Origin of the sequence: Vibrio wakamikoensis, assembly GCF_050337275.1 — a bacterium.
In the GTDB taxonomy this organism is placed as follows: Bacteria; Pseudomonadota; Gammaproteobacteria; order Enterobacterales; family Vibrionaceae; genus Vibrio; species Vibrio chaetopteri.
Genome location: NZ_JAKJST010000013.1, coordinates 288,358 through 346,028, shown reverse-complemented (window position 1 = coordinate 346,028; position 57,671 = coordinate 288,358). Strand labels below are relative to the sequence as shown.

The 57,671-nt window shown below is 45.3% G+C and carries 55 protein-coding genes and 1 riboswitch (2 of these 56 only partly in view); of the genes, 26 read left to right on the top strand and 29 right to left on the bottom strand.

Annotation, left to right across the window (positions count from 1 at the left end; translation table 11 throughout):
* The 6 genes from mobA to L4C42_RS04715 all read left to right on the top strand — a co-directional run.
* Positions 1 to 247, top strand: partial view of a molybdenum cofactor guanylyltransferase MobA gene (mobA, locus tag L4C42_RS04740; RefSeq protein WP_353496212.1) — the 3' end only. 347 nt of this gene lie to the left of the window's left edge; the window shows 247 of its 594 coding nt (coding positions 348–594); its start codon lies off the left edge, out of view; its stop codon occupies positions 245 to 247.
* A 16-nt stretch (positions 248 to 263) separates the two neighbouring features.
* Positions 264 to 2,036, top strand: coding sequence for a bifunctional molybdopterin-guanine dinucleotide biosynthesis adaptor protein MobB/molybdopterin molybdotransferase MoeA (locus tag L4C42_RS04735; protein ID WP_353498696.1), 1,773 nt, complete (start codon positions 264 to 266; stop codon positions 2,034 to 2,036).
* Positions 2,037 to 2,077: 41 nt separating this feature from the next.
* Entirely contained in the window at positions 2,078 to 2,353 is a 276-nt protein-coding gene (locus L4C42_RS04730; protein ID WP_353496213.1) for a DUF2960 domain-containing protein, read from the top strand.
* Positions 2,354 to 2,493: 140 nt separating this feature from the next.
* Entirely contained in the window at positions 2,494 to 3,510 is a 1,017-nt protein-coding gene (locus tag L4C42_RS04725) for a DUF2817 domain-containing protein (RefSeq protein WP_418642214.1), read from the top strand.
* The gene (locus L4C42_RS04720) at positions 3,492 to 4,238 is read left to right on the top strand and encodes an alpha/beta fold hydrolase (RefSeq protein WP_353496215.1); all 747 of its coding nucleotides are present in this window, start codon (positions 3,492 to 3,494) and stop codon (positions 4,236 to 4,238) included. Before L4C42_RS04725 ends, L4C42_RS04720 begins: the two co-directional genes overlap by 19 nt.
* An 82-nt stretch (positions 4,239 to 4,320) precedes the next feature.
* Positions 4,321 to 4,587, top strand: a complete 267-nt coding sequence (locus L4C42_RS04715; RefSeq protein WP_429759563.1) for a hypothetical protein — start codon at positions 4,321 to 4,323, stop codon at positions 4,585 to 4,587.
* 14 nt (positions 4,588 to 4,601) lie between these two features.
* On the opposite strand, the gene L4C42_RS04710 is transcribed toward L4C42_RS04715, so the two are convergent.
* Positions 4,602 to 5,237 carry a LysE family translocator gene (locus tag L4C42_RS04710; protein WP_429759561.1) on the bottom strand — a complete coding sequence of 212 codons (636 nt, stop codon included), beginning with the start codon at positions 5,235 to 5,237 and terminating at the stop codon, positions 4,602 to 4,604.
* A 151-nt stretch (positions 5,238 to 5,388) separates the two neighbouring features.
* Between L4C42_RS04710 and L4C42_RS04705 the strand changes: the two genes are divergently transcribed.
* The 3 genes from L4C42_RS04705 to L4C42_RS04695 all read left to right on the top strand — a co-directional run bounded on the left by L4C42_RS04705 (position 5,389) and on the right by L4C42_RS04695 (position 8,346).
* Entirely contained in the window at positions 5,389 to 6,870 is a 1,482-nt protein-coding gene (locus tag L4C42_RS04705; RefSeq protein WP_429759559.1) for a carboxypeptidase M32, read from the top strand.
* Between the two features lie 219 nt (positions 6,871 to 7,089).
* Positions 7,090 to 7,545, top strand: coding sequence for an outer membrane beta-barrel protein (locus tag L4C42_RS04700; RefSeq protein WP_353496218.1), 456 nt, complete (start codon positions 7,090 to 7,092; stop codon positions 7,543 to 7,545).
* 12 nt (positions 7,546 to 7,557) lie between these two features.
* Positions 7,558 to 8,346 carry a hypothetical protein gene (locus L4C42_RS04695; RefSeq protein WP_353496219.1) on the top strand — a complete coding sequence of 263 codons (789 nt, stop codon included), beginning with the start codon at positions 7,558 to 7,560 and terminating at the stop codon, positions 8,344 to 8,346.
* Between the two features lie 66 nt (positions 8,347 to 8,412).
* On the opposite strand, the gene L4C42_RS04690 is transcribed toward L4C42_RS04695, so the two are convergent.
* The 3 genes from L4C42_RS04690 to L4C42_RS04680 all read right to left on the bottom strand — a co-directional run bounded on the left by L4C42_RS04690 (position 8,413) and on the right by L4C42_RS04680 (position 14,517).
* The gene (locus tag L4C42_RS04690) at positions 8,413 to 8,931 is read right to left on the bottom strand and encodes a porin family protein (RefSeq protein WP_418642211.1); all 519 of its coding nucleotides are present in this window, start codon (positions 8,929 to 8,931) and stop codon (positions 8,413 to 8,415) included.
* Positions 8,932 to 9,104: 173 nt separating this feature from the next.
* Positions 9,105 to 13,025 (bottom strand): ATP-dependent RNA helicase HrpA, encoded by a 3,921-nt coding sequence (gene hrpA, locus L4C42_RS04685; RefSeq protein WP_429759556.1) that lies wholly within the window; start codon positions 13,023 to 13,025, stop codon positions 9,105 to 9,107.
* 160 nt (positions 13,026 to 13,185) lie between these two features.
* Positions 13,186 to 14,517 (bottom strand): MipA/OmpV family protein, encoded by a 1,332-nt coding sequence (locus tag L4C42_RS04680; RefSeq protein ID WP_353496222.1) that lies wholly within the window; start codon positions 14,515 to 14,517, stop codon positions 13,186 to 13,188.
* Positions 14,518 to 14,791: 274 nt separating this feature from the next.
* Between L4C42_RS04680 and L4C42_RS04675 the strand changes: the two genes are divergently transcribed.
* The 3 genes from L4C42_RS04675 to L4C42_RS04665 all read left to right on the top strand — a co-directional run bounded on the left by L4C42_RS04675 (position 14,792) and on the right by L4C42_RS04665 (position 17,694).
* The gene (locus tag L4C42_RS04675; protein WP_429759554.1) at positions 14,792 to 15,166 is read left to right on the top strand and encodes a VC1380 family protein; all 375 of its coding nucleotides are present in this window, start codon (positions 14,792 to 14,794) and stop codon (positions 15,164 to 15,166) included.
* A gap of 30 nt (positions 15,167 to 15,196) precedes the next feature.
* Positions 15,197 to 17,110 carry an alkaline phosphatase D family protein gene (locus tag L4C42_RS04670; protein ID WP_418642209.1) on the top strand — a complete coding sequence of 638 codons (1,914 nt, stop codon included), beginning with the start codon at positions 15,197 to 15,199 and terminating at the stop codon, positions 17,108 to 17,110.
* Positions 17,111 to 17,247: 137 nt separating this feature from the next.
* Positions 17,248 to 17,694, top strand: coding sequence for a tellurite resistance TerB family protein (locus tag L4C42_RS04665; RefSeq protein ID WP_353496224.1), 447 nt, complete (start codon positions 17,248 to 17,250; stop codon positions 17,692 to 17,694).
* 92 nt (positions 17,695 to 17,786) lie between these two features.
* On the opposite strand, the gene L4C42_RS04660 is transcribed toward L4C42_RS04665, so the two are convergent.
* Positions 17,787 to 18,317, bottom strand: coding sequence for a 3'-5' exonuclease (locus L4C42_RS04660; RefSeq protein ID WP_353496225.1), 531 nt, complete (start codon positions 18,315 to 18,317; stop codon positions 17,787 to 17,789).
* Positions 18,318 to 18,405: 88 nt separating this feature from the next.
* Complete coding sequence (locus tag L4C42_RS04655; RefSeq protein ID WP_353496226.1) at positions 18,406 to 19,980, bottom strand: sensor domain-containing diguanylate cyclase; 1,575 nt, start codon at positions 19,978 to 19,980, stop codon at positions 18,406 to 18,408.
* 284 nt (positions 19,981 to 20,264) lie between these two features.
* Here L4C42_RS04655 and L4C42_RS04650 point away from each other — a divergent pair, with 284 nt between their 5' ends.
* The 5 genes from L4C42_RS04650 to L4C42_RS04630 all read left to right on the top strand — a co-directional run bounded on the left by L4C42_RS04650 (position 20,265) and on the right by L4C42_RS04630 (position 26,838).
* On the top strand, positions 20,265 to 20,897 hold the full coding sequence (locus L4C42_RS04650) for a DUF2760 domain-containing protein (protein WP_353496227.1): 633 nt from the start codon (positions 20,265 to 20,267) through the stop codon (positions 20,895 to 20,897).
* Positions 20,897 to 22,777, top strand: a complete 1,881-nt coding sequence (locus L4C42_RS04645; RefSeq protein ID WP_418642207.1) for an Hsp70 family protein — start codon at positions 20,897 to 20,899, stop codon at positions 22,775 to 22,777. The genes L4C42_RS04650 and L4C42_RS04645 overlap by 1 nt, the downstream gene beginning before the upstream one ends.
* A gap of 88 nt (positions 22,778 to 22,865) precedes the next feature.
* Positions 22,866 to 25,664, top strand: a complete 2,799-nt coding sequence (locus tag L4C42_RS04640; RefSeq protein ID WP_429759550.1) for an Hsp70 family protein — start codon at positions 22,866 to 22,868, stop codon at positions 25,662 to 25,664.
* Positions 25,665 to 25,775: 111 nt separating this feature from the next.
* Positions 25,776 to 25,943 carry a hypothetical protein gene (locus tag L4C42_RS04635; protein WP_418642206.1) on the top strand — a complete coding sequence of 56 codons (168 nt, stop codon included), beginning with the start codon at positions 25,776 to 25,778 and terminating at the stop codon, positions 25,941 to 25,943.
* Between the two features lie 112 nt (positions 25,944 to 26,055).
* The gene (locus L4C42_RS04630) at positions 26,056 to 26,838 is read left to right on the top strand and encodes a hypothetical protein (RefSeq protein ID WP_418642205.1); all 783 of its coding nucleotides are present in this window, start codon (positions 26,056 to 26,058) and stop codon (positions 26,836 to 26,838) included.
* Between the two features lie 201 nt (positions 26,839 to 27,039).
* On the opposite strand, the gene L4C42_RS04625 is transcribed toward L4C42_RS04630, so the two are convergent.
* The 3 genes from L4C42_RS04625 to L4C42_RS04615 form a co-directional block, all read right to left on the bottom strand.
* Entirely contained in the window at positions 27,040 to 28,803 is a 1,764-nt protein-coding gene (locus L4C42_RS04625; protein ID WP_429759547.1) for a phospholipase D family protein, read from the bottom strand.
* Positions 28,804 to 28,975: 172 nt separating this feature from the next.
* Positions 28,976 to 30,043 carry a DUF2955 domain-containing protein gene (locus tag L4C42_RS04620; protein ID WP_429759545.1) on the bottom strand — a complete coding sequence of 356 codons (1,068 nt, stop codon included), beginning with the start codon at positions 30,041 to 30,043 and terminating at the stop codon, positions 28,976 to 28,978.
* Complete coding sequence (locus tag L4C42_RS04615) at positions 30,033 to 31,175, bottom strand: HlyD family secretion protein (protein ID WP_429759543.1); 1,143 nt, start codon at positions 31,173 to 31,175, stop codon at positions 30,033 to 30,035. Before L4C42_RS04615 ends, L4C42_RS04620 begins: the two co-directional genes overlap by 11 nt.
* A 226-nt stretch (positions 31,176 to 31,401) precedes the next feature.
* On the opposite strand from L4C42_RS04615, the gene L4C42_RS04610 reads away from it, so the two are divergent.
* Positions 31,402 to 32,424, top strand: a complete 1,023-nt coding sequence (locus L4C42_RS04610) for a helix-turn-helix domain-containing protein (protein WP_429759541.1) — start codon at positions 31,402 to 31,404, stop codon at positions 32,422 to 32,424.
* Between the two features lie 129 nt (positions 32,425 to 32,553).
* Positions 32,554 to 33,186 (top strand): DUF3299 domain-containing protein, encoded by a 633-nt coding sequence (locus tag L4C42_RS04605; RefSeq protein ID WP_429759539.1) that lies wholly within the window; start codon positions 32,554 to 32,556, stop codon positions 33,184 to 33,186.
* A 14-nt stretch (positions 33,187 to 33,200) separates the two neighbouring features.
* Here the strand turns inward: L4C42_RS04605 and L4C42_RS04600 are convergent, their stop codons facing one another.
* The 15 genes from L4C42_RS04600 to L4C42_RS04530 form a co-directional block, all read right to left on the bottom strand.
* Positions 33,201 to 34,253 carry a hypothetical protein gene (locus L4C42_RS04600; RefSeq protein WP_429759538.1) on the bottom strand — a complete coding sequence of 351 codons (1,053 nt, stop codon included), beginning with the start codon at positions 34,251 to 34,253 and terminating at the stop codon, positions 33,201 to 33,203.
* A gap of 55 nt (positions 34,254 to 34,308) precedes the next feature.
* Positions 34,309 to 35,103 carry a PhzF family phenazine biosynthesis protein gene (locus tag L4C42_RS04595; RefSeq protein WP_429759536.1) on the bottom strand — a complete coding sequence of 265 codons (795 nt, stop codon included), beginning with the start codon at positions 35,101 to 35,103 and terminating at the stop codon, positions 34,309 to 34,311.
* A gap of 32 nt (positions 35,104 to 35,135) precedes the next feature.
* Positions 35,136 to 35,810 (bottom strand): YoaK family protein, encoded by a 675-nt coding sequence (locus L4C42_RS04590; protein WP_429759535.1) that lies wholly within the window; start codon positions 35,808 to 35,810, stop codon positions 35,136 to 35,138.
* A 70-nt stretch (positions 35,811 to 35,880) separates the two neighbouring features.
* Positions 35,881 to 36,384, bottom strand: a complete 504-nt coding sequence (locus L4C42_RS04585; protein WP_429759533.1) for a GNAT family N-acetyltransferase — start codon at positions 36,382 to 36,384, stop codon at positions 35,881 to 35,883.
* Entirely contained in the window at positions 36,381 to 36,974 is a 594-nt protein-coding gene (locus L4C42_RS04580; RefSeq protein WP_429759531.1) for a DJ-1/PfpI family protein, read from the bottom strand. Before L4C42_RS04580 ends, L4C42_RS04585 begins: the two co-directional genes overlap by 4 nt.
* Before the next feature lie 120 nt (positions 36,975 to 37,094).
* The gene (locus L4C42_RS04575) at positions 37,095 to 37,577 is read right to left on the bottom strand and encodes a GNAT family N-acetyltransferase (protein ID WP_429759529.1); all 483 of its coding nucleotides are present in this window, start codon (positions 37,575 to 37,577) and stop codon (positions 37,095 to 37,097) included.
* 31 nt (positions 37,578 to 37,608) lie between these two features.
* Entirely contained in the window at positions 37,609 to 37,956 is a 348-nt protein-coding gene (locus L4C42_RS04570; protein WP_429759587.1) for an SH3 domain-containing protein, read from the bottom strand.
* Between the two features lie 38 nt (positions 37,957 to 37,994).
* Positions 37,995 to 38,438, bottom strand: coding sequence for a YtoQ family protein (locus L4C42_RS04565; protein WP_429759527.1), 444 nt, complete (start codon positions 38,436 to 38,438; stop codon positions 37,995 to 37,997).
* Between the two features lie 58 nt (positions 38,439 to 38,496).
* On the bottom strand, positions 38,497 to 38,718 hold the full coding sequence (locus tag L4C42_RS04560; protein ID WP_353496244.1) for a VF530 family protein: 222 nt from the start codon (positions 38,716 to 38,718) through the stop codon (positions 38,497 to 38,499).
* A 92-nt stretch (positions 38,719 to 38,810) separates the two neighbouring features.
* A complete protein-coding gene (locus L4C42_RS04555) occupies positions 38,811 to 39,134 on the bottom strand; it encodes a DUF4144 family protein (protein ID WP_429759525.1) in 324 nt (107 codons plus the stop codon).
* An 18-nt stretch (positions 39,135 to 39,152) separates the two neighbouring features.
* Positions 39,153 to 39,701: a hypothetical protein gene (locus L4C42_RS04550; RefSeq protein WP_429759523.1), complete on the bottom strand. Its 549-nt coding sequence runs from the start codon at positions 39,699 to 39,701 to the stop codon at positions 39,153 to 39,155.
* Between the two features lie 166 nt (positions 39,702 to 39,867).
* The gene (locus L4C42_RS04545; RefSeq protein ID WP_429759521.1) at positions 39,868 to 40,461 is read right to left on the bottom strand and encodes a GNAT family N-acetyltransferase; all 594 of its coding nucleotides are present in this window, start codon (positions 40,459 to 40,461) and stop codon (positions 39,868 to 39,870) included.
* A gap of 257 nt (positions 40,462 to 40,718) precedes the next feature.
* A complete protein-coding gene (locus L4C42_RS04540; protein ID WP_429759519.1) occupies positions 40,719 to 42,068 on the bottom strand; it encodes a Na+/H+ antiporter NhaC family protein in 1,350 nt (449 codons plus the stop codon).
* A 124-nt stretch (positions 42,069 to 42,192) separates the two neighbouring features.
* Positions 42,193 to 44,268, bottom strand: coding sequence for a putative bifunctional diguanylate cyclase/phosphodiesterase (locus L4C42_RS04535; protein ID WP_429759517.1), 2,076 nt, complete (start codon positions 44,266 to 44,268; stop codon positions 42,193 to 42,195).
* Positions 44,252 to 45,232, bottom strand: a complete 981-nt coding sequence (locus L4C42_RS04530; RefSeq protein ID WP_429759515.1) for an ABC transporter substrate-binding protein — start codon at positions 45,230 to 45,232, stop codon at positions 44,252 to 44,254. Before L4C42_RS04530 ends, L4C42_RS04535 begins: the two co-directional genes overlap by 17 nt.
* A gap of 213 nt (positions 45,233 to 45,445) precedes the next feature.
* Here L4C42_RS04530 and sbcB point away from each other — a divergent pair, with 213 nt between their 5' ends.
* The 5 genes from sbcB to purT all read left to right on the top strand — a co-directional run bounded on the left by sbcB (position 45,446) and on the right by purT (position 50,402).
* Positions 45,446 to 46,867, top strand: a complete 1,422-nt coding sequence (gene sbcB / locus L4C42_RS04525; protein ID WP_429759513.1) for an exodeoxyribonuclease I — start codon at positions 45,446 to 45,448, stop codon at positions 46,865 to 46,867.
* 91 nt (positions 46,868 to 46,958) lie between these two features.
* Positions 46,959 to 47,324 (top strand): CidA/LrgA family protein, encoded by a 366-nt coding sequence (locus L4C42_RS04520; RefSeq protein ID WP_353496252.1) that lies wholly within the window; start codon positions 46,959 to 46,961, stop codon positions 47,322 to 47,324.
* A 1-nt stretch (position 47,325) separates the two neighbouring features.
* The gene (locus L4C42_RS04515) at positions 47,326 to 48,012 is read left to right on the top strand and encodes a CidB/LrgB family autolysis modulator (RefSeq protein ID WP_353496253.1); all 687 of its coding nucleotides are present in this window, start codon (positions 47,326 to 47,328) and stop codon (positions 48,010 to 48,012) included.
* 165 nt (positions 48,013 to 48,177) lie between these two features.
* Positions 48,178 to 49,065: a cytidine deaminase gene (cdd, locus tag L4C42_RS04510; RefSeq protein WP_353496254.1), complete on the top strand. Its 888-nt coding sequence runs from the start codon at positions 48,178 to 48,180 to the stop codon at positions 49,063 to 49,065.
* Positions 49,066 to 49,226: 161 nt separating this feature from the next.
* Entirely contained in the window at positions 49,227 to 50,402 is a 1,176-nt protein-coding gene (gene purT, locus L4C42_RS04505) for a formate-dependent phosphoribosylglycinamide formyltransferase (RefSeq protein WP_353496255.1), read from the top strand.
* A gap of 83 nt (positions 50,403 to 50,485) precedes the next feature.
* Here the strand turns inward: purT and L4C42_RS04500 are convergent, their stop codons facing one another.
* Positions 50,486 to 50,842, bottom strand: coding sequence for a VOC family protein (locus L4C42_RS04500; RefSeq protein ID WP_353496256.1), 357 nt, complete (start codon positions 50,840 to 50,842; stop codon positions 50,486 to 50,488).
* A gap of 180 nt (positions 50,843 to 51,022) precedes the next feature.
* On the opposite strand from L4C42_RS04500, the gene L4C42_RS04495 reads away from it, so the two are divergent.
* Positions 51,023 to 52,075, top strand: a complete 1,053-nt coding sequence (locus L4C42_RS04495; protein ID WP_353496257.1) for a DUF3080 family protein — start codon at positions 51,023 to 51,025, stop codon at positions 52,073 to 52,075.
* Positions 52,076 to 52,089: 14 nt separating this feature from the next.
* Here the strand turns inward: L4C42_RS04495 and L4C42_RS04490 are convergent, their stop codons facing one another.
* The 3 genes from L4C42_RS04490 to L4C42_RS04480 all read right to left on the bottom strand — a co-directional run bounded on the left by L4C42_RS04490 (position 52,090) and on the right by L4C42_RS04480 (position 54,114).
* Positions 52,090 to 52,941, bottom strand: coding sequence for a DNA ligase (locus L4C42_RS04490; RefSeq protein WP_353496258.1), 852 nt, complete (start codon positions 52,939 to 52,941; stop codon positions 52,090 to 52,092).
* 246 nt (positions 52,942 to 53,187) lie between these two features.
* Positions 53,188 to 53,931: a chromosome partitioning protein ParA gene (locus L4C42_RS04485; RefSeq protein ID WP_353496259.1), complete on the bottom strand. Its 744-nt coding sequence runs from the start codon at positions 53,929 to 53,931 to the stop codon at positions 53,188 to 53,190.
* A gap of 24 nt (positions 53,932 to 53,955) precedes the next feature.
* Positions 53,956 to 54,114, bottom strand: coding sequence for a hypothetical protein (locus L4C42_RS04480; RefSeq protein ID WP_042501352.1), 159 nt, complete (start codon positions 54,112 to 54,114; stop codon positions 53,956 to 53,958).
* 384 nt (positions 54,115 to 54,498) lie between these two features.
* Positions 54,499 to 54,596: riboswitch (glycine riboswitch) on the top strand.
* 144 nt (positions 54,597 to 54,740) lie between these two features.
* Between L4C42_RS04480 and L4C42_RS04475 the strand changes: the two genes are divergently transcribed.
* Entirely contained in the window at positions 54,741 to 56,108 is a 1,368-nt protein-coding gene (locus tag L4C42_RS04475; RefSeq protein ID WP_353496260.1) for an alanine/glycine:cation symporter family protein, read from the top strand.
* Positions 56,109 to 56,321: 213 nt separating this feature from the next.
* Here L4C42_RS04475 and L4C42_RS04470 read toward each other — a convergent pair whose 3' ends face one another.
* A protein-coding gene (locus tag L4C42_RS04470; RefSeq protein ID WP_429759508.1) for a bifunctional NUDIX hydrolase/phosphatase PAP2 family protein crosses the window boundary here: on the bottom strand, positions 56,322 to 57,671 show its 3' portion. The gene runs 192 nt beyond the window's last position; the window shows 1,350 of its 1,542 coding nt (coding positions 193–1,542); its start codon lies beyond the right edge, outside the window; the stop codon is at positions 56,322 to 56,324.

Here is a 57,671-nt window from a genome sequence, read left to right as displayed (position 1 = left end):
GACGGAGCAATCCGACATCCTAGTCGCTCACGACGGCGATTTTCATCAACCTGTATTCACTATGTTCCATAAACGTGTGCTTCCAAAACTAGAAGCCTTTTTGGAACGTGGCGATCGCAAAATCATCTTACTCTACAAAGAATGCCACACCGACTATGTCGACTTCTCAGACAGCCCCGAGTGTTTTGTGAATCTCAACACGCCGGAAGAATTGGCGAAACTTGCGACATCAAACGATCATCATTAAAGAGCGCACTATGACCATTAAGTCTACCAACAATGTTCCCCTTCTCGGTTTTGCAGCCTACAGTGGTACCGGTAAAACCACGTTACTTGAAGCCTTGCTGCCAAAGCTAACAGAAACTGGCCTGCGCATCGGTGTATTAAAACATGCTCACCACAATTTTGATGTCGATAAGCCAGGTAAAGACAGCTACCGCTTGAGAAAAGCTGGGGCGAGCCAGATGCTGATTTCATCTCGCAACCGTCACGCGCTTATGACTGAAACACCCGATGCTGAAGCGGATTTTGAACACTTGCTATCGCGATTTGACCATCAAGCACTCGACCTTATTTTGGTCGAAGGCTGTAAAAATATCGCTTTCCCGAAAATTGAGTTGAACCGCCAAGAAGTTGGAAAACCTTGGCTACACCCAAGCGATGACAATATTATCGCAATCGCTTCTGATAGTGAGCTTGATGTAGCAATCCCAACCATGAGCATCAATGATCTCGATGCTATCAAACAGTTCATCTTAGATTATGTGACATCGCGGAATGCAAGTTCACCAGTCGCTGCTGCTTGTTGCGATACACTTTCCCCTGCATTTCTATCTGTTGTGCAGGGACAGCAAAAGATACTAGAAGCCATATCTCCTATTGATGCGACAGAAACGATTACACTGGAACGCGCATACGGTCGCATACTGTCCGAAGATATCAGCTCGCCTATCAATGTTCCGGCTTACACCAACTCGGCGATGGATGGTTACGCTATTCGGGGCGAAGACATTGCTCATGAGCAATTTGATGTAGTAGCGAGCATTATGGCTGGGCACGGTTACGACAAAACTCTGACTAAAGGCCAAGCTGCCCAAATAATGACAGGCGCACCTATGCCGGAAGGCGCTGATACCGTGGTCATGCGTGAGCAAGCGATTGTAGACGGCGAGCGCGTTGGTTTTGCTAATGCCTCAATTAAATTGGGACAAAATGTTCGCCAAGCGGGTGAAGATTTGGCGGTAGGTCAATCCGTATTTACCACCGGGACATTAGTACAAGCACCAGAGATGGGTATGATTGCGTCTTTAGGCATGAATGCCGTTAAGGTAAAACGTGCACTGCGCGTTGCCGTATTCTCGACTGGGGATGAAGTGCAAGCACCAGGTACGCCCCTTAACGCCAACTCGATTTATGACTCGAACCGCTACACCATTATGGCCATGCTTCAAAAGCTTGGTTGTGAGATCGTTGACCTAGGTATTCTAGAAGATAATGAAGCCGTTATGGTGCAAGCCATTGTTGAAGCGAGCAAGAGTGCTGATCTTATTATTACGTCCGGTGGCGTCTCCGTGGGTGATGCCGACTTCATCAAAAATGTTTTAGAGAAACGTGGCAGTGTCGATTTCTGGCGTATTAATATGCGTCCAGGTCGCCCGCTTGCATTTGGTGACATCAGTGATGTGCCATTCTTCGGTCTTCCTGGTAATCCTGTTGCGGTCATGGTGTCGTTCATTAACTTTGTTGAGCCAGCCATTAAGAAAATGCAAGGTGTACTGAACTTTGAACCTCTTAAGGTACCGGCAATCGCGACAGAATCTCTGCGTTCACGTCAGGGTCGCACAGAGTTCAGCCGTGGGGTTTACGAAATCGATAGTCTTACAGGTCAGTTGAGCGTTAAAACAACCGGTAAACAAGGCTCTGGAATTCTGCGTTCAATGAGTGAGGCGAACTGTTTGATCGAAATCGCCCCGCATATCGATACAGTAAAACCGGGTGAAAGCGTGACAATCATCCCGCTTCAAGGCAGAATCTAGCGCTTAGATTTGTCAGGTAGCAATTTTAATAGGTAAACCTTATGGCTCGTACCATCATTTATGAATACAAAAACGAAGAGAAAACTCTGCTGTTTTCTTACCAGCAACATCGCAACATCCATGAGGCTGTCGCTGAAGCAGAAGGTATCGACCTGACAGAGTTTCTAAAGATGGAGCAACAAATTGAAGCCATCTCTGACACTAAAGCGGTTCGCAACTATCGTGACAACCACTTTAGAAAGCTTGGTTTTGGTAAGATCACGCTGATGCAGAAAGAAAACTTTGGTTTAGGCAAAAAGCCAAGACAAGACACCTAAAAAGCACTCTATTCGAAAACATCCAAACACCGAGCTGAAGCTCGGTGTTTTTTTATCCGTCATAAATCCTTCACGACACTCTTCGTTTTGCCACGCTAAACTCAAACTAATGTCATGAAATGCGTGGTATTTAACGAATCATGTTTGCTGCAACTCCAAGAGAGCTAGGTCATATCCATGAGTATGCCGAGCGCTACTCTGAACTGTCACTCTCAACTCTAACTCACATTGAGCATCAAGGTTTTGAGATGCCAATACAGCAGCTTTCTCTTGGCTCAAGTCACCCCTCTGCACCATGCTTGATCCTCACTGGATCGATCCATGGAGTCGAGCGTTTTGGTAGCCAAATCATCTTGGCGTTCATTAGAAGCCTGCTAAAGCGTCGACAATGGGACAGCCAGTTGAATGATACACTCAATAAAATTCGTATCCTCACCGTGCCCGTAGTAAATCCCTGGGGCGTCGCACTAAAAACGCGCTCCAATCATCGTGGTGTGGATCTAATGCGCAATGCGCCTATCACTGCCAATAACCCTCGCTATCAACTGCATGCAGGTCAAAGCATTAGCCCAAAGCTGCCTTGGTATCGAGGGAACAGTGCCAAAATGGAGCAAGAGCTAATCGCCGTTTCAAACAGCATTCTAAAGACCACACAGTCAGCGTCATCAACTATAGTGCTCGATTTACATAGTGGCTTTGGAACCAGAGATCGATTGTGGTTTCCATTTGCCCACCACAACCGTCCGCCAGAAACACTGCATCAGTTCTATTTAATTTACTCACAGTTTCGCAAAAGCTTCCCGCATTACGAGCTGTATCAGTTTGAACCTCAATGGCACCAATACACTACGCATGGCGACTTTTGGGACTGGATGTACTTACGCCACTATCAACAATCGACTTCGCCGTTCGTCCCACTCACATTAGAGCTGGGGTCTTGGCTCTGGGTTAAAAAGAACCCAATGCAATTGCTGAGCTTTAGCCAATTATTTCATCCCACTAAGCCACACCGATTTAAGCGCGTACAAAGAAGACATAGCACACTTCTAAGCTATTTAATGCAAGTTTTGTATAATGAGTTGTTAACACAGGTAAATAACAATGACCGTCTGATGCTGACGAAAAAGGCAAAAAAATTATGGTACCCATCGTATTAGTGAGAGGTTTACTACGTGAAGCAGGCCACTGGCATTTAATGGTGGATGCATTAAAGCGCCTTGACGACGAGCTACTCATCGTAACGCCTAATGTACCGGGAAATGGCTGTTTATATCAACAGACAAGCCCAATGAAAATAGAGCAGATGCTTGACCCTTTGCTTGAGCAACTACCCAAACAGTTCGAACGCTATCACGTTGTCGCCATATCCATGGGATCCATGTTGGCTTCTCACTGGGCGCATTTAGATAGCGATAAGGTTGCCAGTTTAACACTCATCAATCCAAGCTTTGCCCGATACAGTCCAATCCATGAACGCTTTAATCTCCGAGCTATTCCAAAACTGTTGAGCGCAAGGCTTCGCGGTCGAGATACCTTTGAAAAAGCGATTCTAGATGTCACCTTTCCTGATCATGTCACAAACCCAAGTATTTTGGCCTACCACCTCGCTCTAAACAGCAAGCACCCGGTTCGTTTTAGCAATGCTCTGCGTCAGTTGATAGCGGCAGCTAAGTTTGTCGGTCCTAATCAACCTCCATCCTGTCCTACTCAGGTTATTACCAGTAAGCATGATAAGTTAGTGCGTAGCCGAGCCGGGCAAGCTGTTGCCAGTAATTGGAATGTCCACCATCGTTCATTTTATAGTGATGCTCATGATCTACCGGCCGATTCACCCAACGAACTTGCCGACTATTTGTATCAATGGCTAAAAAAATTGAAACTCTAATGGAACTTGTGGCGCAAAAAGGCAACTAAATTCTCATTGAATCGCTACTATGCATTAAATGTTGAACGACTACCGGATCACGATGATTAAAACCCCAGTTACTTTCGCTCTAGCTGCAAGTTTACTTTTAACTTTGTCTGGCTGCGCCACTCATAACGAGTTCGCTTCGGAAGCAGATCTTCACTACCACAACCAGCAAGCGCGTGATTTTTGCAAACAGCTTAATGACGGAGCGGAGTATTATCAGTGCTTTGATCGATACATATTAAAAGCATCGTCAGTCACCGTACACAAATTGAATACCACCCAGCGCTCACTGCAACGAGCGATAGAAACCCGTTCGAGTTAATACTTAGAGCCACGTTAGACCGCAGGCTCCTCCATCAGCAGTTTCACGCCCAGCCCAATCAAGACAACGCCGGTAGTCGCCTCCATCCATTGCGTAAATTTCGAACTCTTTAGCAGACATTTAGCCGAATTTAACATCCCAGACAACCCGCACTGCCAAAGCATAGCAATAACAAAGTGGATCGTCGCCATTAACATCGATTGTGCGAATGGAGAAAATTCTGGGTTAATAAATTGTGGGAGAAAGGCGAGATAAAACACGGCGGTTTTAGGGTTTAGCACATTAGATAGAAAACCTTCACGGAGAGAACGTTTACCAGAGACTTTGTTAACTACCGATTGTTCGACGGCCATAGACGATCCGTGTCTAAATGAACGCAAACTAGAAAGCCCTAGCCAAATCAGGTAGGCCGCACCGATTGCTTTAACCACTGAAAACAGCTCTGCAGATTGAGTCAAAACAACCGAAATGCCGAGTGCAGAAAACGTCGCATGGACAAACAGTCCTAGGCAAATCCCTAAGCTCGTAACGGCGCCATCTTGGAAACCACCACGTGTTGTGTTTCGAATCACTAACGCAGTGTCCAGTCCAGGAGTCAATGTGAGGATAGTGATAGCGACAATAAACGCTTCGAAGTTTTGAATGTGCATAGTTAATAACTGTTTTCTAGGACAATTACCTGATTCTGCTTCAACTCACCGCAAAAAGCGAATGTCTTTTAAGCGTTATATAGCATTAACCTTTTCGCAACTCATTGTTAATGTTAACGTATAGCCCTCGTTCATACGATAGGTCACAGACATGGAATACTACAATAAACTGGTTGAACACTATAAAACGATTGCTAATTTTGGCCACCTTTCGGCTATTTGTGGTTGGGATGCCGCGGCGATGATGCCCTCTGGTGGTAACCAAGCTCGCTCAGAAGCGATGGCTCAGCTGTCGTTGCACATCCACCACCTATCCACCGCTCCACAGCTTGGCGAATGGTTTGATAGAGTTGAATCCGACTCCCTCGATGCAATGCAAAAGGCCAGCCTTTCTGAAATGCAACGACAGTGGCGTTTAACGACAGTAGTCCCTGAAGATCTTGTCAAAGCTAAATCACTAGCTGGCTCTAAGTGTGAGCATGCGTGGCGCACTCAGCGCGGCGAGAATGACTGGAGCGGCTTTTGTTCAAACTTCGAAGAGGTTGTGAACCTGTCTCAACAAGAAGCGCAAATTCGCGCAGAACAAGCCGGCCTAACACCTTATGATGCAATGCTCGACATCTATGAGCCTGGAGTGAACTCTGCTCAGCTCGATGAATTATTTGGCGACCTTATTTCATGGTTGCCAGATCTGACCCAACAAGTCATTGAAAAGCAAAAGTCTGAATCAGTTTATACCACACAAGAAAGTTACTCGACCGCTCAGCAGAACGCACTCGGCTTAGAGATAATGAAGCTGCTGAACTTTGATTTTGAGCACGGCCGCCTTGATATCAGTTCACACCCATTCTGCGGCGGGGTACCGCAAGACGTGCGCATAACTACCAGATATGATGAGTCTGATTTTGTTCAATCTTTAATGGGTATTGTCCACGAAACAGGTCATGCTCGATATGAACAAGGCCTACCAACCGCCTACGCAGGCTTACCCGTTGGTGAAGCGCGCTCAATGGGTATTCATGAATCCCAATCGCTGTTTTTTGAAATGCAGTTAGGTCGTAGCGACGGTTTTATTCACCATCTATCGCCTTTGGCACAGAAGCATTTCGCTTCCAATGACGCTAAGGTGTTTGAACCAAGTAACCTGCAAAATATCTACACTCGAGTTCAACCGGGCTACATCCGCGTCGACGCCGATGAGCTAACCTACCCTGCTCACGTTATCCTACGCTATGAGATTGAACGTGATCTTATGAACGGTAAGATATCATACAAAGATATCCCAGAACTGTGGGATCAAAAAATGCAGCAGTACCTTGGTTTATCGACCAAAGGCAACTTCAAAGATGGCTGTATGCAAGACATTCACTGGACAGATGGCGCCTTCGGTTACTTCCCATCCTACACGCTTGGCGCTATGTATGCGGCTCAGTTTATGGCAGCAATGAAGCAAACCGTTAATGTCGATGAAGCGATTAAGAGCGGTGACCTAAACCCAATTTTTACTTGGTTAAGTGACAATATTTGGTCAAAAGGTAGTTCATTGTCGACTGAAGCTCTTGTTAAACAAGCGACGGGTGAGACGTTAAATGCACAGCACTTCCAGTCTCATTTAGTAAATCGATATTTGTAGTAGAAACGATACGCAGGTGTCGAAACACGTCTGCGTATAAATCTCTTTGACACCACGGCCAGCATTACCAACATCAATAACTAAGGCTTCTGTATTTCTGGCATTTATTGTTTCGCACAACAATTAAGCTATCGATTAATAAGACCCATTAAAAGGTTGGATTAATTGATGATAAGTATATTATTTGCCTGAACCTTTAAGTTATATGGAAATATTCCCTTGCGAAAACTTCTTATTATATTAGCAACGTCGTGTGCTAGTTTTGAGTCTCATGGATTTTGGAGTCTTGGTCTAAATGGTAGCATGACAGATGTAAATGGTGTCGCCAGCCACGGCTATGGTATTCATGGTAGCTTTCACATCTCCCCATACTTAGGATTTGAGCTTGGTTACAAAAAACTAGGTGAAGACCACTCCTCCGGGGTTGAGGTCTCCTATGACTCACTATCTTTTCTCGTACAGCCTAACTATCGGCTGTCTCTGTTTAATGTATATGCTAATTTGGGTACACATGTTTATGAGGGAGAGTCAGACCTTCAAGCGCAGTTTGTCTATGGTATCGGAGCAGAATTACCCATCTCAAATCAATTTACGTTGAGCACTGAATACAACTTCTATAATGTTGGTGCAACAGATATTGAAGCTTTAACTTTTAAAGCAAACTATTATTTTTAGGGTTTATGTCCGATGAAGATTAAAACACATCATAAACACCTATTAGATAGTGCAATCATATTATCTTTTTCCACTACGATGCTGCTTGGATGCTTGGGTATTACTGAAGAGACAGAAGGCGTTGTAGAACCAGAAGAGTTGGTGAATTTACTCACTAGCTCAAATAAAGCAGTCAATGGAAATCCGGGGTTGTGGGGTAACGATGCAAATACAACAGTGCGTTTTGATACCAGCTCGGATATTCCTGTCTACTTCGTCAGCAATGGTGGAGGAATGGTACCGGATGTTATTCAAGAATCAGTTAACGTAATGAGCAATCAACTTGGTGTTCGATTTTCAAAGTTTGTTGTTCTTGATGAAGATCTAAGTCAGTATCGAGACAACAACTATCCAAACCAAAACGTCGGAAACTACCGTTTTAGCAAAGGCGCATTTCAATCAAAACATGGCATCAATGGAGGTATCGTATTTGCTATCGATACTGCATTCTATTCTCACCAATATTCGTTCAGTCCATCGACTATGTGTGCTAACGCAAGTCATGCGCCCTATGATGGTGGGATGGCTATCGACATCGACTACAATACGCAAACCTACCAGTCAGATACATTGCTGTGGGTGAACCTGGGTAACCGCCAATGTAGCTGGGATAAAGCCATTGTACTGCATGAAATGGCGCACGTTTTGGGACTGTTCCAACACTTTGAGTACTATGGCTCTTGGAATACGACCTCCATGGCCGTACTAAAACTCCTTTATAGAAACCATCCTGGTACACCTTTCCATTCCTTATCCATGTAGGTCGGTATTTACAACAAAGGCGACATTTTTGTCGCCTTTGTAAATCTTAACCACGTTTAGTAACGCTTAGAAAATATGAAGCGTTGCGTTGATGGTGAAACTATCTAGATCTTTATCGTTTGAGAACGACGTTTTAATGCCGTTGAAACGCTGCCAGCTTGCGCCCACAGAAAGCATATCTGTTACGAAGTATTCTGCACCTACACCGTACATGAAGTCTGTACCGCTATCACTGCCATTAAGGTTGCCTTTGTAATCCGCGTTGTAGTAGTGGAAACCACCTTTTGCGTATAGCTGGATTGGGCCGATATCAATACTCGGCTTAAGTGCCGCATACCATGAGCCAAGCTCAGCATAGCCTGAGCTACCGTTGCTTGCAGTCATGTCGTAGTTACCGTGCTTCCAGTAACCACCTTCAACACCGATGATAGGTAGGATACCAGTACCCACATGGAAACCCATTGGCGTGTCGCTGTTTCCATTGTAGTCTGCACGACCTGCAGAAACACCACCATACAACCAAGCATCTGCAAACGCAGATGTTGAGGCACCAACAAGCGCAAGCGCTAAAAGTGTCTTTTTCATTTGTAACCTTCTTGTTTAATAGAATGCGGCGAATCCAATCAAAGCCACCGCGGAGCTTTATATATCACACACTATATCTCTTGAGAAACTCATCCGTTTTAATTTTTGGTAAAACCTGACGGATTCTCAGAGACATAGATCAAAATTCTTGAAGCTAACCCAGTAAATAGCGATTAACAGGCATCGATAGCGTTTAACACTCGTTTATCCGACACAGGGTATGGCGTACCAAGCTGCTGAGCGAAATAACTGACACGCAGCTCTTCGAGCATCCAACGGATCTCTTTGACGTTTTCCGGTATTTTCATGCCTTTCGGGATCTTGTTAAGCAGCTCTTTGTAATCCTGTGTTACTGATTCCACTTTTAGCATGTGCATGCGGTCTCGGTTTGGATCGATCGGTAGCTTTTCCATGCGTTTTTCAATGGCTTTAAGGTAGCGAAGAATATCTGGCAGACGTTTCCAGCCACACTCCGTTGCAAAGCCTTTGAAGATCAAACCCTCAACCTGAGCTTTAATGTCGGAAAGGGCGAAGGCCATTGTCAAATCAACGCGGCCCTTGAGCTTTTTATTGATATTAAACGCCGTAGTAAGAATGGTTTCAACCTGCTTGGCAATATCAACTACCGTGTCACCCAACTCGGCTCTTACGTGCTCTTTTAACTGCTCGAACTTGTCAGCATCCCAGACAAGACCACCCTGTCCTTCAATGAGCTTGTCGATACCGCACGCTATACAGTCATCAATTAAGTCTAACACTTTACCGTAAGGGTTAAAATACAAACCGAGCTTAGATTTGTTCGGTAAGTTGGTGTGCAAGTATTTAATTGGAGAAGGTACGTTAAGCAGCAGAAGTCGACGCTGACCTTCTTTCATGACCTGCTCTTGTTCTACCTCGGTCTCAAACAGTTTAATCTCAACGCTGTCTTTGTTATCCACCAGCGCTGGGTATGCTTTGACATCAAAACCACCACGTTTCTGAGAATACACTTTTGGTAGTTCACCAAAACTCCACGTGTGCAGGCCTTGCTGCTCAATATCATCATCAGCCACTTTAGACAGTGTGGCTTGGACTTTATCTTTCAAGCTTTCTTTCAGCTCATAAAGATTCCGATTCTCTTTCAGCTTACGATTGCGATGATCCACTGCGCGGAATGTAATGCGCAGGTGTTCAGGTAACTGGTCAAGTTTCCAATCATCACGAAGCACTTCAACACCCGTCATTCGACGTAGCTCTTTTTCCAGCGAATCGAGTAGCGGAGCTTCCATCGGCGTAGCACGAGCGAGGAAGGCATCGGCATAGTTTGGTGCCGGTACAAAGTTCTTACGCAGCGTTTTTGGTAGCGCTTTGATAAGACTTACTATCAATTCATGACGCAAACCTGGGATCTGCCAATCAAAACCATCTTGGTCAATCTGGTTCAAAATTGGAAGTGAGATATGTACGGTCACACCATCGTTATCTTCGCCCGGCTCAAACTGATAGCTTAACTTCAGTTTGAAACCACCTTGGTGCCAGAAGTTCGGATAATCTAAGTCCGTAACGTGGCTAGCATCGCCCTTAAACAGCATCTCTTTTTCAAAATTAAGGAGCTCTTTGTTTTGCTGACTTGCTTTCTTCCACCAAGTATCAAAGTGTTTACCGGACACGACCTCCGTTCCAACGCGCTGATCGTAGAATTCAAACAGTTCATCATCATCGACCAAGATGTCGCGGCGACGTGATTTGTGCTCTAACTCTTCGACTTCTTGGAGCAGTTTTCGATTTTGCTTAAAGAATGCGTGCTTGGTTTCCCAATCGCCTTCTACTAAGGCACTGCGAACAAACAACTCACGACTAATTACTGGATCGATGGCACCGTAGCTGACTAAGCGTTTAGGAACAATCGGTACCCCATAAAGCATCACTTTTTCGTGTGCCATGACCGCAGCACGTTTTTTAGACCAATGTGGCTCACTGTAACTACGCTTGATTAGATGCTTAGCGACCGGCTCAATCCATTCTGGTTGGATCTTGGCAATAATACGACCCCAAAGCTTGGACGTTTCCACCAGCTCTGCCGACATGATCCATTTCGGTTGCTTCTTAAACAAACCAGAAGCAGGGAAAATATGGAAACGAGCGTTACGTGCACCTTGATACTCGTTTTTCTCTTGGTCTTTGACACCAATATGCGATAACAATCCAACAAGAAGTGCACTGTGAACAGCTTGGTAGTTGCCTGGCTCTTGATTGAGCTTGGCATCCATTTCACGCATTGCTTGATGAATTTGGAAATAAACGTCCTGCCATTCACGAACGCGCAAGTAGTTCAGAAAATCCTGTTTACATTGCTTGCGGAACTGGTTTCCAGACAGCGTTTTTTGCTGCTTTTGGATGTAATCCCATACATTCACAAACGTTAAGAAGTCAGACTCCTTGTCGAAAAAACGGCGATGCTTGTCATCAGAAGATTGCTGTTTATCGCTTGGACGTTCGCGTGGGTCTTGGATAGATAGCGCCGATGCAATCACCATCACTTCTTTCAAACAACCAAGACGCGGTGCTTCAATCACCATACGAGCAAGTCGTGGGTCAATGGGTAAGCGCGCTAGCTGACGACCAATTGCTGTCAGGCGTTTTTTGGGATCTTTGGCTTTATCGTTAATAGCACCTAGCTCTTCAAGAAGACGCACACCGTCTTGGATGTTGCGTTTATCTGGCGCTTCAACGAATGGGAACGCTTCAATATCGCCAAGACCTAACGCCGTCATTTGAAGGATAACCGATGCCAAGTTAGTTCGTAGGATTTCTGGATCAGTAAACTCTGGACGCGATTCAAAGTCTTCCTCAGAGTACAAACGAATACAGATGCCTTCTTCAACACGACCACAACGACCTTTACGCTGGTTCGCACTCGCTTGCGACACTGGTTCAATCGGTAGACGCTGAACCTTAGTACGATAGCTATAGCGACTGATACGCGCAGTACCCGGATCAATAACGTATTTGATGCCAGGAACGGTCAATGACGTTTCAGCGACGTTAGTGGCGAGAACAATACGACGACCCGCATGAGGCTGGAAGATTTTATTTTGCTCACCGGCCGATAGGCGCGCATACAAAGGCACGATTTCGGTATCACGAAGATTACGTTTACTCAGCGCATCCGCGGTATCACGAATTTCACGTTCGCCGTTCATGAAGATTAGGATATCACCCAGCCCTTCATCACACAGTTCATCAACCGCTTCAAAAATACCCTCTAGCTGATCACGATCGGTATCGTCATCGCCACGCAATGGACGGTAGCGGGTATCCACTGGATAGGTTCGACCCGACACTTCGATAATTGGTGCATTGTTAAAGTGCTTTGAGAAGCGCTCTGGATCGATGGTCGCAGAAGTGATGATTACCTTCAGATCGGGACGCTTTGGTAGTAATTCACGCAAGTAACCAAGAATAAAATCAATGTTTAGACTGCGCTCGTGCGCTTCATCGATAATGATGGTGTCGTATTGATTTAAGAAACGGTCGTGCTGGATCTCAGCCAGTAAGATACCGTCTGTCATCAACTTAATTTGGGTGTTGTCAGAAATCTGATCGTTGAATCGTACTTTATAACCAACAAACTCACCCAAAGAGGTTTCCATCTCTTCGGCGATACGGTTCGCTACCGAGCGTGCAGCAAGGCGCCTTGGCTGCGTATGGCCAATTAGGCCAAATTTGCCGCGCCCAAGCTCTGAGCAGATTTTTGGCAGCTGAGTTGTCTTACCTGACCCCGTTTCACCAGCAACGATAACCACTTGGTTTTCTTCAATTGCTTTGGCAATGTCGTCTTTCTTTTGACTGACCGGAAGTAACTCGGGGTACTCGATGTGTTTTGATTGATTAGCGCGCTGCTCACCTTCCATCATCGATTTTGCGATATCTACGGCGATTTCATCGAATACGGCGGCTTGAGCCTCAGGCTTCTTAATTTTTGCTGCGCCAGCAATACGTTTACTCAGGCGAAAACGGTCGCGGATCATGCAGTCTTTTAATGCTTTTTTCAGTGACTGAGCGTTGTTCGCTTGAGCCTTGGCTGGCTGATTTGATTGTTGTGAGGAAGTCAAAACATTCCCTGCTATTTTTCTTATTTAAAACTGGCGAGATTGTAGCACAGCTACCAACCTTGGGTTAACTGACGCGCCAACAAAAAAGCTCCGCTTTCGCGGAGCTTTAGTAACAGTTTTTGATTTAGTATCAAGGTTCAGTTTAGCAACAATATTCAGCTTAGAAGTGATATTGCAGGTAAACCGTGCTGTAGTTACTACCGCCTTTGATACGACCAAACTGAGAAGACGCTTCAAAGATAGCACTGCGGTGGTGTAGAGAATAACCTAACCACAAATCTTCAAGCTCTGGCTTGCGAATTAAAGAACCAATGCTGAGATCGTAAGAGATATCGATATAGTTCATTAGATGACTCGCACGCTTCTCTTTCTTATCCATCTCTTGCTGCTCGATATGAGTAATGTTGTCGATGTACGACAGACCGTTACCCACACCTAAGCGCATTTTAATTGGCCATTCAATCGTGTAGTACGCCTTAATCAGAGTGACAAACTCTGTTGCACCGTTCTGCACTTCTGAGCTCCAGTGATGTGCGATACCTGGGCTTAGATAGATGTCCAGTGGTAAACCAAACAACTCGTCTGTCAAAGGATGACCATAGAACACCGATGATACTTGGTTGTTATAAGGGTCACGTTTGCCATTAAAGGTCAGGATGTCACCCATGTCTGATGGCGACGCCCAACCATGAGCAACTCGAACATAAGGCTTAGTGCTGATGTCGCGGCTTACTTGTTTCGCTTTAGAGGTACTCTTTTTCTTCTCATTGAAGAAGCCAACACCCACGAACACTTCACCTTCAAAGCGCTCTTTGATGACTGATGAGTGATACGCTTGGTTATCCAACATACGAATATTAGTAGAGCCCAACAAGTACAAGTTAGATGTAACGTGATAACGAGCATCCACACCCATAGCGTAATCCACGCCACCGCCTAGGTTATCAACCGTGTCACGGTAAGTACCGTAGTATTGCGTATTAAAATCCGCATCTTTAAAACGCAGTGTTACGTTAGGACGAACTTCTAAGTCGCCATAATCTAACAAACCTTGAAGTCTAAAGTTGGCGTGAAATCGGTCTTCTCCATCCGTCATCAACTCAGCATCATAGTGCCAAACTGGATCAAAGTTATAACGCATTTGCAAACCGTAGTCTGCTGTGTCACCACCCACTGCGTTTTGTTCATCTGCGGGTATGTCGATATGTCGCATACGTGTGATCGCATTGAACTCTAATTGTTTATCATCCGTTTTATAGAGGTGGGCACCTGCCATGGTACCGTCAAGAAAGACATAGTCGTTCTTAAAGAACATCATCGGAATAAAGGTGCTAACAGTGGTGTCGCCCCCTTTTGTATCAAAAGGAACGTTGGCTGTACGCCACATTGCTGCAATACCCCATTCCGCTTCTTGCGCTTGCGATTCGGCTTGAACAACAGGGGATGTGATCAATGCTGCCGTAATCGCTAACGCGAGATTTTTCTTAATCATGTCTTGCAGTTTCTCCAACTGGAATAGTTATCAATCAGTAAATCGAATTAAGGGTACGTATATTGGCTAACTAATCACTCAGTATGTCTGGCTTCGTTGTAAAGTCTCTGCCAGTTTTTTTACTACTGTGCCGACCAACGCTATCTCTAAAGTGAAGAGTTGTTATATTATGTTGTTATTACACTTAATGTGTCACTAAACTGTGATTATTGAATATAGACTAATAAATAACCAACAGTTATCAAAGGCATAGTTTCCACTATTTAGACCTATCGTGAAAGTAGAAAAATTAAAAAATATCCTCAATAATTTACCAAAAGACCAAAATATTCAAATTGTCACCGGAGAGAAGTGGCTTCCTGAGCAATTGGTCAGTACTGAGCTCGATAACAATCTGTTATTTCTAGAGTTTGATAACGCCCCTGATGAAGGGGAACAAGCGATTGAAGCGCGTGGGTTCGTTGAGCACGAAGTAGAATTGCTTCGCCAGCGTCTCGGTCAAATCGTTGAACAAAGTGACGACCCGTCTCAATTATTAGACGCACTCACAGGATTTTTTGTTGTCGGGCACGAAGCGACAAGCGCGGAGTTCATTGAAATGCTAGAGCAGATGCAGCCGAATGACGATACCCTAGATCATAGCGCCTGATGACATTATTGAAAAGGTGATTAGATCTGTATGACGACACTGCCCTCTCTATTAGCCGGTCCGGTTCTACGCCGCACTAACCGAAAAGAATTTACACTATGGTTTGCCACCTCGGTCGAACCAAGTTCACTTAGGCTTGATCTATGGGCGGAACAATGTCGTTCATATCCGTTTCCTAAAACGCAATGTGTACGGCTCAGTCCGAAACTTTGGCTGGTCAACTTTACTATCCAGCACCTACTGCCAACCCAAGACCTTATCAGCTACGATATTGTAGAAGCTGAAACCGGGATTTCTGTTCTACCAGAAGATATTCGCTACGCGGAACATCCTCATATCAAGGTACAGCTCACCGATACTGCTGACCATATCTTGCATGGCTCGTGTCGAAACCCGCACCATCAAAGCGCTGATAGCTTAGTGATGCTCGACGATCGAGTTAGCTGCGACATCGCAAAAAAACAAGACTCGGACACACCGGATTTACTGCTACTCACTGGTGATCAAATATACGCTGACCATATTGCAGGCCCCACCCTAGCAAGTATTCAGAAAGTCATAGAGCTATTAGCACTCCCTAACGAGCTATTCGAGCAAAGTTCGCTTGCGGATAGCAGTGCGCTTCACAGTGGCGAAATTGGGCTGTATGACCGCGATAGACTGCTTCCACGCTACCAAGATTCAACAAGCCGCCTTAAAAAATTCCTAAATCAGCAGCAGGCCGCAATCTTCAGCTCGCGTGATTGCGAAAACCACCTGATCAGTTTTTCAGAGTTCATTGCGATGTATCTTCTCAATTGGTCCCCCGAACTGTGGAAAGCGATAGACTTTGACACTCTAGAGCCTGAAGTTATCGCCGATGAACACATGGAGACATGGACGAAGGAGAAAGAAACCCTTCGAGATTTTGTGCAAGGCTTACCTAAAGTAAGACGATTGCTCGCGCACATTCCGACCTACATGATTTTTGACGATCATGATGTGACAGATGACTGGAACTTGACGGTGGGATGGGAAAAAGCGGCTTATGAACACCCGTTTTCCAAACAAATCATAGGTAACGCGCTGTTTAGTTACCTACTCTGTCAGGCATGGGGAAATAATCCAAAACAGATGGAAGCTGACTGGAGCGGTGAACTCGACGCTTTTTTCTCTGAAGCGACAAGCGACAACTCGAATACATCGTATCTTAACCAAATCCAGCACAAAGAGCTTATTACCACACTGTTGCGCTATGAAAAGTGGCACTACACGTTGGATTCTCACCCTAAAGTTGTGGTGCTCGATACCAGAACCCGTCGCTGGCGCTCAGAATCGAAAATGAATAAGCCATCCGGTCTTATGGACTGGGAGGGAATGGTGGAGTTTCAGCAAGAGCTACTAGGACTGGACTCCGTTGTCGTGGTGTCCCCTGCACCTATGTTTGGCGTCAAGTTCATCGAAACTTTGCAAGCAGCGGCGACGAAGCTCGGTAACCCACTTATCATCGATGCAGAGAACTGGATGGCGCACCCAGGAAGCGCCAATACATTGCTATCAATTTTTACCCACAGCAAAACACCTGAGAACTTCGTCATTCTCTCCGGCGATGTTCACTATTCGTTTGTCTATGACGTGAAGCTGCGATTCAAACAGAGTGATTCGCATATCTATCAAATCACCTGCAGTGGCATAAAAAACGAGTTTCCAGAGCCTTTACTCACCGTATGCGATTGGCTCGATAAGTGGCTGTACACACCTCGTTCACCACTCAACTGGTTTACCAAACGTAAACGCCTTAAAGTGTTTAAGCGAAAACCACAACCGAGCGAGCACAATCGATTAGTCAATCGAAGTGGTATCGGCCTGGTTAAACTCGACCCTTTTGGCAAGCCCGCTCACATTTCCGTGCTCCACGGTGACGGCAGTCAAACAGAGTTTCCTGAAACTTATTCTGAAGACTAAACTCTAAATACTTATCACTTTGCTTATGATCCAACTTGTGATCCGTAGTTGCGGTCACCATGTAATTACTGAAGTGACTACACTCATTTAGTGAATTGAAGTCATTATCGTCATTCAGCCAATAGTCAGGTACGCCTATGTTTAATGCCATCACCTCTCTTTTCAAACAGCTTATCGAAGGAGACGATCTGTCTAAAACGCACGGTGTCAGCCCAAACTTAGCCATTGCATCACTGCTTTGTGAAGTGTCAAAAGCAGATTACCAAGTCGATGAAGAGGAAGAAGCTGCTAAACGTCAGCTAGTGGTTCGTTTACTTGGAATAGAAGACAGCGAAGCTGAGGGGCTTCTCACACAAGCGACCGAGCAGACACAAAACTCGGCGTCGCTTTATGATTTTACGTCTAGCTTGCGCGAACTTGGCCAGGAAAAACGCTTCGAGCTTATCAAAGCGATGTGGGAAGTGGCCAACGCCGATGGGGTTATCGACCCGTTGGAGGATGCCGTAATCCGAAAAGTCGCAGAGCTTCTCTATGTTGACCACAGTGAGTTCATTAGAGCCAAAATTCAAGTGATCAACAAGTAACCAATAAAACTGAAGCCCGCAACAAAAAGCCCCAAGATGAAGCATCTTTGGGGCTAAAAATCTGGGCTCTATAGGCACGACTTTACAGCAGCTTACAGCATAGTGAGAGCAAGTTTTGCCAAGTTGTATGCATCAACAAAACCTGAGTGCTGTCGCCCTTCCCACTCAATCCCCTTCTGCTCTTGTGCAGCTTTGTGGCCGATACGTTTGTCCTTCAAGCGATTTTGAATACGGTACAACGTGGCTAGATTGACGAACTCATTGAAAGGCATGTCTATACCTTTAGACTCACATTCAAGCCTCAAGATTTCGTCATCACGCCCCCAAGAAGCGTAAATCTTATTGGTTCCACCGAAGTTCTTCACCATCGATTTGATAACGGACTCCAACGGGCGACCTTGTTTCTCTACTTTGCGCGGTGTAATACCCGTCAGTTCAGTACAAAATAGTGAAACTTCATCCTGCTCTGGCTTTACATAATACTGAGCTCGCTTAACGACCTCTTGTTTGACCAGATCGATCTCCGCTAAACCCACTTCAATGATTTCACCGGTTGTGCCAACGCCATCGACGTTCCAGCAGCACATTTCAAGATCAAAGCAAACGACTCGGTTGTAATTCATAGCGACACAGTAAACAGTTATTAACACGGCGAAATTGTAGCGTATTCAAATCAAAAGCTCGACCATCGATCTACTGATTGCTCTTTATTCAAGCAACATTCGCTCTATTTCGTCCGTTGGCCTTACTAATGTACAACTGCTCATCCGCACGATTGATAAGCTGCTCTATTGTCTCACCACGATATACTGCCGCGCCTACACTCAGCGAACATCTGAAATTGGAGTCAATAGCATCCCAACTCAAGGTTGCGATTTCCATACACATTCGAGTCAGATAGTGATGCAGTGTCCCGTAGTCAATACATCGACTTATTAGGGCAAACTCATCCCCCCCTAGACGGAACAGCATGTCATCAGGGTACATCTGCTCTTTAATGTAAACCGCTACCTGCATTAAGATTTCATCACCCACCACATGGCCATATTGATCGTTGATACGTTTGAAATTATCGACATCAATAATCACCAGGGAAAAAGGCTTGTGACAAGATATATGATATTCAGTCAATCGGTTAAATGCCCGGCGATTGTAGACTTCGGTAAGAGGATCTCGCTCAACTAAATATTGTAGATCTTTCGTTCGACGATTCACGATAACGGTGAGCCTACGCTGTTCACGGAGCATCAGGTATACGACATACGAAAGAAGAACTGAAATGAGCAGCCCGCCAGTACCAACGAAGAACAAAATTAGCTTGTCGGTTTTCGAAATCACAGCGTCGTGTTTAAATTCAATTTTCCACTGTCTGTCGTAAAGATCGATAACAATGTCTTTTGTTGGGGTATCCAGTAAACGCCACTGCTCGTTCTGATACAAGATAGGGTCATCTTCTGCATCAAAACCTAGGTCAACCACCCGTACACCAATATCTTTGCCAATCGAGGTTCTAGAAACGATTTGTTTGAAATAGGCAGTAATACGGATAACCCCTATGACAACACCTCGAAGCGAATCTGTGCCTGCTTCAAATACCGGCACGTAAACCAGCATGCCTTGTTTTGGAATTGAGCGGTCAAAGCCATCTTGCAATAAGCGAATCTTATCTGAGAGGCTTGGCTCGCCAGTCACACGAGTGTTGCGAATCACTCTTCGAACTCTTTCACGAGATGAGTAGTAACCCAAAGCTCGTAAATTGCCCTCGTTCACAGGGTAAATGTCACTCGCGACGAACATCGGCTCATCATCAGTGAGGATGTAGCCCTCAACGCGAGGTTTATCTTTAGGTACCGTGTAAATTTGATAGCTCGGAAAGCGCTCTCTCACTCGCGCAGTATGAGTATCATATTGCTCGGGATAGACTTTTTTCATCCACTGCATTGCAATCAAGCTTTGCGAACCATCGACCAAAGGTGCGGCAAAACTAGCAAAGTTATCCCATGCCGAAGGCTGGGTCGCGTGATAAAAACTCGCCCCCGCGCCGATAAAACTAATATCAAGCATCACCAGTTCTTTGATGTTTTCCGCTTGATTATCAGTTAAGAACTCAAAGTTTGACTCGGCAAGCTGTTGTTGCCCTCGATACACGATGTGAGTGATAAATATTGTAAGAATTAACCCTATTATTAAAACCAGTGCCGCATAGCGTTTAACGCCACGGTCTTCTTTCTTTAAGCCTGCAACCATTTTTTGTCCTGACTGACTAATTATTGTCAGTTTTCTCATTTATGATACTTATATCCAACTGACGTATCATATGTATTGCTACTTTATTATTTTAGTGATAGCCCAAACGATTCTACACACCCATCGATTTCCAAGAAGTTGATGCGTTGATTTATAAAACACAGATCACTATATTTCAGAAAAACATCATTATCTGCTGATTTAACGTCCAAAAAACTCACTTTGTAATGACAAATCTGCGAAAGCGTCGCGCTAAGAGCCTTGATTATGCTAGACTTCGCCCCAAAATTAATGACTAACGACTGACACATAGAGAACCCCCTATGAACTTCGATCTAAATGCTATCCCACAGACTTTCGATATGCTGCACGCAGGCCTCGCTGCCTCAAGCGTTTTACTACTCGCGATCGCCGTTTCTCGTAAGAGCAAAGTTGTCGAGAAAGTAGTAGAAAAACCAGTTGAAAAGATTGTCGAAGTTGAAAAGCCAGTAGAAAAAATCGTAGAAGTTGAAAAAGTAGTTGAAGTAGAAAAAGTAGTTGAGAAGGTTGTGGAAGTTGAGTCGAAGCTAGCAACAGCCTCTACCGATTCTGCAATGCAATTGCTATCACTCATGCAGCAAGAAGCGCGCATGGTCGACTTCCTACAAGAAGATCTCACATCATTCTCAGACGAAGAAGTTGGCGCTGCTGCACGTGTTGTTCACTCAGGCGGTAAAAAAGTCATCACTGAATACTTTGAGCTTTCTCCTATCCGTAATGAAGAAGAAGAGACCCGTATTTCAATCGAAGAAGGCTTTGACTCACAAGCTATTCGCCTAACAGGTAATGTAACTGGCAACGCGCCATTTAACGGTACTCTTGTTCACAAAGGCTGGAAAGCAGATAAAGTGACCCTTCCAAAACTGTCTGAGAACTACAACGCATCAATCATCGCACCGGCAGAGGTAGAGCTATAATGGAGCCTTCAGTGCACACTCAAGATCAACAGAAATCTCAAGATCAGCAGATTGCTAAATACAGTGTGGGTATCGACCTTGGTACCACCCACTGTGTTATGTCGTTTATCGACACTCAAAATGAAGACGCGCAAGTTGAAGTCGTGTCTATTCCACAATTGACGGCACCTGGTACCGTAGAGTCATACAAACAACTTGGCTCTTTTTTGTATCAGCCACACGAACATGAAATGGGTCAAGGCTCTCGCACTCTTCCTTGGACGAGTGAACCGAAAGCGCTAGTTGGTGCTGTGGCTCGTAACCTAGGCTCAAAGACACCCATTCGCCTAGTGGCAAGTGCCAAGTCTTGGCTATGCCACGGCGGCGTTAACCGTCGTGACAGCTTCCTACCACAAGGCAGCCCAGAAGAGGTCAGCAAAGTCTCCCCGCTTCGTGCAACTGAGCTGTACCTTGAGCACTTAAAAGATGCTTGGAACCACATGCACCCAGAGCATAGCCTGGAGCAACAGGATGTGACCATCACGGTACCGGCCTCTTTTGACCCAGCTGCACGCGACCTTACTGCAGAAGCAGCACGCAACGTCGGTCTTGCCCATTTGACTCTATTGGAAGAACCGCAGGCAGCACTTTACAGCTGGATTGACAACAGTGATGACAAATGGCGCGACGAAGTTAACGTCGGCGACGTCGTTCTCGTGGTCGATGTGGGCGGAGGTACGACCGACCTTTCATTGGTTGCAGTGACAGAGCAAGATGGCAATCTTAATCTAGAGCGTGTTGCTGTTGGTGAGCATATCCTTCTTGGCGGCGACAATATGGATCTTGCCCTTGCCTACCGTTTAAAGATGAAGCTCGCACAAGATGGCAAAGAGCTTCAGCCTTGGCAAGTTCAAGCGATGACACACGCTTGTCGTGACGCCAAAGAAGCGCTGCTTAACGATGCTGAACTCCAATCGGTACCAATCGTCGTTCCAAGCCGTGGTTCAAAACTGTTGGGAGCAACGCTAAAAACTGAACTCACTCAGCAAGAAGTTCAACAGACACTTGTTGATGGCTTCTTCCCACAAGTTGCAGTCAATGAGCACCCAGTACAACGTGCTCGCGGCGCTCTGACTCAAATGGGTCTGCCTTACGCGCAAGACGCTGCAATTACACGCCACATCGCCGCGTTTTTGAGCCGTCAAAGCAGCGCAGCAGACAACGCATTTTCTGGCATGCCAGGCATGGAAGCGCCTGCCGAGTTTATTAAGCCGACAGCACTACTATTTAACGGTGGTGTACTTAAATCGAAGCTACTTTCTGAACGACTGTTCAACACCATCAATGCATGGTTAGAAACAGCGAATGCTGACAAAGCAAAAATGCTCTCTGGCCTTGACCTTGACCTTGCTGTTGCCAGTGGCGCAGCCTATTACGGCTGCGTTCGTCGCGGTCAAGGTGTACGTATTCGAGGCGGCATCGCCTCTAGCTACTACATCGGAATTGAAAGTGCTATGCCAGCTATTCCAGGCATGGCGCCACCAATGGAAGCGCTATGTGTTGCTCAATTTGGTATGGAAGAAGGCAGCAGTGTTCAGGTTCCAAGCCAAGAGTTTGGTCTCGTTATCGGTCAGCCAGTGCACTTCCAATTCTTTGGTTCGACTACGCGTCGTGAAGATGAAGCGGGTGTTCACCTAGATTACTGGAAACCGGAAGAGCTAGAAGAGCTTCCAGAAATTCAAGTAACACTGCCAGTTTCTGAAGGCCGTAGCATCGGAGACGTTGTGCCAGTTACCCTATCATCACGCGTCACAGAACTTGGTACACTTTACCTAGAGGCCATTGCTTCTGACAACGGTCAAAAGTGGCATGTAGAGTTCGACGTTCGCGAAGACGTGTAATCGCAAAACTAAACGGCACCTCTGGTGCCGTTTTTTATCTCCAGTATCTGCGCTATTAGCTTTATAAGTATTCTAAATGGAGCGTGTTATGGCATCCGCACAATATTTGGTCGGCATTGATTTAGGTACAACCAACACGGTTGTCGCATTCTGTGAAATTCAGGACGACCTCTCAAACTCCCCTGTTGAACTGTTCGAAATTGACCAATTAGTTGGCCCTGGCGAAGTGGTTCGTAAACCTCTTCTACCCTCTTTTCGCTATCACCCAGCCAAGCAGCAAGTTTCTGAGGCTGACTTAACCCTCCCTTGGGAGCATCAACCTGTTGTAGGCGATATCCGTAACATTATCGTTGGTGAGTGGGCTCGTGAGCTCGGCGCTAAAGTCGAAGGCCGGCAAGTCTCCAGTGCAAAAAGTTGGCTATCACACACAGCCGTAGACCGAGAAGATGACATTCTTCCTTGGGCTGGAACTCAAGATGTAGAAAAAGTGTCGCCAGTCATTGCCAGCGCAAGCTATCTCAATCATATCCGTCAAGCTTGGAACCACAGACACCATTACAACAAATTAGAAGACCAAGATGTTGTCATTACAGTTCCCGCTTCTTTTGATGAAACAGCTCGCAAGCTGACGCTGCAAGCGGCGAAGCTTGCTAGTTTACCAAAGGTTCATCTACTCGAAGAGCCACAAGCCGTATGTTACGACTGGTACGCACGCCATAAAGAAAGTGCATCGCAAGAGCTTGCTCAAGTGCCTCTTATACTCGTATGTGATGTGGGTGGTGGTACCACTGACCTTAGCCTTATTGAAGCTAAACACCATGACGATGAGTTAGAGCTTAACCGAATTGGAGTTGGTGAACATCTAATGCTGGGCGGCGACAACTTGGATTTAGCACTCGCCCACATGGCTGAACAGCGGTTCAATGAGTCGAAAAAACTCAATGCAGCAAGCCTCACTAAACTGATTCAACAGACTCGCAAAGCCAAAGAGGCATTGCTTTCTTCTAATGCACCCGCAGAAATGAAGATCACCATGCTCGGCAGTGGCTCGCGTCTAATTGGCGGAACCAAGAGTGTGGCACTCAGTCAACAAGAGGTTCATCAGATCACTCTTGAGGGCTTTTTCCCTAAAACAGATTTTGGTACGCGACCAGACAAGAAACGCAGCGCCGTGGTTGAGTTTGGCCTACCGTATGTAGCCGACCCTGCTGTTAGTAAGCATGTTTCTGAGTTTCTCCACCTTCACCAAGAAGTAGCGAAAGAGGCGCTTGGAACCGATGCAGAACCCGCAATCCCGGTCGGTTTGCTGCTGAACGGTGGTGTTTTCAACAGTGACTTAGTCACTCGCCGACTCGTTGATATTGTCGAAAACTGGAAAGGTGCGCCAATATCACTACTTTCCAACCCTCACCCGGATTGGTCTGTCGCACTAGGTGCTGTAGCGTTCGCTAAGGCGAGACGCGGCGCGCAGCTTAAAATTGGTGGTGGAAGTGCCCGCTCCTATTTCTTGCACCTCCAAGAAAAAAATAAGCTTGGTCAAGCGCTGTGTTTATTGGCGAAAGGAACCGATGAAGGACAAGAGATCCGTCTAACAGGTCGACGTTTTGCACTCACGCTTGGCGAGCCAGTAAGGTTCAATTTACTAACCTCTACGCATGATGTGTTCGGTGAGCAGCAGAAAGTACAGAATGGTCTGATGGTCAATATCGATCCGGATCAGTTTACACCGTTGCCGCCCTACATCAGTACGTTACAGGGTAGCGAATCAAAACTCCAGGCGAATCAAAAAGAGCGTGTTGAAGTGCAGTTAGCGTGTCAGCTCACTGAAGTCGGCACATTAAAAGTCGAATGTGTCAGCTCAGAAGATGAACAGCAGCGATGGGAACTTGAATTTGAAGTGCGTAATCAGCAAGGTGCTCAGGAGACGGTTAAGGCTCACCCTGGATTAGATTCGAGTAAAGAATTGGTGTCTCGCTTATACAGTGGCAACAAAAACAGTGCAGACAGCAACGAAATAAAACTCTTGTCTAAAACGCTGGAGAAAAACCTAGGTAAGAAAGACGAATGGGACTTTCATACCCTTCGCTCCTTGGTCGACAGCTTCTCTCTTGGTAGAAAACGTCGCCGTCGCTCTGAACAACACGAGAAAAACTGGTTGCGTCTGACTGGTTTTTGTATGCGTCCGGGCTTTGGAGATGCAACAGACTCTTGGCGTATGGAGCAGATTTGGGGGTTGTACCAACAAGGTATTCAATTTCAGAACGCACAAGGCTGGAGTGACTGGTGGACATTTTGGCGACGTGTCTCTGGTGGCCTAAATGAAGAGCAGCAAGAAGTGATTCTAGGTGACATTGCCAAATACCTTCATCCTGGCGCAATGAAAAACGCAAAGACCGTCCAAGGTGCAAAAGACAAGGGCTATGAAGCCATGGTAAGGCTTTCCGCCAGTCTGGAAAACCTGTATGTCGACGATAAGGTGCTCCTAGCGAACTGGTATCTGAGTAAAGCCATCAACCAATCTCAATTCGAGCAAGCTCACTGGTGGGCATTGGGTCGCCTTGCTTCTCGCACGCCCCTGTACGGCAGCCAGCACAATGTGATTCCTCGCGAGCAAATCGAACAGTGGCTACCTAAGTTACTAGAGCAAAACTGGCTCAAAGAGCCGATGGTTGCCTTTGCTTGTGTACTTATGTGTCGAAAAACCGGCGATCGCTCGTTGGATATATCTGATGACTACCGAGAGCAAGTGTCAAACAAGCTGAAATCTTCCAAGGCGCCATCTAGCTGGCTTGAATTAGTTTCAGAGGTCAAATCGTTGTCTGAAGCAGACTCCAAAAAGCTGTTTGGTGATGCGTTACCTGCTGGACTTCATTTACTTAAAGAGTAGCGAAATATGTATTTCAGCTTTTGCTTTAGGAATAACTGATATTCCAAGCAAAATACGAGACTTGGGTGTACATTGCCCGCCGAAAACATTTATAAAACAGGCGGGCTAATAATGAAAAAAATCGTCGTTGAGTTTCAACCTTTAGGGATTGGCGATTGGGTACAAGTGAAAGTCACTGCAGAAGTGGCTAGAGTGCTTGCCAAAGAGTACACCGAATACGGTTGGCCCGTGAGGGTTTATAGTTACCTTTATAGTGGAAATACTAACGGGCTCAAATGAGCTCGTTTTTTTAATTTTTACAACACCTTACGCAGTTTGTTAGTCTATCCTTTATGTGATAAGCGTTGTTAGCAACACTAATGTTCACGCTTCATTTGTACAAGGATAGGCAATGAAACCATCGGCAATCACCACTTTTATACTCACTTCACTGATTTCGTCGGCTAGTATCGCGGACAGCTATGACGCTAACAACAAAACAACAAGCGACGACGAGTGGCAGTTCTTACTCGTATTCCCCATGATTTGGACGCCGAGTATCTCTGGTACAGCTGGTGATACAGATGGTCGCACTAATATCGATATTCCGTTCTCTAATATCGTCAGTAACCTAAACTTTGGCATCATGGGCGACTTTTACGCACAAAAGAACCGATGGCTTTTTGGGTTCCGTACCAACTACCTCCATATCAAAAGCGACACTAGCGCCACTTACACACCCAAGTTACCAATCTTTCCAGAAATAAGTGCCAACGTTGATGTGGATGCAACAATGTCACTCAATGACTTTTTTGGTGGTTATGAGGTAACGAATGGATTAGTACTGCTCACTGGGGTTCGCCATACTTACAGTAGTTTTAATGTTGGAATCAATATCAACAGCTCCCCTATCACACCTATTGAATCAACAGAGCATCAGTTTGATTGGCTGGTTGGGCTCAAATACGCGCATTATTTCAATCAAGACTGGGGATTAAGCCTAACCGTAGATACCAATATCGCTGGCGACAATGACGTCAATCGAGGTCTGAATTTAGCTGGAATTTATAGGCTGAGCGAACTTAATAATATTTGGTTTGGTTACCGGTACTTAAACCTTAAAAATGAATCTGGCCCCACTACGGTCGATGTGACGCAACAAGGGCCAATGGTAGGCTGGGCATTTAGCTTTTAAGTGTCCTAAGTTTCATCTGCAAGCTTGTCGCTAGATCTACATGTAGCCACAGCTCTTGTATGTCTTGAACACGGAAATAAACAATCATAGTGCTCCTAAGTGTTATCTCATGACGACGATGTCACAAGCCAAACTATCATTCTTGGAGCTCTATGATTTACCTATCTGCGCCACCCAATCAAAAGACGTGTATGTTTCCGGTTAGAACTGATATTTAAGGCCTGTTGATTCGAGCAGGTTGTAGATCTCTCTTTGACTTTCTGACGTTCTACCTTTAGTCCCTCCGGCTTCACGAAGTTTATTCCTCATCGAAATCCACTCTTCACTTCCCCAAAGTAATGAGTCCTCCTTAAGTAGTTCAAACTGTTGATTTAGATCTGCAATGAGCTCCTCTCCAGATAGGAAAAAACCGACTTCGTTGTTGTAGAGTAATGAACGGAAATCGAGATTGGTTGTGCCAACAAAAGCGTTGTCATCAATGATGAGAAACTTCGCATGCAACTTACCGTAGAACTGGTCTCCACCCAGCAACACTGAGTCTGGCTTACCCAATTGATAGAACTTGATTCGTGGGTGATTAATGGCTTTCTTCCACGCTTCAGAGTTCAAATACGCGCGGTTTAGCTCATTTTTTTCGAGGTCATCATCCAACCATTGCTGCTTCAAAGCATCATCAGTCATTATCATCGATGGCACAGTGTGCATGTCGATGACAGCCTGCGTGAAGAAGTTGTCACTGGTTAGCACTGAGTTGGTAATGATTTCAATCTTACGCTCCGGGTCTTGTTCCAACCATGTAAGTGTGGTGTTGAGATCTTTATCCAGGATTCCTTCGTCTTTTAATAAATCAGATTGAAGGAAAAGATAGGGAGAAACGACTCGAATGGTCTTGAGGTTACTGTTGCCGTATGCGGTTTTCGCCAGAATACCGCTAATCGAGTTAGCGTTAGCGCTTTTGTTTGTGCTGTAACGGGATACGACATCTTCTGCGTTGAGATTATCTAGCTCGTGCGCAAACTTTGTATCTGTAACTCGATAGCCTTGATTCACATAGCGATTAATATCAGCGTACGCTTCGCTAAATTCTGAATTGGCTTTAAGTTGCTCCAGTGCGCTAAGCAGTAAACCGCGGTCACGATTGTAACTCGCCCACGTATCGAGTTTTTTGTTTCCGGGTTTGGTAAATAGCACTGTAAAGTAATACTCACTAAGCTGCGTCGGAGATTGCTCTGGTGTCGCATCGAGCTTTGGCCTCACTAGGATTTCAATATCACGAAATGCACTGAAATCTTTTTCGCCATCACTGTCGATCCCGTAGTAATGAAGCGACATATTACGACCACCCGTAATCAAGTAAGCATGCTCATTGTAGAATCCATCGACGACAAACAGTTTATCATGTGAGCGTCGATTCCAGCGGGACTCCCCGTCTGTCAAAGCGTTGAAAACCACTGCTTGTACACGCGCTTTTTGAGTTGTCGCTTCACCTTGTCTATCTTTGACGTACCCGGCATTTTCCTCGCACTGCATCAGCCCTTTCAAGTTGCCATTATTTGGGCTGTATGAACCAAGACTATCCACCATAATACGAATATCGACCCCACGCTCTACCGCTCGACACAGCGCCCCTAGCGTTGCTTTACCAGCCAAGTCATCAGCAAAAATGTAGTAAGTCATATCTATAGTATGTTTGGCATTTTCGATAAGATATATCTTTGCCGCTAAACTCTTAATGGCATCTTGCTGCTCCGTGCCAATCACTTTCACATTGGCCTTTTGAACTGGAAGCAACGTTTCTGAGGCAAGTTTGAGGTAATCTTTATCGAGTTCATCCGCCTCTCGCCAGCGACGAGACTCCATAAGATCAGACGTCCATCCATCATTCGAGGTAACAGGAGGGTGAGCGTTAGATGCACAGCCTCCCAATAAGACTAGAGAAGCTAAAACTGATATCCCTTTCCACATATTGGTTCCTAACTACGTAACTACTTAATTGACCAGCGGCCTAGCGCAATGCTATCGTCTGCATAGAGCTATCTTCTGCACCGAGCCTAATTTCTGCACAAATCGATAGCCAACATAGCGCTGTAGAATGTGCTTGCCGCCAAATCTAATTCGATATCAAAGAAGACGTCGATTACTTCGACGCCATCATTTGTCCTTTAAATTGAAGTACTTTCCATTGGCGAGTCTCGATAAAGAACGCCGCCACAACCATATACACCGCCACCAATGCAAGCAGCCCTAAACGTATCCACATCTTTTCATCTATCACACCTGAACTCATCAATGTGGTGCCAATTAGCACCAGCGCAGTATTGAGCGCCGTAGCATAGATTGGCGCCTTGGCGGATTCCGTATACATTTTTTGCCCGAGAAAAATCGCCAACAACGCAATGAATAGCGTGTAAAAACCGATGTTTGGCACCAAGGCAAGAAAACCAAACACAATGATGGCTATCACCCCACCAATAGCATTGCTAATCAAAAGGAACACACTTAACTTCACCGACTTCTCGCCTGTGATCATCAGCGACAACAAGGCGATGAATATCATTGACAGCAAAGCTTCGGAAATCTGGAATACAAAAAAGACGCATACCACAGGAAAAGCCACAATCAGGGCGCGCACCGCTGAAAACCAACGAAACGAATCCGACAGTTCAACGGCTTTATGGCTTTGATACGTCTCCTCGCGCTCAGGAAGGTAGACATGCATAAGTGCAAAAATGCCTACTGAAATCGCACCAGATAAACTCAGCCCTACGGCTAAGAAGATGGTTGTTCCTGTGCTTTGAATGGCCATAAATGGCAACATCAACGTCGACATTAGTAGGATGGTCGCGAACAAATTCCATTTCGGATTAAGGAACAGGTAGTAACCCACCAGCATCAAAGCCGCGACACTGAGAAGCATCGGAATTGGATACTGCGCAAACCCAACACTCAGCGCCACACCAATAGCCACGGTAACGATCATGGCTAGCAGCAGCTCATAGACAATATCAATGTGCAGCACTCGTTTTTCAAACAAAAATTTTGCAGTAAAAATTGGTGCCACAAAGGCTAGCGGCCAATCTATCCACGCCGCCAAAAACGTCGCTAAAGCGACGCCAATGGTAAAGCGCAAAATACGATTTTGAGTAGCATCAGAGAGCCCAGAAGAGACAGCGCTCTCAGCTTCATTAGTCGAACTATCTGACATAAGACATCCAACTTACTAGACGGATCCAAGCTTTACCTAAAAGATTAAAGATCCCGTTGTCACTGGTATACACGACCACATCGGCTTGCCCGCCGATTCTCAACAAACCGGTCGTATCTGTAGTATCAAACTCGATACTCACTGGCAGCATTTGAGTTTGTCTCAACCAGCCGGTCTGATTGTTGGCTTGTGCCAATTTACCCGCTTGATTGCTTTGCCCCCAGTCAACCCCCCAATCCACGCTGGAAATACGCCCCTTCACTACCTTACCCGGCGCAAAGTCTAATGCGATTTCCACCTCGTTCCCTGGTTGGATATTACCTAGGCTGTTCTCACGAAAGTACGCTTCAATCCAGATACTATCAGTAGAAACGAACGTCATGATAGGTTGACCCGCACTGGCATAAAAACCCTCAGAAAGGCTAAAGTTTGATACCCCGCCATTGGTCGGCGCTCGTACGACAGTACGCTCTAGATCGATCTGCGCTTTTTCCAACGCCAATAGTGCGGCTTTGATTTGGCTATTTTCTTCACCTTCAGCACCGAGTTGGCGATTAGCACGCTCTAAATCAGCTTGAGCATTAGCGACGTTTGCTCTCGCAGTCGCGAGATTGGCACGTGCTTTATCCGCCTCAGAGTCAGACACCACACCTTTCTCTGCTAGACCTAACACTCGTCGAGTTTGCAATTCAACATTATCTCGTTCAACGACTGCACTGGTAAGTCTCGCCTGAGCCGAGGCAATACTCGCGGTTTGTGCGCCAACATTCTGCCCTGCAATTTCCAGATCTTGCTCAGCTTTTTTAACTGCAATCTCATAATCCACTGGATTAAGAGACACCAAGATATCGCCCTCAGAGACCAGTTGATTTGGTTGTACTTGAATATCAATGACTTGCCCTGATACTTGGGGTTTAACCGGTACGACATAACCTTTAACTCGGGCGTTGTCTGTTGAAGGGATAATTCTGTCAGAAATGATGCTAACACCAAGGCTAACCGCAATGGCGATGATGAGGCCATTGGTCACCTTCTTGACTTTGTTTTGTTTAGCGTTCGCTTGCTGACTATCCAACTCTTTTTGCTCAGCATTATCCGTGGATGGGGTAGCCGGTTCGCTTTTATCACTCATTGTGTCGCCCTTGTTAACAATTCTTCGACTTTAGTTTATTTAGGTATAGACTAAATAAGCAGAGATTAAAAATTAATTGCTTTATAAATTAGTATTTTAGAGTCATCGATCATGCATTCAGTTTTCATTCTCAATCATTGATAATGTTAACGAGCGCGATATCAAAAAGTTGCCATTTCACGCCAAGTAGCTAAGCTAAAAACAATACTTTTCAAGAGTCTGAATCATGCCTACACCCCAAGAGCCCGCCAATAGACTGATTAAATCGAGTTATGCTCGTATTTTGGTTGAACTATTTCGTGAATACGGGGAAGACCCACATCAAGCGATCCGCGACTCAGGGCTGCCACCCGATCTGTTTGATTTAGACCAAGAATTCTTGCCGCAAGAGCCTGTAAAACGGCTGTTATATTTGCTCGGAAATCAACTTGGAATGACCAATTTTGGTGACCTAGTAAGAACCGCCATCAAACAAAAGTCACTACCAAAACTATTAGGACAATTCTCTGAGTGCAGTACAGTTAGAGAGGCCTTGGAACATTCGCGTGATGTATTTGCTTATGACGCCACCAACGTTAGCGTTGGACTTGAAACAGCGCACGGAAGAACCTGGTATTGGTGTAAGCGGGAGAATGATGGCAGTGACCCGTTTATTTGGTCTGAAGTCTGGGCTGTGTTGTATACGATTGAGCTAATACGAGCACTGACCAAGAGTCACTGGACGCCTAAACAGCTTAAAATCCAGATTGATGAAATAGAGCTTTACCAAGCAATCATCGGTAAGTCGACCCAATACATCGTCAGCAATGATCGTATCGAGTGGTTAATCGAAGATGAAATTTTAGATCAGCAGCCCAACATCACGGCCAAAGATACCGAAACCCAAGCGCCACTTGTCACCTGGCATGCCAACTTTACCGACCAAGTATTTACCGCACTATTGCCCTATGTACGAGAACATAACTTAACACTCGAAAATGCGGCCAAACTCCTTAAGCTGTCCCCACGCACATTGCAAAGGCGCCTCAAAGAAGAGCGCACCAACTTTCGTCATATCAAAGACAACCTAGTTTTCACCGTTGCCGTCGACATGATGGGTGAGGAGCTATCTCTTACTCATATTGCCAGTCAACTAGGATTCTCTGATATTTCCCATTTCTCGCGCTCGTTTAAACGCATTAGTGGACTAACGCCCAAGCTTTACCAAAAAACAATAATGAACCTAAACCACAATCATCGGGCACAGTAGACAAATAAGGCAATCCATTACCAACTGTTACACAACACGAATGAAAACTATAATTTGTACATGTACATGGTCGACTTATGCTGGTAGCGTGTCGGCGATATTGAGTAATGAGTTTTAGAGGTTGTCACTGTGCGTGTACTTGCTTGGTTTTTCGCTGTTGTTTCTGTGAGTGGTTATGCCAATGATTGGAGCTGGCAAGACCTAGCACAGGAGATAGACGCACCAAGTTACACCAATCATTTCAAAGACTACGACATCAAATCCCGATACGACCTAATGATGGTTGTAGACTATCAAAACAGCCATGATGATGAGAGAGTAGTCCGAGAAGAGGATTATCGCCAAGCCCTACTGCGTTTCGCTGAAAAAGGTGTGAATATCCTTGCGCTGATTGAAGAGCAAAAAGAAATCGATGAAGATCACTCCGACTGGAACATGAAGGTAAACAATGATCTGATTGGTAAACAAGGACGACTCCCGGGGTTTATCGTTCCACTGGAATTCGACAACTTAACAGTTACTGAGTTTATTCTGGTGCCCACTGCTGGTGCTTGTATTCATACCCCGCCCCCACCAGCCAATCAAATGGTCGTAGTAAGCTTTCCTCAAGGCGTGCAATTTAGAGGCTTGTATACCCCAGTTTGGGTGGAAGGTACGCTAGCTCAACAAACCAACTCGTCTAATATTGAGCTGTCAGACGGTGCCACGGATGTGACCACCGCCTATACAATGGAAGCGCAATCGGTAGAAGTGTACGAGTAAAAACCTAAGCGAACTTATTCGCTCTCTGTTTCCACCGTTCGTGGACGCTGACCAAGACGATAGATCTTTTCAGCGCGAGTACCGAAAAACCAAAAGCTTGCTGCGAGTACGGCAAAAAACAGTGCTTTATGCGTGCCTTCCCAAAAGTACTCAACGAATCGAGTATACAGGTTGATAAACACGAAAATTAAACCAAAGCCACGATTTAGCTCATCGTCAAACTTGATACCGTGATAAAGCGCTGCAAGCGAAGCGATGAGCAACAATACCGACCAATAGATGAGCGAAAACTGCCTCACATCTCCCCACTCTGCGAAATCGGCGTAATTGCCAAAAATAGAGACAACCCAAAGCGACAAAAAGAACAAAATCAATCCATAGGCGCGAGTCGTAATGGAAAAGTCTTCAAACTGTGGCCACTTACGCTGAGTTGTCATCCCCAGCGCAACCAGAATTGCACTAAACAATACAAACCGTAGAGGCAGTGTCATGCCAAGAAAATAGCCAGACTCATCCCACTGGTAGGTTTCAATGCCAAACCAAATGCTCAAACTAAGCAAGGCACACGCCCACACCAACAAGGATGGTATCCAAAATCCAAGTAAACCATAAACAATGGACGCAAGCAGGATCAGTTTCGTTAAGCTATTGGTTTCAATGACTTGACCAATAAAATAGATAGAAATGGCGGTACTGATGATACCCAATACGAATAACGCTTCATTGCTGAAGGTTTTATCTGGTGCGCTCGACTTTCTTCTTACGCCGTAGAGATAAAAACCCGCGGCCACGACAGCAAAAAATCCGCTTTTCGCGATATCAGGCGCGCTAAAGATTTGTTCAATAAGTTCAATTAACCACTTGTCGAGCAGTACTGACAAGACTGAGAGTACGATACATAAAATGGCGACCCAGAATGAGTACTTAGCAATCAGTGACCAGTCAATACTCGCAACTTCATAACTGCCTTTGAGTTTGCTGCGATCGTCATCAGTGATCACACCTTCTTCGTGCCATTGGTCAATCGCACTGTTTACCACGCGACTTTCTCTTTTTGACAGTTTCATCGCTCTATTCTTCCGTTCAGTTGCTTGAGGCTAACCCCCAAAATTTGTCGTCACACTATACAAATAGCTGAGACTTCGCAAACAAAACTGCGTCTCCGGATATCAGGACTTTGTCATGTTTTAGTAACCCATAGAGAACGCCCGTTCTCGCTGAAGCTTGCAGCGCAGTTAAACTTGTCTTGTTTAGCCTTTCACTCCAATACGGCACAAGGCCGGCGTGAATCGAACCGGTTACTGGATCTTCATCGCCACCATTTGCTGGCCAAAAATACCGGGAGACAAAATCGTAGCGGTCATCAGCACTTAGCGCTGTTGCGACCACATCGAAAGGCGCCAAGCGCTTTAGCTGTTCATTATCTGTTTTCAAATCGAGCACATCACTGGCTTGGTCATACACAGCAAAATAAGCTTGCTCACTACGTAAAATATGCTTGGGTTTAATAGAAAGGCCGTCTAGGAGAGGAGTTGGAATCTCTGCAACCGGCTGTGGAGAACGATTGGGGAAGGTCATTTCGATTCTTCCCTTCTCGCCTTTTGATACGACTAAGTCACCGACCTTTTCCGTAGAAAACGTGATTTTGCCTGTTAGTTTGAATTGCTCAAACAGCACATATGCCGATGCCAACGTCGCGTGACCACAAAAATCGATTTCCATCATGGGGGAAAACCAGCGGATGAAGTAGTGGTTGGTACCAAGGTATTTTAGGAAGGCCGTTTCGGACAAGTTATTCTCGATTGCGACGTTTTGCATCCAAGTTTCATTCTGGTACTCATCAACGACGATGACAGCGGCACTATTGCCTTTAAATGGAACTTGGGTAAACGCATCAACAATCCATTGCTCAGTCATTGGTATCCTTCCCTTACTTTGCTGATCCCCGCTCAACTAGCTCGATTGGTGTAGGCAATCCGCTTGCGGTAGATTCGATAAACTAGAGCAAGTAGTATACAAACAATAGCAGGTACAACAAGCGCCAAAAATGCCAAGCTCTTGAAAAGTAAAGCACCAACTATGCCACCAAGGATAAAGCCAAGCAAAATCGTCACAAACAGCTTCGCTTTACGCTTATCGAATGTCTCTCCACGCAACGTAGAGCCAATCATAATCCCAAGATCAGTGACAATCCCAGTCACGTGCGTTGTGCGAACAACCGCACCGCTAAATGTCGTTGCGAGTGCATTCTGAAGGCCACACGCCGCCGATGCAAAATAGCTACCGGTTTGCGAGCCACTAAGCAAAAAGTATGTCGCAGCCAACAAAAATAGGCTCTCGATACACAGTAGCCATTCGTACTGTCGACCAAGCTTAAGGGATACGTTCGAAATGAATAGCCCAGAAATGGCCGACCCAACAAGAAAACTCACAACAATGGCCGACAAGTGCCCTGCCGCTGACCAATCATTGATTAGCTGAGTTCCAAGTAGCGTTGCCGTCCCTGATAGGTGTGAAATAGCTTGGTGTTGAAATCCAAGTAGACCGATAGCGTTTACGGTTCCCGCAAGCAACGCCAGCACAAAAGCTCCAGATTCAATCCAACGGGGTAGTTTAGAGATCACCTGAGCACCTCACGACAACAAAATAGGTTAACGACAAAATAGACTAACGACGATTAAATCGAAGCGTGCATCATAGTCCTATCGAGCGGGTTTTCTTTGATTTGAAGCACATAATGTGTTGCGGACCGGCTTCTCCCCCCAAATAGAGGTCTCCAGTGTCATCAAAACCGACTTTTTGATACAACTGGTAAGCGACGGTGTTTTTGCAATTGACGGTCAGATACAAATCACAGGGCGCTATGTTAAGCCAAGAATGAAATTGTCCGGTAATGAGGTTCAGAGAAGCTTTGGCAAGCCCAAGTCCTTGATAGCGTTTATCGATAAAGTAGGCTCTTAGCCCTATCGCGCCGCTAGGTGCATCGCTCATAGTGCTTGCATAGCCTTGATCGAGTAAAAAGAATCCTACCGCTATATCATTGGAATAAATGACCCATTGGGTCTCTAATGGCTTAGTGAGACTTTTATGAACAATTTCCGACGTGATACCCACAAATGGGAGTTGGCTGTCTTCTACCGAAAGAGTGACTAACTCCTCGGTAACTGGAACGTCTATTTTTCTAATCGTTAACGTCATAAAACCAATCCATGTTCATTCCAATCAAACTCCATTTGTTTCGCCGTTTTTAACGCCACCTCTCTGCCCTTTAGCTTTTCAACCAACCTTAGGCTCATATCGATGCCCGCCGATATCCCCCCAGAGGTCACTATGCTGCCAACATCCACCCAACGTACTCCAGACTTAACCGTCAAATTAGGAAACTTCGCTTTTAAATCATCTTGGTCTTCCCAATGAGTAGTGACCGCTTGATTGGTAATAACCCCAGCTTTGGCTAACAAAAAAGCACCGGTACACACCGAAGCGACGAAATTCGCCTGTTGCGAAACTTTGGCAATCCAGTCCATAGATTTGTCATTATTCATCTCTGGTTCGTGAATACCGCCGGGAATAATGACAACGTCAAGTTTTGGATGACTTAGAATCGAGTGATCAGACTGAACGTTAAATCCGCCGCGCGCACTTACCGTACCGTGGTTATGTGATAGCAAACTGACGCTCCACTTGTCTTCATCAGACAAAAAGCGGTTTGCCGTAGAAAACACCTCAAACGGACCTGCGAAGTCCAATACCTCTACGTCCTTATAGATATAAATCCCAATGTTCATGGCACCCGCCCTTTGTTAATACTCCGTTACACACACTATTCAGATCTAACAAAAATATCAACTTCTGCGCGCACACTATTCTTTGTTGGACAAGGTGTTAACTAGAACTGAGGGCACGCTTTACGACAAACGCTTATACATCACATAACTATCAACATAACCAAGGCGACCATGGTTATAAGCGCTAGGTATCGTACCTATTATCTCGAAACCTAACCTCTTCCAAAGCTCTACCGCAATCTTATTGGACGATACAACACTGTTAAACTGCATCGCTTCAAACCCTAGCTCAATTGCAACTTGCTGAGAGTGCTCACACATTTGCCTTGCTATACCTTTACCTCGAGCATTTTCTGAAACCATGTAACCACAGTTGCAAATATGACGACTTGGTCCAGCAGCATTTGGCTTGATATAGTAGGAGCCCAACATCTCACCTTCAACAACATAGACAAAGGTCTTTAAAGGTACCTCGCACCATATTTCATGTGACTGCTCTAGCGTCATATGTGGATCGAATGCGTAGGTTTCTTGAGCGGCGATGACTTGTGAAAAGGTAGGCCAAAATGCGTCAAAATCCTCTTTCGTCATTTCACGTAACATAGACTCTTCCTTGTCTCTAATATAAATCGGTTCAAACGCGCTCGAGATGATTCAACGGCGACCAACCCATTGCATCTTTGTCGCTGGACTTTGCACACCAAATCCAACCGTTGAGTTCAAATTCAGCAACAAGTAATTCGCCCACAGATAAGCGATGCTCAATAGCCTGGTAGTCTTTCTGAACGGTTGCAATATCACTCTCTATGATGAGAATTTGCTTAGGAACCCAGCCCTTTTTGTCTTCGCCACGACAAAATATCCAGTTCGGCCAATCACCCTGAGCGTCAGACTCTTCGATTACCTTGAGCTGCTCTCCTTTTGTAATGATGATTGGTTTCTCAGGGGTGTCAGTGTAGTCTTTAACGACTTTATATTGCATATTGCGTCCTTTCTTTTTCATGCGCGACCTTAAATACCTTAAGAAACAAGATAAGCCAGCAAATCTACGACTTGTTCCGGTGTGGTTGCCCATGCTTGCGCCGCGCCATCGACCTCTTTGAGAGCGTGCACCAAGCTGTCGTCGTGCAATGTAATGTAAGGTTTGCCAAGTGCTGCGCAGTAACCTGCATCAAAAGCGGCGTTCCACTGTTTGTACTTATCGCCAAACCGGATAATCGCAACGTCACACGCTTTGATGGCTGTTTGAATGCGTATTGCGTTTACTTTGGCAGACTTATGATCGCGCCAAAACTGCTGAGACTCGACACCTAAGCCGTCGCCTGCAGCATCACTTGATTCATGATGGGTATTGGCAGAGGTGAAGCTGATATCAAGGCTCTTCGCTTTGCATCCCTCAATGATCTGCTCTCGCCAGTCGGTATGAATTTCACCTGATAGATAGACTTTCAACACGTACTCCATTAACACATTGATTTTTAAGTCAGTCTACCCTCAACACACGGGCTGAGCAATGATGTTATTACTTACAGAAAGTATCGATGTAGAGCGCTTCTACCTTTTCTCTCGCCCACGGAGTTCGGCGCAAAAACTTTAATGAAGATTTAATTGAAGGGTTGTTGTAAAAGCAGTTGATCTGAATTTCCGCATCCAAACCTTTCCAGCCGTAATGCTCTTGAAGACGGACTAATATTTTTTCTAACGTTAGACCATGTAATGGATTGTTGGGCTGCTCTTGACTCATGTTTTGTACCTGAAATTAGTTAACGGGCGGCAGTGTAACAGATTGTGCTTTCACAAGCCGCAGATTCATCATCGGAGTTACAAGCAACTACTTTAGTGAGTAGTTCGCATAGCCTGAACAGCTTCTTTGATCGAATTGAATCCAATTTTGATAACACATACTTGAGCCAGTGCAAATTCATGGGCTTGTACCAACGATATCACCTCTTCAAGTGTCAGAGTTTTATACTGAGCTTTGAACGAGATGTTATGACTGGAGTCCAATTCTACCTTGAAAACCTCTCCGCTAGAGTCGATCAATATGTCTTCGTCACTGGCAATGAGTGACTCCAACTCATTAACTAAGTCAGCTTCCAATGCAAGGAATAGCAATTCATCATCACCTTCGAGTTTAAATAGACATGGCCATTGGATCATAATTGTGTTCGTTAATAACTAAAGGTATTTATGCGCATTATTGTACGCTTCAATCTCTATCGGCGATTCTTGATAACCAAATATCTTTAACTGCAAGAAGTATTCACGAGTGATGCCCTCTAGGCTTAGCTCCTCAGCTTGACGCACATGGATTAATTCATGAGACAGCAGCAGTTTATCACCTTTTGCGGCATGCTTAATGTAAATGCCATAGCCATAAGTCATCCCTACTAAGTATGGCGAATCTAGCCCCAACCGATCCATTTGAAACTTAAGAGGGTCATTCTTGGGCATAGGTAATTCATCAACATACAATACCCTAACCCTTTCGGGATGCTTTATACCGACGCGCTGAGCAATGTCCATATACTGCGGCAATAATGGGACACCATTTTCTAGCGCGCGCCTTTCATTATTCTTAACAAACTCAAGCGCTAACGGCATATAAGGGTCAATTTGATCCGTGATGTATTGCGGTGGGTTTTGGTACAACTCGTGATTGTCTTTACAACCGACTATGCCACTTAAAAGTACTGGGATAAAGAGTAACGTTGTATACTTAAGCAATGAAAACCTACCTTAACTGATTGATAAGAAGCCATATTCAAATCAAACAACGCTACCATAAGTATTTGAACAATCGGAAAGGCTGGTGTGTTTCTATACTGTCCCTCGCAATTTTGGCACAAAAAAACGCGCTAGCTTAACTAGCGCGTTTTTCATCAAAATTCAATTACGCTTGAGCTGGGCGTAACATAAACCAGTAAGGGAAGTTTTCACTCTTAGAAAGGACTTCAAAACCACGTCGTTCAAACGTCTTCACGACCTTTTCACTTGAGGCAACAACATACGTTGGCTTGCCTGCCGCATCGGCTTGATCAGTGACCGTTTTAATAAGTGCACTTGCTAAACCTTTACCACCTGCTTTTGGAGATACTCCCAAACCCCATAGCCAGTAGCAGTCTTGCATTGGAGGTACGGCAAGCATTTGTTCGCATACTTCTTTGGCAATCTCGATTCGGTTAGAACCCATCATGCGAGTAACGATAGATAGCACTTCCATTTTCTGCATGACATCGGGTTGATGAGCGCCTGGCGGGCGCATGATAACGCAGCCATCTCTTTCAGGTGTTGTATAAACTTCTCCACCAGCAAGTCCCCATTCGCCAATTGCCCAGCGCCAGTAACAATCATGGGCAAAATCTGCCACTTCATCTTGACGCAATGCGGCTTGCATTGCTTCATTATCTGCGTATGCATCTAAGAACATGGAACACAGATCAGATACGGCAGTGTAGTCGGCTTTAATAATTTGTAATTCAGACATGCTACTTCCTCTTGGCTAATATGGGTTAGCAAGTAAAACTTTCCGCTTGCTAGTCTTGAATTGTCACCCGTTTAGGTTACTTATGTGCAAAACACTTTGTCAATCACTCGACGAAGCATTTGACCACTCGCTAACCAAATCACAACACTCTTTCAATATTAGCCAATGCTCTACCTTTTGTTACTAAATGTATCATCAGGACTTATAGAGATTCATTTGCAACAATAAGCAGCCATTCCGCTTCTAACAAACAGCCGTTATATCTGCTCCTGAGAGCGTTTAAGGAAAATAGCAACGACAGCCGCAATCGCGAGAGCAAAACAATAGTAAGAGTTCGCGATGACATCCAATGGCGACAAGTTAAATACCGAACCCAGCAATAGTACCTGAGCGCCATAAGGCAGCAGCCCTTGGATCACACAAGAGTAAATATCTAGTAGACTTGCCGAACGTTTTGGCGCGACTTGATACTCATCGGCCAACTCTTTAGCCACACTGCCCGACACAATAATCGCTACGGTGTTGTTAGCAGTACAAAGGTTAACCATCGAAACCAAACCAGCAATCCCAAACTCACTTGCTCTGCGGCTTGAGGTTTTATCATGTGTCGAACCAAAAGTGCGGATAGCTCGGCTCACTAGCTTAGTTAAAAATGCCAATCCACCTTGCAGGCGCATCAGCTCACTCAAACCACCAATCAACATCGATAACAGGAAGATTTCCTGCATATTGCCAAAACCAGTGTAAATATCCTGGCCGAGTGTCGTTAGACTGTAGTCATCAACAGAGAGCAAACTCACTCCACCAGCAAGTAAAATACCGACAGTCAATACAACGAACACATTCAAACCAGATACTGCTAAGAAAAGAATGGCCAAATAAGGCATTACTTTAAGCCACTCAATTTCGCCAGTTTCAGGTAAAGTCGTCGCCGAACTATTGAAAGCAAAAATAAGCATTGCAGCTAACGCAGCGGGAATCGCAATTTTAACATTCTCTTTAAACTTATCTCTCATGTGACATCCTTGAGAGCGAGTCGCTGCAATAGTGGTATCCGAGATTATCGACAAGTTATCGCCAAACATCGCTCCGCTAAGCACGACACCTGCCGTCAACGGAATACTCATTCCCGCTGACTGTGCGATACCTAGAGCAACAGGCGCGACCGCTGCAATCGTGCCCATAGACGTCCCCATTGCCGTCGCAATGAAAGCGGAAATAAGAAAAATGCCTGGCAAAATCATACTGGTTGGGATTGCAGAAAGGCCAAGGTTTACCGTTGCATCAACACCACCCGAGGCTTTAGCGACCGCAGCAAAAGCACCAGCCAATAAATAGATCATGCACATTGCAACGATGTCTTGATGGCCAACACCACGCAAGAACTGCTCAATCGCACGGTTAAGCTTCTCTTTACTCAGCAAGACTGCCAATACCACTGCAGGCAGCGCTGCAATCGGTGCAGGTAGCTGATAGAAAGCAAATTCAACCCCTTTCCAAGATAGGTAACTACCTACTCCAATAAAAAGAGTTAAAAACAGAGCAAGAGGTAAAAGAGCTACCCCAGAAGCCTTAACTGATTGAGAAGTTAAATGTTGTGTAGACATACTAAAAGTCGCGCCGATGATAGAAAGGCGAGCAGACTAATCTCAACCAACAGACTTGTCAACGTCTAGACGTCCAAATGGCCAATAATTAATTCCGATAACTACATGAGTTGCGTATGAGGAATTAAAGCGCCGTAGAGTAGTGGTCATAGTGCTCAAGCCAAGCGATCGCCTCATTCATTGGCATCGCTTTAGCATAGTAGAAACCTTGCGCAACCTTAATACCGTACTCTCTCGCGAAAGCCTGTTGCTGTACCGTTTCTACTCCTTCAATGACGACATCAAACGACAGCTCCTTTGAAAGTAAGGTTATCGCTTTAATAATCGCTCTAGTTTCTGGCTTGTTGGCTGCTTCTTTAGTGAAAGAACAATCAATTTTAACGGTGGAAAATGGGAAGTTTTTCAATAAGTCTAGCGAGGCATTGCCAGTGCCAAAATCGTCCAACTGCAACGAAAAGCCCATTTCTTTGAGTCGGTCTAGAGAAAGCAGTGTTTCTTGCTTGTTTCGAAATATCGCGGTTTCCGTGAGTTCGAGCGGAAAACGGCTCGCACTCAGTCCCGTTTCAAGTACCCTGCGTTTCAAAAATGGAATAAAGTGCTCATGTTCAAGTTGTACAGCGGAGATATTGATCGACACGGTATGATTGAAACCGCTGCTCTCCAACCTACGTTGGAACTCTATGCATTTTTCAAACACAAACTCGCCAACCCTTATAATATCGACGGTTCTTTCAAGCATTGGAACAAAGACGGCCGGACTCACGTAACTACCATCACTTTGTTTCCAACGTAGCAGAGCCTCAAACCCCGTCACATTCAAAGTACCCACTTCTACTTGAGGCTGAAACCAGACCTCAAAACTGCCCTGCTCAACTGCTCTGCGAAGTTTATGATACAAACTGAATTTACGTCGACTCGCCTCCCCAATATCTACCGTGAAACGCTGAATACCTGACGTACTCACAGGATTGCGCTTCGCAAAATACATTGCCGTATCCGCGCAGAAAAGTAGAGACTTGATCTCTACACCATCATCTGGATAACGTGCTATCCCAATAGAGCAATCAATTCGGAGTTGAGTAGATTCAAAAGTCACAGGAAGACGGACGAGCGCTTGTAACTCACGAGCAAACAACAACGCTTCTTGTTCACTATCTGCGAAATGTAGAATGGCGAATTCGTCTCCGCCCAAACGAGCGATACTGTCCCGCTCATCAGAGAGCTGTAAAATAGACGCGCTCACCGTTTTCAACAGTGTATCACCGGCTAAATGGCCTAAGTTGTCATTTACAGACTTAAAGTTATCGATATCAAGGAAAAACAAGAATGCGCTTCGGTTATTTTCAAGAAGGACTTTAAAGCGCTCAAAAAAACTCAATCGGTTAGGAAGACCAGTAAGAAAATCGGTGCGAGCGAGAGACACTGCGTTGCCTTCTGCCTCTTTACGCATTTCGACTTCCGCAACAAGCGCTTTTTTACTCACGGTTGTGACTTGTAGCTCCCGGCACATCTCCTCAAGGCTTTGAAACAGTTCATGCCATTCTCGAATACGAGAGTTTTTGGACTGGTTCGAGTCATAATGAGCATAATCTTGGCCGATTTTCTTCATTTCATGTCGCACAGTTTTAAGTGGCACAATCAACGCTGTATACAGCACAATCAAAACGACAATTGAGAGAAACGTGGTGCTGCCCACCGCCACGGTTTGATACCAAGATAGTCTCGATACTTCGAGCGTCGCGAGCTGTCTCGCCTCTTCACTCAAGTTATGCAGTTGGGTAATCAAATTCTGACTATAAGCGTTCAGATTGATGGTGATCCACTGAATATCCTTGTCAATCGTTGCTTCGCTCAATCGCTCAAACTGCATTCGTATCCGAGCAATATCGATAGACAGGCGCTTGGCCAACATCTTCTCTTCCAACTGAGTGATGTTGAGTAGTTGACCCGCTTGCTCCTCGATCTTGTCTAGGGTATTCGACCACAGGGTTAGAGAGTCAGAACGACGATACAGATTATAATCAGCGACGATTACGTTTAAACGCGATGCTTGTTGACTGATTGCAAAAGCCTGCTCATCCAAAGACAGTACTTCATCTCGCACCGCATTTTGCTTTTGGGATAGGTAAGCCGTGGTTAACATGAAAGCGGCAACCAAAGTTACAAACAGGGTTAGAATTTGCTTAATACTGGTTTTCATAATCTAAAATCGTCTGTCTAAGCGGCGCAGCATCACGAAGCGGTTTTGGTCTTAATAGGCTTTTTGTGTCGGTCATTGAGTCAGTTGACAGCCCATGTGACTGCAACCAAACAAACTCACGATCAAACAACGCGATGAGTGGCTGGTAAAGCGACACCGATAATACGCTGTCTGCGAGAAGCTTTTGCACTTGTTTGGCATCAGCATTAAAGCTGTCCATCAGCACTTGCTTGGCATAATCAGGCTGATCTTCTAGGACGGATTCTGCGTCAATCATTGCAAGCAGCAATCGCGATACGTCTTCATCGGAAAGGCGTCGATGCGCCAGCATCAATTCATATTGAAGGAACGTTCCGGGAAAATACTTCACAAAGCCGGTCTGGTTTGTTTGAGAAATAAGCTCTGAAACAAAGGGCTCTCGAATCGTTATATAGTCGCATTCACCTTCAATGAGGTGACGATTAAGCTTAGAGACGGGCACAAATTTAAAGATGACATTTTGCGCGCCACTTCGCTCAGCCAAAGCTTGTCCAAAAAAGTGCAGCGCTGATACATATTGTGTACAGAGCACCTTATTTTCCAGATCCGCAAGGCTCGAAAATGGTTGCAGGCTTGCAATAGCATTGGAGTTATCTGAATCAAAGACCGTCGCGACTACACGATAATCCGGTAGTAAATCTTGACGTGCGAGATAGGCAATATCCGCGGCGAATATGACGTCGGCATCGATTTCACCATCAATCACTGAACGCAGCGCTAATGTTCCACTGGGTCTGGGTTCGATTGTCAGGTTCAGATTTTGCTTTTCAAACCTTTCCGCGGCATGGGCGAGATACAACAAACTGGCACCGGGCTGAAGACCCGTTACCACCGTGACATCTTTAGGTCGAGATTGCGTCGTTTCCTTCTCGCCACAGCCCAAAAGCAGTGTGGCGCACAACATCATAATCGGCACACGTCCCATGTAATGTACCTCGCCTTTTTTCTTTTAATATAGTAAACAATTTGCCGTATTGTATATTTCCTTTAAAAGTACAGAGGAATGAACAATTAGGCAGCAACAACATCTGAAAAATAGATTGTTGATTGCCATGTTTTGGCAGCGGTGGTCTAATATGGACTCAACGGAAAGCCCTGATTGTAAAGGCTCTCTCTCAGAACAAAGGAAGCATGCCCCATGTCTCAGCACCAACCCACTTTTTTCTTCTTCGATTACGAAACTTGGGGGGTGAGCCCGGCGAAAGACAGACCTTGTCAGTTCGCTGGGGTAAGAACAGATGCAGACTTTAATATCATTGGCGACCCTTTGGTCATTTATTGCCAGCCACCCGCCGATTACCTTCCTTCACCAGAAGCTGCGCTAATTACCGGTATTACCCCTCAGCTATGCCAAGAAAAAGGGCTCTCGGAGCCTGAGTTCATCGCCAAAATTCATGAACAATTAGCGACGCCAAATACGACTAGTCTTGGCTATAACAGCATCCGCTTTGACGATGAAGTGACTCGATACACTTGCTACCGCAATTTCATCGATCCTTATGCTTGGAGCTGGCAAAACGGGAACTCTCGTTGGGATCTACTCGATGTCATGAGAGCGTGTCACGCACTGCGCCCAGATGGTATTGAGTGGCCAGAAAATGAAGAAGGATTTACCAGTTTCAAATTGGAGCACCTTTCCGTTGCCAACGGTATTGAGCATGAAAATGCTCACGACGCGATGGCCGATGTAATCGCTACTATTGAGCTAGCAAAAAAAGTCAAAGCAGCTCAACCTAAACTGTTTGATTATTTCTATTCAATGCGGCAAAAGCGTAAGCTGAACGAGTTGGTTGATATCGTCAATATGACGCCACTGATGCACGTATCAGGAATGCTTGGGAAGGAGTGCCAGTATACCAGCTGGGTAGTCCCTATTGCTTGGCATCCTACCAATCAAAACGCAGTTATTGTGGCGGATTTAGCGAAAGATCCTCAGCCTTTGCTCGATCTTGATGTTGAAGCGCTGCACCAAAGACTCTACACCAAGCGCGATGAACTCGGTCAAGATGAGCTTCCGGTGCCACTCAAACTTATTCACTTAAACAAGTGCCCAATTCTAGCGCCGGCCAAAACACTCACTGCCGAAAATGCAGCGAACATTGGTATTGACCGAGAGCAGTGTTTAAAGAACCTTGCGCTTATTAAGCAGCATCCAGAAGTTCGTGAAAAGTTGATCGGCCTCTACAGCATTGAACGTGAATATGCAGAAGACAATGATGTCGATACTCAACTCTACAGCGGATTCTTCACTCCTGCGGATAAAAGTGCGATGGATATTATTCGCGAGACAGATCCGAATAATCTGTCTGCATTAGACATTAGTTTTAGTGATCCTAGAATTGAACCTCTGCTATTCCGATATCGCGCGCGCCATTTCGCTTGGACGCTTGATGAGTCGGAGCAGGCAAGGTGGACAAATCATTGTCGTGAGTTTTTCGAAAGTCGTATTGAAGACTACATGCTAAATATGGAAAACTTAGTTCACGAACATGAGTCTGACGAGAAAAAGCTCGCCATACTAAAATCCGTCTACCGCTACGTGGAGCGTCTCGTTTCTTAACACCTTCATCCACGTAGTCGAAGGCAGCCTAATTATTCTATGTTTAGGCTGCCCACTGTATGAACACTCTATTTTTTACTAAGAGGAAGCCATGCTAAAAACCGTGCTTCGCTATGTAGCCTCTTTTGCCATTATTTTTGTTTCACTTTGGTTAGGTAACGCCCTTCAAAGCCTACTCGACGTATCCATTCCCGGAAGTGTGTTTGGCATGTTGCTTCTATTTGCCGGCCTCGCCAGCGGCGTTGTCCCGGTTCGCCTAGTGCAACCCGGAGCTCATGTGTTTATTCGCTATATGATTTTGCTATTTGTGCCGATAAGTGTCGGCCTGATGAATCACTTCGATATGCTAGTGAGCAACGCACTCCCTATTCTAGCTAGTGCTGTGGGTGGCTCTTTGATCGTATTGATTGTGCTTTCGGTGTTCCTTGATCGCTTTTTAAAGAAGGGAGACAAATAATATGTGGCTTCCTGTCACCGTTATCGTGTTTTTTATTGCTCGCTTTATCGCCATAAAAGCGAAGAATCCCATTTTCAATCCGCTTTTACTTAGCATCGCAATGCTAATCCCTCTGCTACTGATACTAAATGTACCGTTTGATACCTATTACGCAGACAACGAGTGGATTAGCTACTTGCTTCAACCTGCGGTTGTTGCCCTAGCCTATCCCTTGTATGAGCAACTTCCTCAGATACGCCAAAACTGGCGCATCATTGCCCTTGCCTGCGGTGTGGGAAGCATCGCGTCAATGTTTACAGCATCGATAATCGCCGTATCGCTAGGTGCAGACACGGAGCTTATTGCTAGCTTACTCGGTAAGTCCGTTACTACTCCTATAGCGATGGAGGTTTCTAGTCATCTCGGTGGCGAGCCTGCGATCGCAGCCATCCTTGTGTTACTTGTTGGTCTATTCGGTGCCATAATGGCCTATCCAATTTACCAACTATTAGGCGTCACCCATCCGATTGCGAAAGGCCTCACGATGGGAACGGTATCTCACGCTCTAGGCACAGCTACGAGCGCTGAAAAAGATCCTCGCGATGCCGCGTTTAGCTCTCTAGCACTGGTAATATGCGGTGTTATTACCTCCGTACTAGCCCCCTCTATGTTCGCCTTTTCAATTTGGTTAAGCCATTGGCTTGGCTAATACCTATTGCGGGTTGTCGATTCTAACAATCCGCAATTTTGTGTGACCTCACTCTTATATTGCAATATTTACAATTGTTGCACTCACACATGTGATCGGCATCACCTTTAGTTCCTTGAAACTTGCTTAGAATGTAAAAAAACACTTAATCACATAGGAAACCGCATGACTGATCGTTTTGATTCTGCGTTGGCCGACACTCCAGAGCATATTGCCACCTTTTTAAAGCCTATTTTAACGGCTCCAGATTTCGATGCGACTTTATCTAAAGAGCAGTTTGAAAAGCTCCAGGCATTGTCTGGTCTTGACGATAGCGAATTGCGTGTCGCCCTTTTACCTTTTGCAGCAGCGTATTCCTATGCGCCCATTTCAGAGTTTTTTGTCGGCGCAATCGTTCGTGGGTTATCCGGACGCCTTTATTTTGGTGCCAACATGGAAATCATCGGCGCTCAGCTTGGTCAAACCGTCCATGCCGAGCAGTCCGCTATCAGCCACGCTTGGATGAAAGGTGAAAATGGTCTGAAAGACATCACTATCAACTACAGTCCTTGCGGTCACTGTCGTCAGTTCATGAACGAACTCACCACCGCAGATTCTTTGGTTGTGCAATTACCACAACGTGATGAAATGACGTTACAAGAGTACCTACCAGAATCCTTTGGCCCTAAAGATTTGGGTATTTCTGACGCGCTAATGAGTCCTAAACAACACGGGCTAACAACCGATGAGACAGACACATTGGTTCTAGCTGCTGTCGACGCGCTTAATCAAAGCCACTCGCCATATACTAAGAACCTTAGCGGCGTTGCTATTAGCACTAAAGACGGCAATACCTACAACGGTGCTTATGCGGAAAACGCCGCATTCAACCCTAGTCTGCCTCCGCTTCAAGTTGCTTTCATGCAGCTATTACTCGCAGGGCAATCGTTCGAAGATATTAAACTCGTGGCTCTTGCAGAAATGGCCTCCGGCAAAATCAGCCACCTTGCTGATACACAAGCGACGCTTGAAGCGATCGACCCAGATATTCCATTGGAATATATCGCTTTATAGTCATCGGTTTTATTGAACAAAATCATAGCCTCGCCCTATTGCGAGGCTATTTTTTTAGCGATTCTAGTAACTCAATTAATTTTAGGCGCAAACGTTTGCTTTTTGAGGATAATCCAGTATGATCCTCGGCAATTCTTCCTCATGAACGTCAAGGATTTTATATGTTTGGTACAGCAACTCGTGAAAACGCTACACGTGTATTACTGTTGGGCTCTGGTGAACTAGGTAAAGAAGTCGCCATCGAATGTCAGCGACTTGGTTTAGAAGTCATCGCCTGCGATCGCTACGAAGACGCACCAGCAATGCAAGTCGCTCACCGTAGCTATGTACTTGATATGTTGGATGGGGAAGCGCTAGAAGCCATCATCGAGAAAGAGAAACCAAGCTATGTGGTTCCTGAAATTGAAGCCATCGCAACGGACAAGTTAGTCGAGCTTGAAAGCAAAGGACTCAATGTCGTCCCTACTGCGAATGCGACCAAGCTCACCATGAACCGTGAAGGGATCCGACGCTTAGCAGCAGAAGAACTCGGGTTGAACACCTCCCCTTACCAGTTTGCAGACAACTATGACGATTTTAAAGCAGCCGTTGAACACGTTGGTGTTCCTTGCGTCGTTAAACCAGTAATGAGTTCGTCAGGCAAAGGTCAGAGCGTTGTCAAAACCGAAGCGGACATCGAAAAAGCGTGGAGATATGCTCAGGAAGGCGGCCGCACTGGTGCTGGTCGCGTAATTGTAGAAGGTTTCATCGACTTTGATTACGAGATTACATTGCTGACAGTACGTGCGGTTGACGGCGTTCACTTCTGCGCACCTATTGGCCACCGCCAGGAAGATGGCGACTACCGCGAATCTTGGCAGCCACAAGTAATGACTGAAAATGCACGCAAAGCAGCGGAGTACACAGCAGAGCAAGTGGTTAACGCACTTGGCGGCTACGGTATTTTTGGCGTAGAACTGTTCGTTAAAGGTGACAAAGTGATTTTCAATGAAGTATCACCACGTCCCCACGATACGGGCCTAGTCACACTGATTTCTCAAGAAATGTCTGAGTTTGCACTTCACGTACGTGCATTCACTGGTATGCCAGTCAATAGCATTGCTCAATATGGCCCTGCGGCTTCAGCGGTGATTCTTGGTCAAGGCACCTCTAATAACATTCGTTTTGAGGGTCTAGATGAAGCATTGGCACTGCCACAGACTCAGGTGCGCCTATTCGGTAAGCCAGATATCGATGGTCGTCGCCGTTTAGGTGTGATTTTGACTAAACGCAAATCGCTTGAAACAGCGGTAGATGAGGCAGTAAGCTGCGCGAAGAAAGTGAAAGTCATTTACTAAACACACACGTTCTATCAATGCCAGAAAGCAGGCTCTGGAATGATTCAGTGCCTGCTTTTTATTCTCTTTCCTTTACTCCGCATTTAACGTGACGCAGACCAAACGGCGAACTCGTTGCCACTGGGTTCAGTAAAATGGAAGCGGCAACCGCCGGGAAAATCAAAGATTTCACGAATAATCACGCCTTGGTTGGCTTCGACCTTTTTGTATGTTGCCTCTATGTCGGCGCTGTAGAAGACTAGCAATGCACCGCCATTTTCAGCCGTTGAACATAGCTCTGCACGATAGAAGCCGCCATTTAAGCCTTGATTTTCAAACGCTGTATAGTCATCACCATAATCCTGAAAAGACCAGTCAAATACAGCCGTAAAGAAACGCTTTGTTTTTTCTAAATCACCGGCCGCGAATTCAACGTAGTCCAGTTTTACTTGCTCACTCATTTCAGCTCCATTGTTTGAGTCATCAATTACCGTTCATAGTAAAAGATCTATCCCTTTAGGTTTGTGAGAAGATAGGCATTTATCTCAAACCTCCTACTGATCAGCTATACACTAGGATTACGTAACAGGTAATTGAGACAAACAAAATGTTCACTCGAACCATAGGGAATCAGGTCTAGCGTGCGCACTAAAAAGATTTCGCATTTAAATAAACTTTTCGCCAAGCCACCATTACTGCTTTTTATTGCAATGATGACAGGTTGTTTTGGTGATACACCGAATGCGCGCTTTCTTGATTACCAGAAACGCATTGTCAACATTCAGCAAAGTGAACTAATCCCTGCCCCAGTTCTTAAGCCGGTCGAGCTTCCCGCAAAGCGTCAGCTTACCAAAGAAATACCACGGACGACTCTAGGTCTAGTGGATAGCTACCAGCTAAGAAAATGCAATCTATTTGGCTTAATTGCAGAGCACAACTCAGTGCTTGGTAAAGTTCAGGATCAGTTTAGAAACTTCGACTACCAGTTGCAGCTTATTGATGGGCTTGAGCGATGCCTAACCTCAAATCAAATTGAGCCAGAGCTTAAAGAAAGTCTACAGAAAATATTGGATGTGAAGTACCAGTACTTACCTGACTACTTTTTTAATCTTGTTTACACCAGTGATGCCATGCGGCTGCAACTAAGTGGTTCGGATTGGATTGTGATGCGCGATGCCAGCCATGCATTACAAATAAGGGAGCCATTGGAGGCGTTCAATACTGTTGCCAAATTCATTGCTACCAGCGAACGAGGAACACTTGAGCGCCCTCCACTACTGACTGACTATCAAGAAACACTTGAAAAACAGAACGTGATTGGGCGTTTGGCCTTTTCTTTGGAAGCGAGTGAGCGATGGTTAAAAACGGTCACAGCTCAACTGCATCAATATGACGATAGCATTCCTTGTGGTAAAAACCGCGACATGTCACGCTTTAATTATCTGGTCAACGTCTTCAACGATGTCTTTGTCAAAGAGCTTCAACCCTACCTCTCTTACCTAGATTCTGAATATCAGGCATTGTCGGCTCAAACCCTGTTTGTATCGGCGCTGCTTCACACCAAGGATAACAGCGGTTACAGTCTTGAGGCGAAGCATCTCGCCTTCAAGCAAGCAAACCGTGCACATGTCGAGTACTGGAAACGTCTTTTTAGACGCTGTGGTCGCGACTTGTCCTCAGTGGTAAATCGATAAAAGCCATATCTTTGTTACTCCGTCTCTCGTATACGATGGTATCGCGCAAAGCGCGGTATGCCGTTTTCAGTCCACCCATTATGCTTAAACGTGACCGTCTTTCCTATTGCTGGAGGATTGGCTCTCTCTTCGTCGGTAAAACCCGTACCGATATAGAGTCGAACACCATCATTTATCTCCACCAATATTGCCCCCATCATACCGTCGTACTTTCCTTTGCCAGGTTTATATCCAACGACAATTCCTTCTGTATCTTGAACCGTTTTTACTTTAATTAAGCTATTGTTTCGTCCAGGGTGATAAATTTCATGACGCTTTTTCAGCATTAAGCCTTCAGCTTCATCGTGGGTTACTTGCGTAAGTAAAGCTTGTAGATCTTTGTGCGTCTCTACTACCTTTTGTTCAACACACTGAATATGCCTATACGGCAGCGACTCACAATAGTTTTTAAGGTAACCATATCGCTGTTCAAATGAACCTAAGTGACCTGGCACATCAAACAGCATAAAAGTAATTGCTTGCCACTGTGATGAATCAGGTACTTTATCAAGTACCGTTTTTTGTACTTGTCCAAAGCCACCTCTTCCTGCCCACAACTCCCCTTCAATCGTTATCTCAGGTAAGTCCTTAATGAACCACTTGGGCGCATTTAAAATACGACCGGATCGCGTGACCAACTCCTTCCCTGTCCAAATTGCTCGAATGCCATCGAGTTTTTCGCTGACATAATAGCTTACAAGGTCGATATCTTGATGGTATTCCAAAGCGTTGGTGACGTTGGGAGCTTGATCGAGAAATTGAATACCGTGCGCGTCCACTTTTGCCACTAGTGCAGCAAAAACAACGAGTGTAGATACTTTTTCCATCGGCTTATACACGTTAACTGCCTCTCCACTCTTTCCACTTAAAATGGCGTTGAATTAGATGTTAACGACAGTCTAGAAGTTTGAAGTAAGCGAGCCACGTACGTCGATAGAAATTACGAGTTAGGTGTGAAGAAGATTCGCAGAGAGACGTATCAATTACATTAAGATTTGATGCAGCCCGAAATTGCGAGGAATACGCTTCCTTTTACTTGTTGTTACTCAAAGTAAAAGGAAGCGAACTGAAGACTACTGTATACCCAGTTCAGTTTTCAGGGTAGCAATATGGTTAAGATCCATATTGTGTACTTTGAGCATCTGTTCAATCTGGCTCAGTGATGCAGTCGCAGAATCATATCGTTCGCACGAGTCTGATTTCGCATCCCATGATGTACCCTCAAGATACAAGTCACAGTCTTGTTTCAACCTTTGCAGGTTCGGAGTAATTTGAGCACGTTCTTGCTCCAGCTTAGCAACTTCAGCTTTGAGCTGAGCCTCGCGCTTAAATAACTCTTGAGACTGTTCAAACATCGAGCTTTGAATGTCATTCTTGCGCACTAGCTGGGTGTTTTCGTTCTCTTGTTTTACCAATTGCTGCTTTTTGCTCGACAACTGATTTTGCAAATCGGTTTTGTCTTGTTCGAGCTTAGAAATTGTCTCCTCAAGAGCGGCAACTTGTTCTTGGTGTTCCGCAATCTTCTCCTCTACGGCTTTACGAAGTTTAAGCTGTGCTTGCGACTCTGCCATTGATAGCTGCTCAGTCAACGTTTGCTCATGATCTTCGGTTTGAGTTACGGTTTGTTGATAGCGAGATTCCAGTTCAGCGTAACGCTGCTGCCAATCATTTTGAGTCACAGAGGCGCCAATCAGACCACCAGTTGCAATACCAAGCACCGCAGCTATCCCTATATAGAGCCTAGCTCGATTGTCTTTTTGCTCGATGACAACAACGTCATCATTCTCGGCTTGTTGGTTTTGTTGTTGCTTATCCACACCTACTCCTGAGAGTGACCATTACTATCGTATTAATTCTGAAATCACCAGCGTCGTCACGTAGATCGCAAACGCTGATAAGGCAGTGACTATGACCACTTTCTGGACTTTTTCATTGGTCCGATAGCGAAACAGCATAAAGGCAAGCACGACAAGAAAAGCGATCGCTAACAGTCGAGTCATATACATCTCCTTGTATTGGGGGAATTCCCGAAAGCCAGATAAAACACCCTTTATGCTCACTGCACAAAGCGCCACTCTACCTCACTTCAACGAGTTTTACGTCAGAAACATTTCAAATATACCAAATGGTTGACTTTGCTACCCTATTTGCTCAAATTAAATTGTAAATTTATTCATGACATCGCTATTTAAATACGCTACGATTGCGCTCACAGATTATCTAGAATCTAGATATTTGTTCCGATGAAGACTGCAGGAGAGTGGTAATTAACCAAAATTTAACGTTTGGTTAAAACTACCCGCCGAAGAAGTAAATCTTTCAGGTGCTTTATTCTGAGAAATCAGAGCTTATCAATTGGTAAGGATAAAGTGAGGACTGTAGTTGGAGGAACCTCTGGAGAGAACCGTTAGATCGGTCGCCGAAGGAGCAAGCTCATTTCTAATGAGTGAAACTCTCAGGTACAAAGGACAGAGGAGAGAATAGCAACATTGATACACTCAATTCAGTAACTGGCTCTATGCCAGTGTATAGCGATACGAGTAGTCCTCTTCGATCATGCCATGCTTGATCGTGCGTACTGCCCTTTCTCTCTTCTCCTTAAGTTTTGTTTTATTAAGGGGAAATCATGAACAATCTTCAATCTACATTGCAAACCATTGACTCATTCGTTTGGGGACCACCACTGCTTATTTTGTTGGTCGGCACCGGCGTTTACTTCACGTTTAAATTGGGTCTTTTACAGTTTCGCCACCTTCCGACCGCATTAAAGCTTATATTCACCAAAGACAAATCCGGCCAAGGTGATGTGTCTAGCTTCGCTGCACTTTGTACCGCACTCTCTGCCACAATTGGTACGGGTAATATCGTCGGTGTTGCAACGGCCATTAAACTTGGTGGTCCCGGCGCACTATTTTGGATGTGGCTAGCAGCGCTTTTTGGTATGGCGACCAAATACGCTGAATGTTTGCTAGCGGTTAAATACCGTAAAGTCGATGACAAAGGTCAAATGCTTGGTGGTCCTATGTACTACCTTCGAGATGGTGTGGGCTCCAAGTTTCTCGCCACCATGTTCGCAATATTTGCTCTAGGTGTAGCATGCTTTGGTATTGGTACTTTTCCGCAAGTTAATGCCATTCTTGATGCCAGCGAGATCTCCTTTGGCGTATCACGTGAGCTTTCAGCAGCAGTACTCACGCTGTTAGTCGCTTTCGTTACCCTGGGTGGTATTCAGTCAATTGCCAAGGTGGCTGGTAAAGTCGTACCAACCATGGCGGTATTCTATGTGTTGGCATGTCTTAGCGTCATCATCATGAACGCAGATAAACTTGTGGATGCGGTGCAACTTGTCGTTGTTTCAGCGTTTAGCAGTACGGCTGCAACTGGTGGCTTTGTCGGCGCGAGCATCATGCTGGCGATCCAATCAGGTATCGCTCGTGGCGTATTCTCCAATGAAAGTGGTCTTGGTAGTGCACCAATGGCAGCAGCGGCAGCGAAAACTGACAGCTGCGTACGCCAAGGGCTTATCTCGATGACAGGTACCTTTATCGATACCATCATCATTTGTACCATGACGGGTCTTGCATTGATTCTCACTGGAGCATGGCAAAGTGACTTTGCTGGCGCCGCAATGACCACACACGCGTTCGCGACCGGTCTTAACGCTGAGTACTTTGGTCCAATGCTGGTATCGATTGGTTTGATGTTCTTTGCCTTCACAACGATTCTGGGCTGGAACTATTACGGTGAGCGCTGCGTGGTATTCCTGATGGGCACGAAAGCAGTACTGCCCTACAAAATCATCTTCGTAGGTTTGGTAGCCTCTGGCGCATTCCTACATCTCGATATGATCTGGATTATCGCCGACATCGTTAATGGTCTGATGGCAATACCTAACCTGATTGGTTTAGTGCTTCTTCGTGGTGTCGTCATTGAAGAAACTAAGCTCTACTTTGCCGCGCAATCTCGCACAAACAAAGTCGCTGCAACGGCATAATTTCGTTAGATTGAACAAAAAAGGTCTGAATAATCAGACCTTTTTTTACATAAACATAATGTCGGCTATGCCATCTAACGTAGCATCAACTGCGCCGTTTAACTGTACTGCTACGCTAGACATAAACGCCGAACAAGCTGCAATCAAAGCGATAATCATAAAAACCTCCTCGCTAAGTCAGTCTTTATTTTATCTCTAGATTTCTATCGGTAGTTACCCTTTTACGCCACGACCTTGATGATCTTGGTTTCTAAACAGCACCATAACTAAAGCCGGAACCAGAATGAGTACGGGCGTAACGAATACTTGAAGCAACAACGAACCTATCCCGCTGTGAGATACCACGTTTTCCAACTGAAAATACCCAAGGAGTACAATAAGGATAAGAACCAGCGATAACAGCAACTCTTTTAAACACATGGTAGATCGCGGCAGTCGAACTCGACTTGCCAGTGTAAACAGTAGCATACCTAAACAGAGTCCAAACCAGCTTAAAAATGTTGGGAATGGCCAAACATAGCAGAGCGTCGCTGCCACTGTCGTAAGCACCAACCAGACTCGAGTTCGGGTGAATGTATACACTTCACTTACGGCCAAACTCAGCGAATGGCGTACAAAGTGCCAGCCCACTAGCGCACCCAACAAGGCGCCAGCCAACATATCAGAAAGGAATGCTCCACCACTGATAAACTGATAGAACACCAACACGACACTAACAGTTATAAACGCAGACAGGAACGAGGTTCGAAATCTCGTGTGGATCTGACTCATCACGATAGTGGAAATCGATACCCAGTTTGCAATAAGTAAATCCGGAAAACTGTACCCACTTCGATCAGTGTAATTGATAGAAGGTAAATAAGCATGGGGAACCGCAAAACCAAAACCCTGTTTAGCTACCAAAATAAACAAAGAGGTGGCAGTCACTGCGAACATCAACTGACCGGTAAAGTGACGCCCCCATAGCCAAATAAACAGAGGTAAGAACGCCATTAAAAACAGAGGCTGAACGAGAACATATAAAATTCTTCCCCCCCACACTACCATCTCTCGAATATGTAAAGGCGCTTGCATTAAGATCTCTTGAGCGCTCTCTAACCAACCTAGTTCGATCTGGTGAATCGTCGGTGCTGATTCAATGAGGTTATCGATGAACTGGATCGGTTGGTTACCAGCCGTCTCGTACATCGTTTTTACCAAAGGCCACTGTTGTGGGTAACGGTAGTCTTTTGGTGCAACAGACTTGGGCTGTATCAATGTTGCACTGCGAACTTCTACACCAAAGTGAGGAGCGAAATAGATAGGTAACTCAATCCCTTTTGAGAACTTTGTCGCTTCATAAGCAATAATTGCCGACTCAACATGACATTCAAAAAATACGGCTTGGCGGGTACGTCCAAGTTCTCTACCAACATCAACAACCAACCCTGCTTCTTCCCATGTTTCTCGTTGAGCAGTCAGGCGTGGATCTTCGTTATTTTCTATCGTTCCGCCAGGCAGCGACAACTTACCCGTGATGATCTCATCCACGAGCAACAACCGATCTTTACTTCTGACGATACA

Coding starts and splice junctions, on each gene's coding strand:
- L4C42_RS04730 (WP_353496213.1), top strand. CDS start 2,078: ATGGCTCGTACCATCATTTATGAATACAAAAACGAAGAGAAAACTCTG.
- L4C42_RS04725 (WP_418642214.1), top strand. CDS start 2,494: ATGTTTGCTGCAACTCCAAGAGAGCTAGGTCATATCCATGAGTATGCC.
- L4C42_RS04720 (WP_353496215.1), top strand. CDS start 3,492: ATGGTACCCATCGTATTAGTGAGAGGTTTACTACGTGAAGCAGGCCAC.
- L4C42_RS04715 (WP_429759563.1), top strand. CDS start 4,321: ATGATTAAAACCCCAGTTACTTTCGCTCTAGCTGCAAGTTTACTTTTA.
- L4C42_RS04710 (WP_429759561.1), bottom strand. CDS start 5,237: ATGCACATTCAAAACTTCGAAGCGTTTATTGTCGCTATCACTATCCTC.
- L4C42_RS04705 (WP_429759559.1), top strand. CDS start 5,389: ATGGAATACTACAATAAACTGGTTGAACACTATAAAACGATTGCTAAT.
- L4C42_RS04695 (WP_353496219.1), top strand. CDS start 7,558: ATGAAGATTAAAACACATCATAAACACCTATTAGATAGTGCAATCATA.
- L4C42_RS04690 (WP_418642211.1), bottom strand. CDS start 8,931: ATGAAAAAGACACTTTTAGCGCTTGCGCTTGTTGGTGCCTCAACATCT.
- L4C42_RS04680 (WP_353496222.1), bottom strand. CDS start 14,517: ATGATTAAGAAAAATCTCGCGTTAGCGATTACGGCAGCATTGATCACA.
- L4C42_RS04670 (WP_418642209.1), top strand. CDS start 15,197: ATGACGACACTGCCCTCTCTATTAGCCGGTCCGGTTCTACGCCGCACT.
- L4C42_RS04665 (WP_353496224.1), top strand. CDS start 17,248: ATGTTTAATGCCATCACCTCTCTTTTCAAACAGCTTATCGAAGGAGAC.
- L4C42_RS04660 (WP_353496225.1), bottom strand. CDS start 18,317: ATGAATTACAACCGAGTCGTTTGCTTTGATCTTGAAATGTGCTGCTGG.
- L4C42_RS04655 (WP_353496226.1), bottom strand. CDS start 19,980: ATGAGAAAACTGACAATAATTAGTCAGTCAGGACAAAAAATGGTTGCA.
- L4C42_RS04650 (WP_353496227.1), top strand. CDS start 20,265: ATGAACTTCGATCTAAATGCTATCCCACAGACTTTCGATATGCTGCAC.
- L4C42_RS04645 (WP_418642207.1), top strand. CDS start 20,897: ATGGAGCCTTCAGTGCACACTCAAGATCAACAGAAATCTCAAGATCAG.
- L4C42_RS04640 (WP_429759550.1), top strand. CDS start 22,866: ATGGCATCCGCACAATATTTGGTCGGCATTGATTTAGGTACAACCAAC.
- L4C42_RS04635 (WP_418642206.1), top strand. CDS start 25,776: ATGAAAAAAATCGTCGTTGAGTTTCAACCTTTAGGGATTGGCGATTGG.
- L4C42_RS04630 (WP_418642205.1), top strand. CDS start 26,056: ATGAAACCATCGGCAATCACCACTTTTATACTCACTTCACTGATTTCG.
- L4C42_RS04625 (WP_429759547.1), bottom strand. CDS start 28,803: ATGTGGAAAGGGATATCAGTTTTAGCTTCTCTAGTCTTATTGGGAGGC.
- L4C42_RS04620 (WP_429759545.1), bottom strand. CDS start 30,043: ATGTCAGATAGTTCGACTAATGAAGCTGAGAGCGCTGTCTCTTCTGGG.
- L4C42_RS04615 (WP_429759543.1), bottom strand. CDS start 31,175: ATGAGTGATAAAAGCGAACCGGCTACCCCATCCACGGATAATGCTGAG.
- L4C42_RS04610 (WP_429759541.1), top strand. CDS start 31,402: ATGCCTACACCCCAAGAGCCCGCCAATAGACTGATTAAATCGAGTTAT.
- L4C42_RS04600 (WP_429759538.1), bottom strand. CDS start 34,253: ATGAAACTGTCAAAAAGAGAAAGTCGCGTGGTAAACAGTGCGATTGAC.
- L4C42_RS04595 (WP_429759536.1), bottom strand. CDS start 35,103: ATGACTGAGCAATGGATTGTTGATGCGTTTACCCAAGTTCCATTTAAA.
- L4C42_RS04585 (WP_429759533.1), bottom strand. CDS start 36,384: ATGACGTTAACGATTAGAAAAATAGACGTTCCAGTTACCGAGGAGTTA.
- L4C42_RS04580 (WP_429759531.1), bottom strand. CDS start 36,974: ATGAACATTGGGATTTATATCTATAAGGACGTAGAGGTATTGGACTTC.
- L4C42_RS04575 (WP_429759529.1), bottom strand. CDS start 37,577: ATGTTACGTGAAATGACGAAAGAGGATTTTGACGCATTTTGGCCTACC.
- L4C42_RS04570 (WP_429759587.1), bottom strand. CDS start 37,956: ATGCAATATAAAGTCGTTAAAGACTACACTGACACCCCTGAGAAACCA.
- L4C42_RS04565 (WP_429759527.1), bottom strand. CDS start 38,438: ATGGAGTACGTGTTGAAAGTCTATCTATCAGGTGAAATTCATACCGAC.
- L4C42_RS04560 (WP_353496244.1), bottom strand. CDS start 38,718: ATGAGTCAAGAGCAGCCCAACAATCCATTACATGGTCTAACGTTAGAA.
- L4C42_RS04555 (WP_429759525.1), bottom strand. CDS start 39,134: ATGATCCAATGGCCATGTCTATTTAAACTCGAAGGTGATGATGAATTG.
- L4C42_RS04545 (WP_429759521.1), bottom strand. CDS start 40,461: ATGTCTGAATTACAAATTATTAAAGCCGACTACACTGCCGTATCTGAT.
- L4C42_RS04540 (WP_429759519.1), bottom strand. CDS start 42,068: ATGTCTACACAACATTTAACTTCTCAATCAGTTAAGGCTTCTGGGGTA.
- L4C42_RS04535 (WP_429759517.1), bottom strand. CDS start 44,268: ATGAAAACCAGTATTAAGCAAATTCTAACCCTGTTTGTAACTTTGGTT.
- L4C42_RS04530 (WP_429759515.1), bottom strand. CDS start 45,232: ATGGGACGTGTGCCGATTATGATGTTGTGCGCCACACTGCTTTTGGGC.
- sbcB (WP_429759513.1), top strand. CDS start 45,446: ATGTCTCAGCACCAACCCACTTTTTTCTTCTTCGATTACGAAACTTGG.
- L4C42_RS04520 (WP_353496252.1), top strand. CDS start 46,959: ATGCTAAAAACCGTGCTTCGCTATGTAGCCTCTTTTGCCATTATTTTT.
- L4C42_RS04515 (WP_353496253.1), top strand. CDS start 47,326: ATGTGGCTTCCTGTCACCGTTATCGTGTTTTTTATTGCTCGCTTTATC.
- cdd (WP_353496254.1), top strand. CDS start 48,178: ATGACTGATCGTTTTGATTCTGCGTTGGCCGACACTCCAGAGCATATT.
- purT (WP_353496255.1), top strand. CDS start 49,227: ATGTTTGGTACAGCAACTCGTGAAAACGCTACACGTGTATTACTGTTG.
- L4C42_RS04500 (WP_353496256.1), bottom strand. CDS start 50,842: ATGAGTGAGCAAGTAAAACTGGACTACGTTGAATTCGCGGCCGGTGAT.
- L4C42_RS04490 (WP_353496258.1), bottom strand. CDS start 52,941: ATGGAAAAAGTATCTACACTCGTTGTTTTTGCTGCACTAGTGGCAAAA.
- L4C42_RS04480 (WP_042501352.1), bottom strand. CDS start 54,114: ATGACTCGACTGTTAGCGATCGCTTTTCTTGTCGTGCTTGCCTTTATG.
- L4C42_RS04475 (WP_353496260.1), top strand. CDS start 54,741: ATGAACAATCTTCAATCTACATTGCAAACCATTGACTCATTCGTTTGG.